This window comes from Rufibacter sediminis (assembly GCF_014269285.1).
Taxonomy (GTDB): domain Bacteria; phylum Bacteroidota; class Bacteroidia; order Cytophagales; family Hymenobacteraceae; genus Nibribacter; species Nibribacter sediminis.
Genome location: NZ_JACOAF010000058.1, coordinates 5,269 through 62,939 on the forward strand (window position 1 = coordinate 5,269; position 57,671 = coordinate 62,939).

Consider the following 57,671-nt stretch of genomic DNA (forward strand, 5'->3'; position numbering starts at 1 on the left):
GGCGCTCCTGAAGTGGTCCAGGCTCATTCACGAATGGGTGGGGTATGTCACCTACAAACTGTTAGGCTACTCCTGAGGTTCGCCTACCCAGATGGTTTTCTGGTTCACGAACTCCCGGATGCCCAGATACGACAGCTCCCGCCCGTAGCCAGACTTCTTGACGCCCCCAAACGGCAGCGCCGGGTCTGAAGCCACAATGGAATTGACGAACACGGCTCCGGCCTCTACCTGTCTGGCCAATTCCTGCCCGCGTTTGATGTCGTTGGTCCAGATGGAGCCGCCCAGACCGAACGGTGAATCATTCGCAATCCGGATGGCGTCTTGGGCATCCTCGGCCACAAACACCAACGCCACCGGCCCGAAGAACTCTTCCAGATACGCCGGGTTGCCGGGCTGGATATCGGTGAGGATGGCGGGATGGAAGAGGGCTTTCTCCGGATCGGGCTGGCCGCCTTTCAGGTACAGTTTGGCACCCGCGGCTACGGAGCGTTCCACCTGCTCGGTGAGTTCCTGGGCCAGGTCTACGCGGGCCAGCGGTCCGTAATCAATGTCTTCGTCTTCCAGCGGATTTCCGGTGCGCTTTTTCTGCATGTTTTCGGAAAAAGCGGCCAAAAACGCCTCGGCGATAGGTTTCTCCAGGATAAAGCGCTTGGCGGCGATGCAGCTCTGGCCGGTATTGATGAGGCGGGCGCTGGCGGCTTTCTTGGCCACGGCCTCCACATCGGCATCAGCTAACACAATGAAGGCATCAGAACCGCCCAACTCCAGCACCGTTTTCTTGATTTCGTTTCCGGCTACGGAGGCCACTTTCGCGCCGGCTCCCTCGCTGCCAGTCAGGGTGACGGCTTTCACGCGGTTGTCTTTGATGAGCTGCTCCACTTCTCTGGACCCGATGAGCAAGGACTGGAAACATCCCTGGGGAAAACCTACTTTATCAAACACTTCCTGAATGGCCAGGGCGCACTGCGGTACGTTGGAGGCGTGTTTCAAAAGACCCACGTTGCCGGCCATGAGCGCGGGGGCTGCAAACCGGAATACCTGCCAGAACGGGAAATTCCAGGGCATGACGGCCAGTACGGTACCCAGCGGCTCATAGGAGATAAAGCTGCGGACGGCGCTGGTCCGGATGTCTTCATCCTGGAGGAATTCCTCGGCGTGCTGGGCGTAGTAGTGGCAGACCATGGCGCATTTGTTGACCTCACCCCGGGCCTGGGCCAGCGGTTTGCCCATCTCCAGGGAGATGATGCGGGCGTAATAATCCGTATTGCCGGCCAGTTCGTCGCCGGCGCGTTGCATGAGCGTGGACCGCTGCGAGAACGAGGTGGTGCGCCAGGCCTGAAAAGCGGCATCGGCGCGTTGAAGGGTTTCCTCTACTTCCTGCGGGGTGGCGGGGTCAAAGGTTTTCTCTACGGTGTTGGTATATGGATTAATCGTTTGGATAGACATGACTTTTTTAATTTAGGTATAGTACTAGTATGGAGGTAAACGGAATAACTTGCACGCATAATGTCCGTAAAAATACGTTCATGACACGTGCTGCTATCCGCTCTCTTCAAAACATATTCTACATAACTGTGTTAAAAGAGTTACGTAAAGGAGGTTACTTTCATCTCCCCTGCTTCAGTACCCACTGCCTTTTGGCCTAAAGATTTTATTTGTTGGACTCAACATTGAATATTACTTCTGAAGAGGAGTTGGTGGCGCAATTGCGTGCGCAGGACCAACGGGCAATCACTCTTCTTTACCGTAACTACTCGGCAGCACTGTACGGCGTCATCCTCCGGATTGTGAAGCAGGAAGAGGTGGCCGAGGACGTACTCCAGGAAAGCTTTGTGAAAATCTGGTCCGCTTTCTCCTCGTACGATGAGCAGAAGGGACGGCTCTTTACCTGGATGTTGAACATATCCAGAAATTTAGCTATTGATAAAATCCGCTCAAAGCAATATCGCGTAGGTTCCAAAACGCAGCCCATGGAAAACACCGTCACGTCCCACATGGTGAGCAGCGATGGTATCAAACCAGACCACATTGGGTTGCAGGAAATGACCGAGCAATTGAACCCAGATCAGAAAGTAATCATAGATTTGATGTACTTTAACGGTTTCACCCAAAGTGAGGTGGCAGAGGAGTTGAACATTCCGCTGGGAACCGTGAAAACCAGGGCCCGGATGGCCATCAAATTCTTGAGCAAATTAATCAAATAGCGTTGAATACACAGGAGTATATAGACTCAGGAGTACTGGAGCTGTACGCAGCCGGTGGCCTCACCCCCGCAGAATGCGAGGAAGTGGAGCGCATGGCCGCCCAGTACCCAGACGTACACACCGCCCTGGAGGAGTGCCTGCGAACCATGGAAGCCTACGCGCTCACCCATGCCAAGGCACCCCGTCCTGAATTGGAAGACCAGATCTTACGGCACTTACAGACCGTCTCGGCTCAGCCCATACATCAAACCGCACCCACCGCCAAAGTAGTGTCTCTGCCGCACGTTGAGACCGTGCATGAAACCGAACGGGCAGGTACCGCCTGGTGGCAGATTGCCGCCGTGATTTTACTGTTGATCAGTGCCGCGGCCAACGTGTACCTGTACAGCAACCTGCAGGAAACCCGCCAGGAACTGGTCTCGGCGCAGCAAACTACCCGGCAATACGCGCTGCAGGTCAACCAACTGGAAAACCGCAGTCTGCAATCTGAGAGCCTGTTGGGCGTGTTGCGTAACCCTAAAACCCTGGCCGTAAAACTGAACGGCGTTACCCAGCACCCCGATGCCCAGGCCACTGTTTTCTGGAACCAGGAAACCAAGGAAGTGTATTTTGATGGGGCCAGTTTGCCCGCGGCACCCACCGGCAAGCAGTACCAGCTATGGGCCTTGGCGCAAGGCAAACCCATTGACGCCGGCGTAGTGAAAACCACCGACAGTACCTTGCTCCGGATGAAATCCATTGAAGAAGCCCAGGCCTTCGCTGTTACCCTGGAGCCAGAAGGTGGCAGCGTGAATCCCACTCTGGAGGAGATGTACGTGATGGGCAACAGCAGCAGCAAATAAGAATCTCGGTTGCCAGGTAATAGTATAAGGCATTAGGTACTTGCCTGTTTTTGGGCTGTTTTTAAGAAAGTGGCCCCAAAACAGGCAAGCTTTTTATAGAGTCTCTGAACTGGGTTGAGGGTTGAATTTTAAGCCGGTTTTTGAAAAAAGCCCTCCAGAACTTACTTTGCGGCTCGCTTGTTCTCTTCACATGGCTCTAGCCATCATCACGAGACCTCATGAAAAAACACCTAGACCAATCCACCTTAGATTTTATCCGAGACCTTCGGCTCAATAACCAGCGCGAGTGGTTTGAACAGAACCGCAATCGGTACGAGGCCGCTCGGCAGGATTTTATTTCGTTCCTGAAAACCCTGCTGCAAGGCGCCGCCCAGTTTGAACCCGCCCTGGAGGGGCAAGAACCCAAGGACCTCATGTTCCGGATCTACCGCGACGTGCGTTTCTCGAACGACAAGCGTCCCTACAAAGACCATATCTGCGCGTACATGGCCGAGGGAGGCCGCAAGACCATTTACCCCGGTTTTTACCTGCACATAAGCCCCAACGATGGCTCCTTTCTGGCCGGTGGCGTTTGGATGCCGCCAGCCGCCGAGCTAAAAGCCATCCGGCAGGAGATTGATTACAACTACGATGAACTGAAAAGCCTACTGGCTGATCCTTCGTTCAAGAAATACTATGCCGGGGTAGCCGGTGAGAAACTGAAAACCACTCCCAAAGGCTACGACAGCGAGAACCCCGCCATCGATCTGCTCCGCCATAAAAGCTGGAACACTACCTACATGCTCACGGATGAAGTAGTCACCAGCGACCGCCTTTACGATGAGTGCCTCGCGGCCATGAAAGCCGTGAAACCCCTCAACGACTTTTTCCTACGGCCCATGAAGGAGCTGAAAGAATTGAAAGCCGAAGAGGCCTAACCGTTTTGCCCCTGTTTTCTGAAAACGGGCATAAAAAGGAATACAGAAAAGCGTCTCTCCGAAAGGGGAGACGCTTTTCTTTGTGCCAACTCGAACTACAGATGATGGGAACTTCGGTTAACCGGAAAGCTAAACTTTTGCAAATGGAAGAATGGTAAAAGGTAAAAGTCAAGTTTTGGTGCTGTTCATTGGGCTGACTGATCTTGAACACGCAAAGAGGTATCTTCTTTTCAATATTCAACTCTGCGCTTGAGGATTCTTTCTGGTAAAATTTTCCTTAGCTTAGGCTTTGTTCTCTTCAGTTTGAAATATTTCCCTCGGCGATGAAGAAAAGAACGACGCGAGTGGTTGCATTCGCCTTTCATTAGGCTGAGTTCGGCAATTGTAGCCAATTTTGACTTTAGTTTGTTTCATATGTTAAATAAAGCTATTTTGTTTTTCCATGAAGTTCTCCTTTAAACAACGTTTGCTTCTGTATAGCCTCGGGTTATGGTCAGTGGGGGCTCAGGCACAGGGTGTTCCTGACACCGATGTTTTCCTGATGACGATTAAACCGCAGAAGGAGGGCTTGCAGGTGGGGACAGCAGTGAATATCACCAACCGCCCCGGGTACGACAACCAGCCCAGCTTCACGCCAGATGGGAAATCAATATTGTTCACCTCGCAGCGCGATGGGCAGCAAACCGATATCTACCAGTATATCATCGCCAGTAAGAAGACGCAACAACTCACCCACACGCCGGAGGCCGAATATTCTCCTTTGGTGACCCCGGACGGGAAGTCGTTTTCGGTGGTGCGCGGGAAAGAGCAGCATCTGTGGCGATTTCCTTTGGTGGCGGGCAGTGGCCAACCAGCTTCCCTGTTGGCGATGCCCCAGTTGATCGGCTATCATGTGTGGCATACCCCCGATACGCTTCTAGTGGCCGCTTTCCCCGATCAGCCGCCCATGGGCCTTTACCTAGCCATGCCTTCTACCAAAGAAACCGTGAAACTTGAAGAAAACGTGGGGCGAAGTCTGCACAAAGTGCCGGGAAAACAAGCGATCTCGTACCTGGTGCCGGTGTCTGATTCCGTAGCCCAGATCAAACAGTGGCGCACCAGAACCGGCGAGCGCGAAACCCTGATCCAGGCTTTACCCGGCAGCCAGGACTACGCGTGGTTACCCGATGGCCGTTTGCTCATGGCCCAAAGCGCCAAACTGTACCTCTACAAACCCGGTACCGACAAGCGCTGGCACCAAGTGGCTGACTTCAGCAAACAAGGCGTTAAAAACATCACCCGGTTAGCCGTGAGCCCGAAAGGGAATCACCTCTCCTTTGTGGCAAATCAATAAGGAAACTCCTGAAACCGAAGAATCCGCTTTGGGGCTGTTTTCAGTAAAACAGCCCCAAAGCGGATTCTTCGGTTTTGTACCAACGGGTTACGGTTGCCGGTAAATCTGGCCGCCTTTCATGACCAGCCGGACTTTCCGGATGGCTGCTATGTCTTGGGTGGGATCTCCGGAGACAGAGATTAAATCCGCGAGAAGGCCAGTCTGCACCATGCCCAGACGGTTGTCCAGATGGAAGCGTTTGGCGTTGCCGGCGGTGGCGGCCCGAAGCACGTCTAAAGCAGGCATGCCGTAGTTGACCAGCATCTCCAGCTCGCGGGCATTGTCGCCGTGCGGAAAAACGCCTACATCTCCGCCCACCACAATGGGCACTTTGGCGGCCATCGCTGATTTAAAATTAGCCCTTTTCTGCGTGATGCGGGCGGGTTCCGGGTCTTGCCCTTTCCGCCAGCCGCTGTACTGGAGAATGGCATCGCCGGCGGCCAGGGTAGGGCAGAGCGCCACATTCTTCCTGGCCATCAGCTTGAAGACCTCGGGTGTGGCTCCGTCTCCGTGTTCAATCGTCTTAATACCGGCTTCCACGGCGCGCCGCATGCCTTCCGGGGTGCTGGCGTGGGCCACCACCGGACGACCGCTGCTGGCGGCAATCTCCACAATCAGTTTCAGTTCCGCTAAGGTAAACGTGGGCATGGCTTCTCCGTTGGGCCCCCATCGGTAATCGGCGTAGACCTTCACCAGGTCCGCGCCTATGCCAATCTGGTCGCGCACCACGCGGCTGATGTTGTCCATGCCATCGGCAGCCTCCGCGCCCTGGGGCACCTCAAAAGCGGGATCGAACCCTTTGGGTCCGTAACTGCCCGTTGCGATCATGGCTTTGCCGGCCACCAGCATGCGCGGTCCGGGAATAATGCCCTGATTGATGGCTTGTTTTAAACCGACATCGGCGTACTCCGCTCCCTCAGAACCCAGGTCGCGCACGGTGGTGAAGCCCGCCAGAAGCGTATTGCGCGCGTGGACGGTAGCCCGCGCCACCCGCAGGGCGTCGGCCTCTTTCAGAACCTGATCGTTCCAGGAGGTCTCGTTATAGGGATGCAGCAGCAGGTGGGAGTGCCCCTCAATTAGCCCGGGCAGGAGGGTTTGTCCCGGCAGTTCTATGGTGCGGGCGTTCTGCGGAAGCGACACCGTTTTGACGGAACCTGCCGCTACGATGCGTTCGCCCTGCACCACCACTACCCAGTCTTTGTGCAAATCGCGGCCGTCAAACACCTGGCTGGGTTTCAGAACGAACACAGAATCTGTTTTAGGATTGGTTTGGGCAAAACCCCTTGAAAACGCGAAGAGGCCCAACAGAAAAACCCAAGTTGCAATGGAGCATCTTACCCGTGAGTAGCTAAACATACCATTCTCCTTTCGAGATGAGCTGTACCTGGCCACCCACCAGCAGTTCGTATTGATTTGGAGCCGTTTTCCGGCCCTGCAACTTGATGGTGGCGTTTCTTTTAATCTCATAGCCCTGCTCCACCAGCAGTTCCAGGTTATCCTCCGGGAAATAGCCATGTTTTAAAAAATAGGCCAGTAAACAGCCGTTGGCGCTGCCGGTAGCCGCGTCTTCAATCACTTCTCCATTCTCCAAGGCTAGCATGCGGGCGTTTACCTGATGGTTGGGTGAATAGGTCTCGGGGCAGAAAAAGTACAGCGCTACGGTGAGGCCATCGGGGCGTTGCGTTTTGTAGAGGCCGTACTGCTGCAGAAAGGCGAGGAGTTGGTCGGGCCGCACCTGCAGGTTCTGGATATCGGTTAGTTTTTGCAGCGGAATGATGAGAAATGGCAAGCCCGTGGACACCTCCTGCACGGGGAACTCGGGGTGAAGCGCCTCGGGAGTGAGCCCCATTAGCGCCGCTACCTGATCTTTGGGCAGCGTTGAACCGAACGTTGGGTTGAGTTGGCGCATCATCAGGAAATCTGGCTGGCTCCCCTGGTACGTGAACGTTACCGGAATCTGTCCCGCTTTCACCTGCAGGCTGAGTTCCGGAACCTGCTCTTTCAATAGAAACTGCTGAATGACATAGGCCGTACCCAGGGTGGGATGCCCGGCAAACGGTACCTCGTACTCTACCGTGAAGATTCTGGTGGGAAAACCAGTTTCCTCCCCGGTGTCCGATAACAGGAAGGAAGACTCCGCGAAGCCGATTTCCTGGGCCATCTGCTGCATCTGTTCCGTGGTCAAATTCTGAGCCTGCAGAAATACCGCCAACTGGTTGCCCTTGTAAGGCGCATCGGCGAACACGTCTACAATGTAATAAGGAATGGTTTGCATGGCCGGAAGTTAGCAAGTATCTGGCAGAAGAAATAGTAGGGAGAGAGGAGGGAGCCCTTCCGTTTTAGAGGTGTTTTCTGAAAACGAGCTTAAAACGAAACCGGTGCCTTCTTCCTTGAACTGGAGGAGAAGACACCGGTTTGGTGGCGATGAAAGGAACCTGGCTTTTAATCGATGGAGATATCGCTGTATCTGGCTTGCACAAACATAAAGATCCCGTAGCCGATTAAACCCAAGGCCACAATGCCTAAAAGTATGTTGCCGAAGGGGGAGGTTTGCAGAAACGAAAAGGCACTGGTGGTGCCACCAGCTTCCTGTGGCTGCTGTAACCAGGCCGCCCTGACAAAAAGAAAACCGATAATACTGAAGACAATTCCGCGGGCGGAAAACCCTGCCTGACCGGCTTTTTTCAAGACATCGAACCGGTCGCGCGGTAGTCCGGTTACGTCTTTCATGAACGAAGCTGTAATGCCTTTGTATATCTGATTTAGCCCTCTACCAATTACAATTAACCCAATAATGATGGCCAGGTATTTCCCGAAAGGTTTGTCTAATAATTCAGATAGCATGTCTTTCTCTTTTGAACTAGAACCGCTGCCGCTGCCCTTGCCGGATAATATTTGGAACGCCAGAAAAGCTAATGATCCGTAGAGAATGCTGCTAATGGCATAACCAATTCTGGATGCTATTCCTTTCGGATTAGATCCCTTGTCTTCTGTGTCTTTGATGGCTTGTATCATTCGCCAGACACAATAGCCTAGTAAGCCAGCGGCTAATATACCTAATAAGAAACCACCTCCTGGCAGACTTTTTACCTGAAGGAGCGCATCGGTGTTAGAAGCTTTTTTTCCTCCCTGGCCAAACGCTGCCATTGCTGTCAATACCCCAACCAACACATATACCATTCCTTTGGCAACATAGCCTGCTTTTGCAAATTGTTCAATCCAATGTTTTCTCTGTTGGTTCATCTTGGTATTTGTTTCTGTTGCTTAGTTAAATGAGTAAAAGCTGTTGATAAGTGATGAATACTCTCAAAGTGTGAATTTAGTTGTACTACTTGCCTTGGTTGTATATTCAGAAATATGTGACGTTAATTGTATATTATAGTTTTAAATTGACTTTCTTATCAGATATGATTAAGTCATAATTAAATTTTCAATTTGTATAATAAAAGTTATTGATGTAGTGAATAAAAAAAATAATTGATTTCTAAATGTTAAAATAAGATTAAGTTTCTCTTCTGTATGATAAAAATTTTAGCAAAACCCATGTTTGCCTGAAGAGGACAACTTGTAAAATGTTTACAACTGGAATGCTGGAGAATAGAATAGATTAAAGTTGACGTTGAGATAAAATAATTTAATAAATTGAAGAACAGGAGTTTAATATATATCACTTTCTGCTTTAATTGAGATGGTATAAGCTGCCTTTCTGAGAGTATCTGGTAAATTTCTCCAAACAGCTATTTTGAAGGATGCTGGCTCATGTAAGAAGTTAAGCAGCACTAGGCGGGGGATGTATATTTTATACGTTAGGTGAGACGAGTTGTTTTGATGAAAGGTGTTTTACGCATGATCTCTAGTTGGTTCGATACTTTTCTGTGCAATTAAGTAGTAAGGCTTGGTAATGTAGTCTATGTATAATCGGTTTTGATCTGAAATTAGTAATATGGTTTCTTTAGCTATATTTATAAGAATATTATTCTTAAAGTAAGAAGTAAAATTATAGATTTGTTGCTTAGTAGTATGTGTGATTTGCTTATTTTGAATGTAAATGAACAGGAGTATATGTGGTTGGTTGATGGAATGATGTGATTGAGGTTTTATTGTTAACTAATGTTATGATGGTTTGTGCTTGGAAATGTTATAAGTGGGAATTGTTTGAGTTTTTAGTTGGTATTAATGGGAATCATTGTTAATAAATCTGGTGGGTGTTTATGTAGTAATACAGTTTGATTGTGATTTTTATATTTAGGATCTATTTTGATAGTTACTACTTGCATTAGAAAATGTTGTGTGCTGTAGTTGGTACTTGCTTAAATATTTGCTTAGAATTTATGTTGATTTTAATTAGTGATTCTTATTTTAATGTAATAAAGTATACTTGATGAATTGTTTAAAGGTGAGATTTGTAAATTTTTGTTACTGGACTGCTTTAGAGGTATTATTCATTAGTGGAGTGATATTTGGGTTTGTTCTTACTAAATATAAGTGAAGGTTTGGGTTTAGATTAGGAGTCTATAAATTAAATACGGTTGAATTGATTTGAATAAACAATAGGTAATATGCTGTTGTTTTAATCTTTAATTTATCAATTGCTTCGCTGATAATTGTTTTAATGTTATTAAATAGCAATAACTGTAAAAATAATGTCTTCAGTTTAATCCTCTGAAACCGCATTGATATTGATGATAGAGGTCTGGTTGCGTCTGCGAGCCTAGGTAAAACTATTCCACAGTTGGTCTAAAAGTTTTGAAAGGACTTGCAGGAAAAAAAAGGAAACTATACATTTGTACCACCAAATAAGGAAACGCCCTTGTTTGTGCCTTGCGCACGTGGTGAAACTGGTAGACACGCCATCTTGAGGGGGTGGTGCCCTACGGGTGTGGGAGTTCGAATCTCCCCGCGCGCACTGTAAAAGTAAAAAGCCTTGTAACTTATTTAGTTGCAAGGCTTTTTTGTGTTCGTTTATAGAGATCTAGTTAATATTTTGATATATTCTACAGATTACTGAATCGCTGGTTTATAGCATTTTGCGTAATGATCTTCCTTTGGAAGATAATGTACCTAGCTTGTCCATCAAATGAAATATACATTATACTTATCTTTTATGCTTCTTTCCCTGCTGGGGTTCTCTTGCGAAGAGGAAGAGGAAAGATTGACACCGCAACTCAGGCTCGCTAAAACCTCCATCTACTCTACTTACCGTACGGAACCTTACATGACCCATGTTTATGGTTACAATGGAAGGGGTCTTTTGACGAATTTTGATAGATATCGGCTTTACTATAGTAAAAATGATTTGCTAACCTCTGTGTCAGATGAAGGCATGCGGGAGACGTTCAGCTATGATGCAAAAGGAAATCTTACAGAAGTCTCCAGAAGTTTTCCGCCCAATCCAAATCGGCCGAGTAGTACTTTTACTTTCGAGCACGACGCACAAGGACGTATTACGCGAGTGAACATTAAAGACGGAGGCGCCACGTTGCTCACGTATGACGCTTCTGGTAATGTAATAAAGCAGGAAGGTTATTATACTTCCTTGTATACTGGTGAGCTCGGATTTAGGTCTTTTCTACTAGAGGTAACCTATGACACCAAAAGAAATCCTTTCCAAGGCTTAGGCGCATCTATCAGCCATTACGGTTGCCCTCTGGAGTTCACTAATGCCAGGGGCTGGAACTTTATTTCCTATCTAAGTCCCAATAACCCAATTGAGTTGAAGTTGACCAGATTTGACAACTCAAATAGTGAGAGGGTGGAGGAAGAGGTCATCCCGCTTGTTTATACCTACAATTTGGACGGTTTGCCTGTGGAGATTCGTTTTGACGAATTTTGGCAGAAGCTGGAGTATGACATGCTGTAGTAAGCTAAGGTTTTGTATTGGCTTGAGCTTTTATGCTAAAAATAAGGGTTCACTCCAACTGCTCTCTATAAACTTGTCAGAAAGCGTCTCAGTGAGGGAAGCTGTATTCTGCTACGCTAGGTTGATGGGGACAGAGGAGTACAAGGGAGATGATTAGATATCACATCTAAATAGAGGGCTCGATATTCGCCAGATTTCGGTCCACATAATCGGCTGTAGCTATAAATTTGTTGGCCTGATGTTCTGAGCATCAAAAGAAAAGTCCATTTATTATCCATTACTGAATAATAAACGGACTTTTCTTTTCAATGATTTTCCTTGAGCTTACTTTCTCAGCACTCGGGCGCTTACTTTGCATTTAGGGGTTTGAAGCTGAATGTAGTAAACTCCAGTTGGAAGCCCTGAAAGGTCTAGGGCTGGCGCATGGCCTGGCTCCAGTTGAAGGTGCTGTTTCATTACTTCTTTACCGTCGCTTTGGAACACTTTAATGGTGGCATAACCAGTTCCTAAGCCTTGCACTTTGAAAGTTACCTTTCCTTCTGTAGGGTTAGGGTATGGTTCTAGGTATGCGTTTTGCCCCCGATCTTCTGTTTGCAACGCTATTACCTTGGAGTATTCATGCTGTCCATCAAAGTCAACCTGTTTCAGTCGGTAATAGATTGTGCCGGCTGATGCTTCGGTATCCAGGTAGGAATAGGTGTTCAGGATATTGGAAGTTCCGTTCCCCTTTACCCGGGCAACAGCGTTGAAGTTTTTGCCATTTTCGCTGCGCTCCACCTGGAAATAGTCATTGTCTTTCTCTGAGGCGGTTTCCCAAGATACCGTTACCGCATGACCGTGTGCTTTAGCTTTGAAGGTTACTAAATTCACCGGGAGTGGAGTGATAATTGCAAAGCTCCGAAAGGCGTAATTGATCTCGGAAGTAGTGGACTCCTCGCCAGATGTTTTCGCGTCGAACATGTCCACCATGCCGTCTGCATTAGTGTCTTTGTAGTGGAGGGTGCTTTTAGGGCTTAGCAGGTTCAGTCGATTGTCGAAGGCCTTGTCCATCCAGGTTGGTCGGCCACTCGGGCCAGGGGTGGCCGGGTAGGCATTGGGATTGCCTGATTTGGCAGCGAAGGAGCTAGCCATTCTTTTGAGGTCATCTTCAGATTTGCCATTGTCGTTCTTGTCCATGGCTTCTTCCGTGTCTCCAAATCCATCTCCATCACTATCCAGATCCAGGAAGTCTGGGTTGCTTAGACCTCCGGAGTTGATGGGTATCAGCGCCAATCCGCCAGTTAGAGCGGCGTCATAGGCATCATCAATCCCGTTACGGTTGGCATCCGCACGTTTAAAGACAACCAAATTGTTTTGGTGTTGCGCTTCCAGATTGTCTGGTAGACCGTCGTTATCAGCGTCTAGGTCCAGGAAATTGGCCAGTCCATCCTGATCGAAATCGTCATTTGCAAGAGGGGAGCTTGCCACTATATCACTGATTCCATCTCCATCCTGATCCCGCTGAAACATGTAAGCAAGTGGGAATTGTCCGGTTTGGTTCATTCCGTTGGGCAGAGTTCCTCCGTTAGCCTCAATGGCATCCACTATACCATCCCCATCGGAATCTAAGTCTAGGGCATTTGGTAGACCATCCCCGTCTTTATCTCCGTTCTGAAGAGGCTGAGTTTGTACTGCATCTACCATCCCGTCTTGGTTGGCATCAGCAGTTTTTACGTATGAGACTAGGTACTGTCCTTTGTCTGACATGTTGCTGGGGAGGTTCCCGTTGTTCGCCTCCACTGTATCCGGTATCCCGTCGTTGTCGGAGTCCAGATCCAATGCGTTGATAACCCCATCACTGTCTGTATCCAGGGCAGCGACAACGCCTTTGGCATTCAAAAAGCTACCTATGCTAGCGGCAAAGATGGGGTCTTTGTAGTTTGACAAACCATCTGAATTGTGGTCTGCAAACGGATTCATGCTGTTAGACTCCATTTCATTTGAAACTCCATCATTGTCACTATCAAAGTCTGTGTTGTTGGCAATCCCGTCTCCGTCAATATCCAGCAGAGTGAAGTTGATTTCGGAGATGCGCTGTTGGTTGAAATTGTTCCCGGTACTTGCAGAAAAGCCGAAGTAAACCAGCGGGTCGTTCCCAAATACGTTCTTCACAAGGTCAGAAGTATAGCTTGTCCGGAGGTTATCGTCAAAGTAGACGCTAAGTAGGTTGGTGGTTTTGTTCCAGATCAATTTGACCAGATGATCGGTGCCATCCTCTACGTTTAGGGGTGCGGCAACCGTTCCTTTCATGGGTACAACGTTGGACACGGGGCTTCTCTCCTCACCGTTCAGGAAGATAGCTAGGTGGTCGTACGTTGGTTCGACAGTAGAGGAAACAGTAGTGTTTTGCCAGGTGTCAAACTCCACCACAAGAGACGGGGAAATCCCACCCGTACGCTCAGCGCCATTCCCCACGCCCAGTCCCTCACCAGTTTGACCATAAGCAAAGAGGGGGTTTGTTCCATGTCTCTGGAATGCGAAAGCGATACCATCAGCTCCATCAGCATCCAACGTGCCGAAATTGGCTTTGAAAGTGATCTCAAAAGAACGGGATAGGTCTATGGGAGTCGTTTTCCATACCTCGCCCCGCTTGTTTGTCTCAGCGGTTGTCAGGCGGTAGTTATTGTCTCCTAACCGGAACGCCTCATTGTTGATCTGATAGGCGTCATCATTGATGTCAATGACAACGGAGGCAGTCAGAGAGGTATTTCCGTTAAACTGAATAGTAGTGGCGTAAGTGCCCATTGACACTGGATTGTTATTTACCATGATGCTCCCGTTAGAGTTAAGGGTCAGGAAGTTTGGTAGCACAGGGGCGTTAGGAGCAATTCTAGCACTGGTGATGGCGCTGGTATACGAAGCTTTTGCTACTTCTGTACCGTTTCTTAACGCATGGATAGAGTAGTGTTGGGATATGTAACTGTAAGCGGCACTAGAAGAGTTAACCACAATAGATACTTGCACGGTGGACTTACCTCCGGTAACATCCGTGGTGTTAACAGTGCGGGTATACACCCCGGCGGTAATAGCGGAAGTACCAGTACGGGTAATGACCCCGGTAGCCGCATTCAGGGTCATCCAAGTGGGTAGGGGGGCTCCTGAGATACTGGCCGAACTAATGGCTCCGTCTATATCAGTTACAGTGGCCAAAGTAGCTCCGTTGGCAATAGAGGTAGAACTGAAGGTGTTTGGAGCAGAATACACGGCTTCATTGTCATTCAACACCTTGATGACTACGGTAGAAGAGGTGGTTCCACCATGTATGTCGGTGGTGTTGATGTACCGGGTATATTCGCCTGCGCTTAACGCATCAATGTTGCTGACTGAAATGGTGCCGTTGGTGCTGTTGAGCGACATCCCCGGGGGCATTTCCGTTATTGAAGAGGCGGTTACGATAGCGCCGTTTCCATCACTCACGGTGGCTAAAACCGAATTGTTCGCAAGGCCGTCTTTGTTGAAGCTGGGCTTGTTTACCGAGTAAATTGCCTCTGTCTCTACCACGACAAGCGGAATGTAAAAGGTGCCTGGAGCGTAAATAGTATTGTTGTTCCGGGGAGCATACGTGAAAGTCACCAGCCCTGTGTAGGAAGGAACCGGGTCAAACCTTAGTTGGGTTGCTTGGGTCGTGGTGAGGTGGTAAAAACCGTTGGCAAGTACGATTGGGGTAGTAGAGGTGCCAATGTATAGGCTTCCTTGAGTGGTTGGATTAGGAATGCTTGTCAATCGATACCCGTTTACGGTTCCAGAACCTGTGTAAGTTAGGTCGGCGATATCGGTTGGTCCACTGGTGTTGGATAGCGGAGTGATAATCATGCTGAAAGCAGTGGGAGTGACCTGAGCTTGATTGTTGTTGTTCCCGATGGGGATTGTGAAGGTTGCGGGGGCAGACTCATTGCCATCTGCATCAATTACGCTGTAAGTGAAGGTTCTCACTCCAATGGTATTCCCTGAAATGAAATATAAACGGGCATTGGTGACTATTTGGTTAACTGTAATAGCAGAACTACTTGTGTTTGTTAAGTAAAGACTACCACCGGTGCTTCCATTACCAAGTTTCGGCAAAGAGAGGATTTTAAAATTCAAGGTACTTCTCTCTGCATCACTTCCTTGTAGATCAATTATGCGGCGGGTTGAGGTGGAGGCAGTAAATCGGCTGGAGATGAAATCGCTGGCTACCGGTGCGAAGTTTGTCTGACTTAAAGCCTCTGACAATGGTAATAGCACCATAATTAAGAGAAGAACCAAGCGGGTGATAGTTCTCCTGACAGGGGAACCCTGTTTGCCGAGGGCTGATAATCTATGCAGCGCATTAGAGACAAAGGATAAACCCGGAAATGATCCTAATTGAAGGAGATAGTACAAGTTTTTCATGGTGTCGTGAAGAAGGTTGCAGTATTAATTGTATCTATTTGTTAGTCACGTGTATTCTTTCACAAAGTACCAGAGTAATATTGTCAATTCTAATAGGTGTTTGTATAGGATAATTTTTATGAAACCATAAGATTAAGATGTGTGTGTAGGCTAAAAGATTCTTTAAATTATTTAAAATACAATGTCAGGTCTCTCAAATGGGGCAAACGTCAATAATTTTAAATAAATTTAAAATGTGCTTTACAAGCTGAGTTAGAGGGCTAATTTTCTGATAAAGGAACATCTTGATGAAAATGCTTTAATTAATAATAAATTATATTAAAATAATTAATAACAAAATTTTAAAATAAAGGTATATCAATAGTTTTCTTTACGTGTGCGTATGTGTTAAGTGCAATAAAGTTTAACTATTTGTAAGTAATAGCATGTAATTACATTATCTCTATTTGGTTAGTAGGTAAATAGTTAGGTAACTAATAGACGAGTAGACAAGAATTTTTATATGCAAAGTAGAGGTAAACTGAATCAACAGACATGATCTTGCAAGAAGCTTCGAGTGACAGATCTACATGACTCAGATAATTATAATCTCATCTATCAACAGACTCAGGGTAGGTCACTTTTCCTCAGGAAGAATGTTTTCCAGACTTTTATCTGAAAGAGCTCCATACAGCTTCAGTTTCTCATATGAAGTGGTTTCATCCTTACTTCTAAGTTGAACCAACAGGCTTTACCTCTTTTAAGCTTAATTTTGATAAAACAAGCCGAAAACAGCGATTACTCTATACAGGAACAGCAGCACACCTGTAGCCTAATGCAGGCAAGATGAAGGGGAATTTTGTGATAAGAATGTCGGTAAAGGTGTGCTCACTGGTTTTGTGCCATAGAGGCTGGTGAAGAAGCTTGCGAGGAACTTAAAACTGAATGAGTTGACGTAATTATTTTCTAAGTAGATCAGTGGTAAACTGAAAGTAGATAAAACTGTAGAAACGCTGTCAAGTCTTATTACACGGGCTCTGTAGGGATGCTGGTAGTCTGCATCTTATTGCTTATAGAAATAAGTGAGGCTTCTGTTTTGGGCCTGTTTTGGGCAAAGAGGCCCAAAACAGAGAATTGCCCGTGATCTTAGAACTGCTTGAATGGGTTCTCCGGCTTCACTAGGAGAACTTTCTCGCGTTCTACAATCACCGATCCTGGAGTAGCTCCTTTGGCTTTACGGACGTACTTTTTGGGGGTGTACAGCACCGGACACAGGCTGTCAGCTTTGCGTTTGGAGTAGAAGGCAGCGAGTTGGGCGGCTGTCTCCAATACGGGCGTAGGGATGGATTTACCTGATTGAAACTTGATCACCACGTGGGAGCCGGGAACATCTTTGGCATGCAGCCACAGGTCGTCTTTATGCGTGTGCTTCAGGGTGAGTTTGTCGTTTGCTTTCGCGTTTTTGCCCACCAGAATCTTAAACCCCATCGTCTCAAACGTATGATAGGGGAGATCCACCTGCGTGACGGCCTGGGTTGGGGCATGTTGTTTCAGGAAAGCCCGCAATTGGGGAGCCGTGGACAAAGCTTCCAGTTCCTGAACTTGTTTGGTCAAACGCTCCACTTCCTCCTCTTTGCGGTTCGCCCGCTCTTCTAACAACCGCAGCTCAATCTTCTGGTTCTTGGCTTTCCGGTAAAGGCGTTCCGCTGTCTTTTGCGGAGTCTCGGTGGCGTGGAGCTTGATGAGGCGATTGTTGTCTGCATAGAAGTCATACAGCTCCATCTCCTTGGCACCAGCCGGAATATTGCTCAGGTTGGCCATGATGATGTCAGCGGTCTGGGCATAAGGAGTGCCGTGGTGCCATTGTTCCAACTGCTCCTGTATCTGCCACCATATTTTCTGGGCACCCTCTAATTGGCGGCTTAACAGCTTGTGCGTGGAAGAATAGTTCTTTTGAAAGTATTCCTGAGAACGGTATTGCGGCACAAACGCGTTCAGCGCCAAGATAGGGTCAGGGAAAGTCTCCAGGATTTCACCAATGGGGAGCAGTGACAGCCGCAGAATCTTGTTATAGGTAACCAGGTAATAGCAGGAGGGATTCTTTAAAAGTTGAAGCATCTCCTGTACCATGTTCCACTGGTCTTCTGCCAGCAGATCAGGGTAGCCTTTCTCCTGTAAATACAGCCACGGAACATCTCCCAGCGTGGGGAGCATCTTCCGGAGGAGTTGCGGAGTTTGCAAAAAAGCCTCTTTCTCCAGGTGCCAGGATTGGTCCATCTGCCGGTAGTCCAGCTCCAGATCCTTAGAAAGCTTCTTATGGAAAAGCTCCACCGGTTGGTCCTCAACAAACAGCACCACATTAGACCGGTTCCCGAACAGTTTGAACAGCAGCACCCGTTGGTTGGTGAACCTGACAAAGAAGCTCCGTTCCTGTTGGTGAACCCGAACTTCCAAAACTTCTTCCCCCAACAAGGCGGGGAAAAGATCAACCGAGTTTTGACGGGCCCGGTTAAAAGTCTGCGGAAACTGGAGGCTGGAAAAAGTAGAGGTCTGAATGGCTTTCAGGTAGAACTCCTGTTCCCCCTTGTAAAAAGTCAGCATCAGCTCATCCTTTTCCTGACTGAAGGCTGCCTGCAATGTGAAGCCACGCAGCTCAGTGTCCAGTTTTAGGGCTAGTTTTCGTAAAAAGAAGTAATTCTGGTGCACGGTTACAAAGTAAAGGAAAGCCCGTCATACGCCAGTTTTGCAAAAGGAGGCAGTTCCTTCTCCACCAGCCGGTGCAAACCCAACAGATGACTGATATGGGTAAGGTACGCTTGCTCCGGGGCCAGCTCCTCTAAAACGGCAAGCGCTTCTGACAGCGAGAAATGGGAGATGTGCGGTTCTTTCCGGAGGGCGTTCAGGACCACAATCTTGGAGCCTTTTATCTTTTCCTTTTCCGCTTCTGAGATAGAATTCGCGTCGGTGATATACGTGAAATCGCCTATCCTGAACCCGAATACCGGCAAGCGGTGGTGCAGCACCTGGATGGGGGTGATGGTGATGCCGTGTACCTGGAATGGTTCGTTCTGAATGGGGTGGAGCTCTACCCGCGGCACCCCCGGATAAGTTTTATTCGTGAAGATGTAGCTAAACTCCTGCTGAAGTTGGTTGAGCACCCGCTGGTCGGCGTACAGCGGCATGTCAATGTGCTGCATGAAGTTGAACGCCCTGATATCATCCAGGCCGGCGGTGTGGTCTTTGTGCTCATGGGTGAAGAGCACGGCGTCTAGCCGTTTCACCCGCTCCCGCAGCATCTGTTGCCGGAAATCCGGACCAGCGTCAATGAGCAGCGACTTCCCGTCCACCTCCACCAGAATGGAGACCCTCAGCCGCTTGTCTCTATAATCCAAGGAACGGCAAACCTCACATTCACACCCAATGACGGGTACGCCCTGGGAGGTGCCTGATCCTAAGAAGGTTATTTTCACGCAGGAGTTATGGTTTGTTGTTTGATGGCCAGGTACAACTCCTGACTTTCAGGGCGTAAACTCTCCGGGCGTACGTCCACGGCCCGGAGAATCTCCACGAGGCAATTGATTTTCCCTTCCAAAGGGAAGTATTTGTTTACTACCGCTACTTTGGTGTCCTTCAAAAGGCAGAAGCCCGACTTGAAGGTCCCTTTCTCATACCGCAGCATGTACTCAGACTCTGCAAAGATATCCTCTAACCGGTTTAAAAAGGGCCGGGTATATTTCAGCTGCATACGTTACTAAAAATGGTAATGGGTTACTGCACGTATTCCTTTACGGTCTGCACCAGCATGTCAAAATCCAAAGGTTTAGGCAGGTAAGCGTTAATTCCGGCCTCTTTGAATTGTTCCAGGGTGTAGTTGTTGGCGTTCCCGGTTACGGCAATAATTGGAATTTTGGAGATCTGCGGATCTTCGTTGGCGCGAATCTCGCGAGTGCACTCCATTCCGTTTTTTACCGGAATGTTCAAATCCATAAGGATAGCGTCTATTTTCTGGTCTTGCACCTTCTTAAGAACTTCCCCGCCGTTTTTCGCCGACACTACTGTATAGTTCTGTAGTTCTAAGATTTTCTTAGTAAGATTCAGAATTACAGAGCTATCCTCTGCAATCAAAATGGTTTTAGACTCGGCCATGGTTAGTTCGATAAAATTTTATTACGATAGTTAGCCCTAAAATTAGTAAAACTTGATTCTAAATCAGAAAAGGTGGCGCTAACGAATGTGAATTTCCCTTTTTTTATGTCATGTTCCAACTCCTGCGCCAAAGTTGAAACAGAATCCAGCCCCAAAGTGGAGGCAGTACCTTTGATTTGATGCAGTGTACTTAAAATACCCTCATAATGTTGTGCGGCCACTTCTTTTTTGGCTTCTTCCAATAACTCTGAGGTCTCATCCTCAAAATCAATGTACAACTGGAGGGCAAAGTCATCGCCGCCGATGCTCCTGAGCTGCTCCACCACATTCATGTCCAGCGCCAGTTCACCAGCAGGTTGGATATCAATAGATTCTGGTGCATTGGTTGGAGTGGACGAAGGTGTGTCAGAAGGAACACCGTTGCCCAGCCACTTCAGAATTCGGTTGTAGAGGTCAGATATCTTGACTGGTTTAGAGACATAGTCGTCCAGGCCCTGGTTAAGAAACTTCTCGGCATCGTCTTTCATGGAGTAGGCCGTCATGGCCACGATAGGCGGACAATTCACCCCCAGCAGTTTCTTCAGTTCATGGGTAGCAGTCACCCCATCCATCTCCGGCATCTGAATGTCCATGAAAATGAGATCATAGGCCTTTTCAGTTGCCCGGGCAATGGCTTCAAACCCGTTGGAAGCCACATCGGCATGGCATCCCATCCGCTCCAGAAGCTTGATGGCCACTTTCTGGTTAATTTGGTTATCATCCACCAGAAGCAAAACTGGCTCGGGGTCAAAGGTGCCAATCTCCTCCAGCTCTTTGGAAGACTGTAGCTGCTCATGGATTTGGGTGATGTTATCGGCTTCATGGCACAGGATGGTGAACCAGAAGGTACTTCCTTTGCCCGTTTCAGATTCCACCCCAATTTCGCCGCCCAGCAGCTCACTAAGCTGTTTGGAGATGGCCAGACCTAAGCCCGTACCCCCGAAAGTCTTGGAAGAGGAGTTGTCTAACTGAGTGAAATTGGTGAAGAGCAGCTGGATGTCTTCCTCACTGATGCCAATCCCGGAGTCTTTCACCTGGAACATGAGTTTGTGTTCGTCGCCTACTCCGCCAATTCTGCTCACCTCCACGCGCACACTGCCTTCATTGGTGAACTTGATGGCATTAGAGGTTAGATTGGAGAGAATCTGCAGAAGGCGCGTTTCATCTGTCACAATGTACCGCGGCGTGTCTTCAGAGATGTCATAGGTGAAGGTGAGGTCTTTCTGCACGGCTCGGTTTGCAAACAGTGCATGGATTTTCTCCAGCGAGTTAGACAAATCAATGCCCGCTACATTCAGCTGCAGTTTCCCTGCCTGAATTTTGGAAAGATCCAGAATATCGTTCAGGATATCCAGCAACGCATCAGACGAGGTCCGCAGGGTGTTGATATAGTCTTTCTGCTCTTCGTTGACAGCGGTGTGGTGCAGTACGTCAATCATGCCAATGATTCCGTTCATGGGAGTACGCAGCTCATGGCTCATGTTGGCCAGGAACTGGTTTTTCACCTGAAGGGAGTTCTCCGCTACTTCCTTGGCCCTGATCAGTTCCCGCTGGGTGTCCTTCAGTTCGGTGATGTCACGGCACACGCCCTCAATGGCCACCGGCTCCTGGTTCTCATCCATGATGAGGCGCGAGTTGATCAAGACCTCTATCTCCTGATCCTGACTGGTGAGCAGCGCGGTCTCAAAGTTACGGACGCTTTTCTGTTCAAAGAGCATCCGGAGCAGTTCATCCCGATCTTCCGGCCGGGCGTAGAGTTCGCTGGCGTTCATGGCCATGGCCTCTTCCTGGGTATACCCCAACACTTCCTGCATAGAAGGGCTAATCAGCTGAAACTCGCCCTGCATGTCGGTTTTATAGTAAAGATCCTGAAAAGACTCAAAGATCTGCCTGAATTTCTCCTCGTTTACGGCCAGCGAAAGCTGCGAAATCTTTTTCTCGGTAATGTCCAGGGCAATGGCTGATACATCGTCAAACGTGCCGTCTTCCAGGTAGATTGGGTTCAGCAGAACTTCGCGCCAGCCGCTGGTACCATCCGGATGCCGTAACTCAATCTCAAACTGCTGCGCCTGGCCGTTGAACGCTGCCTCATAGGACTCTTTCATCAGATCAAAGTATTCTTTGTCGATGAAGGACTCCACCATTTTGTTGAGCTTCAAGCCCCACGCCGGCCAGCGCCCAGTCCAGGAGTGGATTTCATTGTTGAAGTTCTTGTTGAAGGACGTGAGATGGTACTGCCGGTTAACAGACCACATCAGGTGATTCCCGCTCTCAAAGATGGCTTTCAGGCGGGCATTCTGGATGTTGATCTGCTCCTCGTTTCGTTTCCGCTCAATGGCCAGGGCCACCTGGTTGGAAATAAAGTGCAGGATCTCAATATCAGACTGCACGTAGGCTTCTGGGTTTTTATAGTCCCGCACGGCAATCACCCCAATGATGCGCTCTCCAATAGAAAGGGGAGAGGACAGCATCACCTCTGGCACCACGCCGTTCACTTCTATCTGGCCTTTCTCCACCAGTTCCATGAAGTCTGCTTTGGAGGCATACAGCGGTTTGCCGGTTTTGATGATGTATTCCGTCATGCCCAGCGAGAAGGGCCGCGGAGCCGCCGGTACATTGGAGAGCTGGTCTACATAGTACACAAAATTGATCAGGTCTTTCTCCTCATCAAAAAGGGCGATGTAGAAGTTGTGCGTCTCAATGATCTTGCTGAGTTCCCGGTGGATGGCGCTGTACAAAGAGGGCAAATCCTTGGAGCTGATGGCCAGGTTGGCGATGCTGTAATATACTTTCTGCAGGCGTTCCGCCTTGATCCTGTCGGTAATGTCGTGGAGGATGGCGCGGGTGGCAATGGGTTTGCCGTCTTGCCAGCTGCAGTTGATACTGCCAATCAAGTGAATCGGCTTGCCGCTCTTGGTGAGGAAAACCGTTTCAATCTTGTTCACATCCTCGCCTTTGTACAGGTTGCGGAGCTGATAGATCAGTTTGGCTTTGTAATACGGGTGGACAATGTCATTGAGGGTGAGGTTCTCAATGTCAAAGTCGTTGTACCCCAGTTTTTCTTTCCAGGCCCGGTTTACGAAGATGAATTTATTGTCGGTGGAGATGTTCTGAATCAAGTCATGGGCGTTGTCAAACAGATCCTGGAGGCGGATTTTGTTGTCCTTCAGAGCCTCCATGGCAATCCGTTTATCGGTCATGTCTTTCCCCACGCCAGTGATGCCCACCACGTTGCCTTCCACATCCATCTCAAACATGATGTTCCAGCGCAGGATTTTAACGGATTGCGATTTGGTGATGAGCTCCCACTCATAGTAGCTGCGCAGAGACTGGTTTTGCAGGGCCTTCTTTATCTCCTGAATTCGGTTGGCACGGTCTTTTTCTGGCACAAAGAGCTCATAGTAGTTCTGTCCGATGACCTCTTCGCGCTTATACCCTGTGTATTGCAGAAAATAGTCGTTCACGTACACTACCTGCAGGTCCAGATCGGTGCTCACGTACGCCAGGTTCACCTGGCTCAGGAACGAGCGGAACTGGTGCATGGACTCGCGTAACACCTCCTGGCGGCGGATAAGGGCCTGGGCTTCTTTACGGGAAGTGATGTCCCGCACAATGCACTGCACAAAACTCACGCCTTCCAGTAAAATGGCGCTGAAACTGATCTCACTGTCCAGAATGGTGCCGTCAGATTTCTCAATGCGCCATTCCAGGCTGCGGGGCTGCCCGTCCTGCAGGGTGCTTTCAATGAGCTGAAGCGATTTCTCCACCGAGGAAGAGTTATCGGCCTGAAGTCCGGGGGAGAAATCGGCGAGGCGTTTGCCTATGATATTTTGCTTGTCACAGTCCAGCAGCACCGTTGCCTGGAAATTGCAATCAGCGATCTGGGTGTTGTTGAGCAGGAAAATAGAGTCATTGGAGGACTCAAAAAGGGTTTTGTACTTCCCCTCTGAGTAATGGAGTTCTTGCCGAAGTTCAAACCTAGAAAGATACGAGCTGACCTCTAAGCCCACGTGGTTGATGAACTCGGTGAGGCTGCTGGTCATGTGCATGGCGTCATCAATCAGCAGGATGATGGTGGCCAGGTATTGCTTGTCTGTGCTGATGGGCATGGCCAGCACCTCGCGTTTATTGAAAAGGTGCTGGAAATTACGGGAGATGCTCAGCAGCGAACGGTTTTTGTTTTTGTTTTCCAGTTGCGCCAGGAACTCAGGGTTGAGCGCCAGAAGGCTTTTATCTTTCAGCAGGTGCGACTGGTTTCCTTTGCTGCAGACCAGTTGCACCATGCGGGTGGCGGGCTGGTACACAAACACCCCGCCGCCGCTGATGCTGGGCACGGTAATCAGCTCGCCCAGTACCACGGAGAGAATGTCTTCGGGGGTTTTGAGGTTTTGCAGGAGCGGCAGGAGCTTGGCCATAAATTCCTGTTGTTCCTGCCGTTGGCGGCCGCCTTCTGAGGTGCTGCGGGTGTCTTCCATGGGCCGAGCCGTGCCCAGTATCACTTCCTGCCCGAAATACTTGCCGCATCTGAACGAAAGCCAGAGCGGGAAATGGGTGCCGTCACTGTTTTTGAACCACCAGTCAAAGCGCTGGGTTTTGCCTTCACAGGCCTGCAGAATTCTGGTTCTGAACGCGATCCTTTCTGAGGGGTTTAAGTCAAACGCCTCAAAAACGCTCTTGCCAATCAGGTCCTGCTTCTCAATCTGGATGAGGCTTACGGTTTCTTTGTTCAAGTCAATGAACAGGCCCTTCTTGTCCAGGATGAACAGGGGCTCGGTGCTTTCCTCAAAGATGGTGCGGTAACTTGACTCCGTGGCAAACATGTCGCCGGCCGGCATGATCTGGGCCGCGGCGGCCCTAACCGCAATGTACAGCAGTTCAAACCCGTCTTGGTGCACCAGGCTTGACTTAAAGTAAAGCACACTGGAGTCCAGTACCTTAAACTTGGGCTGAAAGAAGCCGCTCAGGTTTTTCCGGGTGCGCAGCAACCGAATGTTCCGGTCAAATTCTTGGCGCTGCTTCTCGTCCAGCAGTTCCTTGATGTTCATTCCCTCTGCAAAAGCGCCATCGGCGAAGAAGACTTCTTTCGCCTGCTGGTTGGCGCTCAGCAACGTGCCGTCCGGGGTGCACACAAACATGTATTTCCGGCTCCCGCTCACATGCTCGGCAAAGTCAATTAAATGGGTGGCGGCGGCTTCTTGGGCAGTTCTGCTTACCGTTAGGTTACTTGTTGTCATCTCCGTGTGTCTGCTAAATCAATCGCCGGTTCGCTGTGGCGGCACTTGGCTGGAATAAACGTACTTTAGCAAAAATAACCTAAAAATTGGTTTTTTTACGCAGAAGAAACCAGCAACCCCGTTTATGTCTGCTTATGGGTAAATCCATTGTTTTCACGGTCACCACAGACCTGAACCATGATCAGCGCATGCAGCGGATTGCCGGTACCTTAGCCCAGGCTGGCTATGCCGTTACTTTGGTGGGGCGGCAGTTACCCACTTCGGGTATTTTGCCGGAAAAGCCTTTCCGGCAAGTGCGATTTAGGTGCCTTTTCAGAAAAGGACCCCTTTTTTACCTGGAGTACAACCTGCGGCTGGCTTTCTGGTTTCTTTCCCATCGGTTTGATATTTACGGCGTGGTGGACGCCGATACCGCATTAGCAGGTCTGTTAACGGTAACATGGCGCAGAAAGCCGTTGGTATTTGATGCCCATGAACTTTTCCCCGAGATGCCCGAGGTGGTGCACCGGCCGGGGGTGAAGGGTTTTTGGGCTGTTTTGGAGAAAATGGCCTTTAAACGCGCTACGCTCGCCTATACCGTCAGTGCCTCGCTAGTTACTTATTTCCAGACGAAATACCACCGTGAAGTACACCTGATCCGGAACATGCCGGTGCGCCAGCACGCGTTAGCCTTGCCCGAAGAGCCGCCGTACTTTATCTACCAGGGAGCCCTGAACGTGGGCCGGGGACTGGAAGTGACCTTGAAAGCGCTGCAACACGTGCCCGCCCGGCTGGTGATCTGTGGGGATGGGCCGCTGCGCAAGAACCTTGAAACGCTGACCCAGGAGCTGGGAATAGAGGATAAGGTGATTTTCAAAGGCAATTTGGCTCCCGCAGCCCTGACCCAGATGACTGCCGCCGCCTGGGCCGGCATCATGCAGCTGGAAAATCAGGGCCTGAGCTATTACTACTCTCTGGCGAATAAATTCTTTGACTACGTACAGACCGGAATTCCGCAGGTTTGCGTGCCTTTTCCCGAGTACCAGCAGTTGAACGCTCAGCACGAGGTGGCGCTGTTGGCTCCTGCAGAGGTGGAGGAAGTCCGGGCGGCGCTGTTAACTTTGCTGCAAGATCAGGAAACGTACCTCCGGTTACAGCAAAACTGCCTGCGCGCGCGGGAAGAGTGGAGCTGGCAAACCGAGGGACAGAGACTGATGCATCTTTACGCCCAACTCTGATGAAGCAGCCCCGATTTCTGATTGTAGTAGTAGGACCCACGGCCGTGGGCAAGACCGATTTCTGCGTGCAGCTGGCCCGGCATTTCCAGACCGAGATTCTCTCCATGGATTCAAGGCAGTTTTTCCGGGAGATGAGCATCGGCACAGCCAAGCCTTCGGCTGAGGAGCAAGGTGGGGTGGTGCATCATTTCATTGATTCGCATTCCATTCTGGAGGAGTACAATGCCGGCCAGTTTGAAGCAGACGCCTTGCAGTTGCTCCAAGGGCTGTTCAAAGAACACCAGGTAGTGCTGGCCACCGGCGGCTCGGGGCTGTACGTGCGGGCGCTCACCGATGGCCTGGATGAGATGCCGGAGATCCTGCCCGGGGTGCGGGAGAACCTCATGGAAAGGCTGGCTACGGAGGGCTTACCGGCCCTGGTACAGCAGCTTCAGGAGCTGGACCCCGTCTATGCCGATCAGGTGGATGTCCAGAATCCGCAGCGGGTGGTACGGGCGCTGGAGGTTTGCCTGAGCAGCGGGCAGCCGTATTCCACTTTCAGAACCAAAAGCCAGGAACGGGAGCGGAGTTTCCACCTCATCAAAATCGGCCTGAACCGCGACCGCCAGGAACTGTATGACCGCATTGACCAGCGCATGGACCTGATGCTGGAGCAGGGCTTATTGGAGGAAGTCCAACGGCTGTTGCCGTACCGCCAGCACCAGGCCCTGCAAACCGTGGGTTACACCGAGCTGTTCGGCTTTCTGGACGGCGCTTATCCATACGAGGAAGCAGTAAGGCTGCTCAAGCGGAACAGCCGGCGCTACGCCAAGCGGCAACTCACCTGGTTCAACCGCGATCAGGACATCCAGTGGTTTCACCCGAGCCAGTTTTCTCAGGTGCTGGACTACATCCAAACGCAAATCCAGCGGGCAGAACAAGCATAAGCAACATCGCCATAAATGGGATATGGCCTAAGATAATGCCGATGCAGTCGTTTAAAGGGCCTTTTTCTCAAAAGAGCCCCAAAACGACCGCATCGGTTCAAGCCAAGCTCAAGGAGCTTACTTCGGGTAAAAAGGAGGCAAGGGGTTGAGCTTGGTGTTCTGCCGTTGGTGCCAGTACGGGTAAATGGGAGGCGCTTCACTGGCGGCATCCAGTCGCTTGATCTGCTCCATCGTCAGGTTCCAGCCCACGGCACCCAGGTTTTGCTTGAGCTGTTCCTCGTTTCGGGCACCAATGATAATACTGGAGACGGTAGGCCGCTGTAAAAGCCAGTTCAGGGAGATTTGCGCCACGGTTTTGCCCGTCTCGGCGGCTATCTCATCCAAGACATCCAGAATGTTGTAGAAAAGTTCTTCCGGTACCACGGCTTCGGGCACGGGGCTGCCGCCCTGCGCCACACGGCTGTCCTGGGGCAACGGCTGGCCTCGGCGGTATTTTCCGCCTAAACGCCCGGCCGCCAGCGGAGACCAGATGATGCTGCCCACGTTCTGGTCCAAGCCCAGAGGCATCAGTTCCCATTCATACTCGCGGTTAGTGAGCGAATAGTACACCTGATGCGCCACGTAGCGGTTCCAGCCATATTTCTCTGATACGGCCAGGGATTTCATCAGGTGCCAGCCCGAAAAGTTGGAGGCGGCAATGTAGCGCACCTTGCCGCTTTGCACCAGGTCATCCAGGGTGCGCAGGGTTTCCTCCACGGGCGTGTTCCCGTCGAAGCCGTGCATGTGGTACAGGTCAATGTAGTCGGTGTTGAGGCGTTTCAGGCTGCCCTCCACCTGCCGCAGCAAATGAAACCGCGACGAACCCTGGTTGTTTGGGCCTTCACCGAAGGGGAAAGTGCCTTTGGTGGAGATCAGGACTTCCTGCCTTCTTCCTTCTAGCGCCTTGCCCAGAATTTCCTCCGCCATCCCTTGTGAGTAGATATCGGCGGTGTCAAAGAAGTTGACCCCGGCCTCAAGGCAGAGATCGATCATGCGGGTGGCTTCCTCCACCTGGGTGCTTCCCCAGGCCTTGAAGAACTCACCGCCCCCGCCAAAAGTAGCCGTCCCGAAGCTGAGCACCGGCACCTGCAAACCAGATGCTCCCAATTGTCTGTATTCCATGTTCCTGCTGTTGGATTGAATGTCTACAAACGATGCTTTACGTGATTGGGTTAGCGAAGAGAGACCTGTAAACGGTAATCAGCGCCTCATGAAGCCCGGAGGAAAAGCCGTAGCGGAAAATTTTCAGTAGGGCAGGAGCTGGCAGCAAAAAGCCTTTTGGGCCTGTTTTCTGAAAAACAGGCCCAAAAGGCTTTCAATTAGGTGCTCAGAAAAGCGCGGGTTACACGCTCAGGACTTCCACCAGTTTGAGGAAACTCTCGCTGATCGGCTTTTTCTTGGTGATGGTGTCATGGAAAGGCGTGTACACAATCTCGCCGTTCATCACGCCCACCATTTCGTTGGCGCGGCCAGCAATGAGGCCTTCCACGGCGGCCATGCCCATCTGGCTGCTCAGCAAACGGTCGGCGGCCGTTGGGGTGCCCCCGCGTTGCACGTGCCCGATGATGGTCACCTTGGCGTCCATCTGCGGCAGGGCTTGTTTCACCTTGGCGGCAATCTCAGTGGCTCCGCCTTCTTCGTCGCCCTCAGCCACAATAATAATGAACGAGGTTTTGGAACGGCGCCAGCCTTGCTGCAGGGTCTCAATCACTTCAGACATGGACGTAATGGTCTCCGGGATCATCACCATTTCGGCTCCGCCGCCAATGGCGCAGGGCAAGGCAATGTAACCCGAGTCACGGCCCATCACTTCCACGAAGAACACGCGCTCATGGCTGTCTGCGGTGTCTCTGATCTTGTCAATGGCGTCCAGGGCGGTATTCACCGCGGTGTCATAGCCAATGGTGTAGTCGGTGCCGTACAGATCGTTGTCAATGGTGCCGGGGGCCCCGATGATGGGAATGCCGTACTCTTCATAGAAGACCTTGGCGCCGGTAAAGGTCCCGTTCCCGCCGATGGCTACAATGCCCTCAATCCCGAATTTGGATATCTGCTCGAAGGCGCGTTTCCGGCCCTCCGGCGTCTGGAACTCCAGGCAGCGCGCCGATTTCAGGATGGTACCGCCTTTTTGGATAATATTGCTCACGGAGTGGGAGAACAACCGGTAGATTTCCCCCTGGATCATGCCGTTGTAGCCACGACCAATTCCGTATACTTCTAATTTATGGTAAACCGCCGTCCGCACAACCGCGCGTATACAGGCATTCATTCCCGGGGCATCTCCCCCAGACGTAAAAACAGCTATTTTCTTCATCTTAACATCTAAAACGAGCCGCAAAGTAAGGCATTACCTAAGAAAACTCAAGCTTTTTTGCTGGCTTCCGCGCTAAATACCCGCATAAAGGGCTCGCCAGGGTTGCCGCGTTTATGCGCTACTTTTACAAAGATGTACGATTAAAAGACCCGGATAGAAAAATATAAATACTTTTCGCTGATTGGTACATCGATTTTTCTCAAAAACGCGTAATTTATATACTGAAAAAAGCATGGTGCAAAATTTGGGCAAGCGCCGTGCCACCGCAGGAAAAAACATCCACCATCAATCATCTACCTCTATGTTTTCAATTTTTGAGAGTGAAGAAACAAAACGGCTTAAAAGCCACATTGTTAACCTGGGCGCTTTGGCTAAAATTGATGGGCATATTGATTCAGCGGAGATGGAGCATATCATCTCCATTGGTGAGCGCAAGGGAATGCGTGCGCAGGATGTAAGGGCCCTGCTGGCCAACTGCGGCAGCGTAAAGCTCACCATGCCTAACAATGACATTGACCGCTTTGATCAGATCTACGACCTGGTGGAGATGATGCTCGCCGATGGCATTGTGGACGACAGCGAGATGGAGTTCTGCATTGACATCGCCACCAAGATGGGCTTCCGGAAGGCCGTGGTTGGGGTGCTGGTGAAGAAAATCACCACCGGGGTGAAAGACGGCCTCACCCGCGAGGAAATCAAGAACGAAGCCATCCATTTCCTGGAGCTCCAATAAGTTTTTACCCCTTAGTCGCCCGTCTCGTATCTCCTGAACTTCCCTTTCTCCCACACATACGTGGCCGTATAATTCTCAGCTCCCACGGATATGCCATCCTGCGGCAGCACAATGTCCTTCTGGCGGGTGGCGTAATCATAATACCGGTCCGATTTTTTAGCCAGTGTCAGGTACTGGATACTTCTCTTTTTCCCCTCCAATTGATACAGCTGATCTCGGGTGAGCAGGTGCTCCTGAAAATCGTCTGCGCTGTTTTTCAGGAAAACGTAGACAAACACCGAGTCCCGCTCCTGGAGCTGGATCGCGTAGTCTTGCTTTTGGTCGCCGTTAAAATCTGCCTCTATGAAATAAGGTCCCTGTTCTTCCTGGGGAATACGCGCCAGATCGCCGGAGGTCAGGGCTGGCAACTGCCATAGGCCATGCGTCCGGTCCAGGTGGACCTCCAGTTCGGCGGGGAGCTGCTGTTTCACATCCAGCGGCAGGGTAGTGGTGGCGGTTCCGTCAATGCGAGTATTACTCACCGAGTCTACTACTTGGTCAAGGGCGGCCGTGTCTGCGGCTGGAGTGGTGGTAGCGAGCGTTTCTTGGGCCTTTTCCGGAGAACAGCCCCAAAGCAGGGGAGCAACTAAATAGAGAATACGTTTCATGCGTAAACAAAAGGGTGTTCTCTTTGTACGCAGGCAACTTGGTTCTGGCTGCCCCAGGCGGTTTGGTTTTGGGCTTGTTTTCTGAAATCAGGGTCTAAACCGTTTTCATCGGCCAGAAGATGGGCACCATGATCAGGATGAGGATTACCAGCAACAGGGTAAGGCCTGAGCCTATTTTAAGGAAGTCTTTGAACGAATATTTACCAGGGCCATACACCAGAATACAGGAAGGTTCAAACGGTGTGACCAGCGAAACCGAGGCTGACAGCATGATGGCGATGGCGAACGTGCGCGGATTGGCATCCAGCTGTAAGGCCGTTTGCAGCGCCACCGGCAATACCACCAACGCCGCCGCCGCATTGGACATGGGCTGAGTCAGGAAGACGGTGAGCAGCACGAAACCGGCCAGAATCACGATGGTTCCGAAGGGTTCCAGTAAATTAACGATCCCGTTGGCCAGAAACTTGTCAGCGCCGGTGTTCTCCATGGCCATCCCGAAGGCCGTCATCCCGCCAATCAAAATCAGAAGGCGCCAGTCAATCACTTGGTAGGCGCGGTCCGTGGAGATGCACTTGAAGAGCACGCTCAGCACGGCGGCCCCCAGAAAACAGATGGAGAGCGGTAACAGATTCAAGCTGCCCAAAAGAATGGCTACAATGAAGAAAGACAGGGTCAGAATGCCTTTGCGCTCCTTGAAGAGAATGGGTTTAAATTCGTCCAATACTGCCAGGTGCTGGTTCGTTTTGAGGTATTCCAGGCGTTCCGCCGATCCCTGCACCAGCAGCAAATCTCCTAACTGCAGCTGCACATCCCCAATCTTGGTTCTGATGGTTTCGCCCTGGCGGGAGACGGCCAGCACCACCAGCCCAAACCGCCGGAGGAACTCAATCTGCTTGATGGTATTCTTCAACAGATCAGACTTACCGGTGATCAGGATCTCTGCTAAACGAATGTCGCCGCCCACCAGGTCATCCTCCACAATCACATCGGCCAGAATCTGAATGCCCTTGGTTTCCTTCACCTTGATGAGGTCCTCAATCTCGCCCTCCACCAGCAGCACATCGTTGGTTCTGATGCGGGTGCGGTAGTCCGGCAAAAAGTTTTCCTTGCTCCGGATGATGTTCAGAATCCGGAAACCCATCTTGGAAAGGTCTGAGGTGAACGCCACCTGCCCAATCAGAGGGGAATCTTCCTGGACAATGATCTCAGTGAGGTAAGTTTTGATGTTGTAGCGGGTGGTGAGGCCCTGCGGCGCGTTATTGGGCAGCATGCGCTTGCCAATGGTCATCATGTACGCGATGCCCACCACAAAAATGATCATCCCCACGCCGCTGAATTCAAAGAAGCCGAACGGCTCATATCCCGCCTTGGTCATGTACCCGCTCACGGCCACGTTGGTGGAAGTGCCGATGAGCGTACACGTACCGCCCAGAATGGAGGCATACGCCAAAGGCATGAGGTATTTGGAGCTGCTGGTGCGCATTTTCTTGGCCACCCCCACAATGGGCGTCACAAAGAGGGCCGTCACCGTGGTGTTATTCATGAACGCCGACACCAGCCCCGGGAAGAACATGATGAAAAACAGCAGGATGTTGGGCCTGTGCCCAGCGTGCCGCATGAGCCAGTTGACCAGGAAATCGAGAATACCCGTGTCTTCCAGCGCCGCGCTCAGCACAAAGATAGAGGCTAGAATGATGATGAAGTCACTGCTGAACCCGGCAAAGGCCTCGGCCGGAGTGATGATCTGAAAACTGGTCAGGATGATCAGCAGGATAAGGGTGACCACGTCAACCGACAGTTTCTCTGAGGCGAACAGGGCAACGGCAGCCAGGAGTAAGAACAGAACTAAGGCTATCTCCATGTGGTGGGCACCAGGTTAAACGTGAAAGCGGGATTTATAGAAATGGGGGTCAAAACAGCGGAATAAGCTTTTACTGATTCGTGTCTTGTACTGCAACGGGGTATAAAAGGTTCAAGAATCTACTGGTACTGTTTTGGGGTTCTTTTAGTGAAAAGAGGTTAAAAGCGCACTTCTTCTTGGATGGCGGCCAGAATGATGTCACAGGCCTCGTCAATCTCAGGGAAAGTGATGGTGAGGGGCGGGGCAATGCGCATGGATTTGTCACAGAACAGGAACCAGTCAGTGAGGGCACCTTTCAGAATGGCGTTGTCAATGATGGGTTTCAGAATGTCAAACGATTCAAACTCTACGGCCATCATCAAGCCCAGATTCCTGATTTCCCGGATGGCCGGGTGCACCAGCCGTTCCTTGAACCGGGCCGCCTTGGCACCCACCTGGGCCAACAGCCCTTCCTCCTGAATCACCTGGAGCGTGGCGAGCGATGCCGCGCACGAAACCGGGTGCCCGCCAAAGGTGGTGATATGGCCCAGCATAGGGTCATTTTTGAGGGAATGCATGATCTCCTGCCGCGAGATGAACGCTCCGATGGGCATTCCGCCGCCCATGCCTTTGGCGCAGGTGAGAATATCGGGCACCACGCCAAACTGCTCAAAGGCCCAGAAAGTGCCGGTGCGGCCAAAACCACTCTGAATCTCGTCCAGAATAAGCAAGGCACCCACTTCTTTACAACGCTTCCGAAGAGCCTGCATATAATCAACGGATGGGACCCGAACCCCGGCTTCGCCCTGTACCGTCTCCAGAATGACGGCAGCGGTCCGACGGGTAATCTGCGCCAGATCTGCCTCCTGATCATGGCGGATGTGCCGCACATCCGGCAGAAGGGGCCGGAAAGCGCGCTTAAAGCTCTCGGAGCCATTCAAGGAAAGCGAGCCCTGGGTAGAGCCGTGGTAGGCGTTCTCAAAGGCAATCAGCTCCGTGCGCCCCGTGAAGCGTTTGGCCACTTTGCAGGCCCCTTCCACCGCTTCGCTGCCCGAAGACACAAAATAGACGTTGTCCAGCCCGGCCGGTAGAGTTTGCGCCAGCGCGTGGGCCAACTGGGCGGGGGGCGCTTGCACAATCTCGCCATACACCATCAGGTGTAGGTATTTGTCTATTTGCCCCTGAATTGCGGCTATGACTCTGGGGTGCCGATGGCCTACGTTGCTCACCCCAATCCCCGCGATCATGTCCAGGTAGCGCTCCCCGTTGGGGCCGTACATGTACACGCCCTCGGCTCGCTCTACTTCTAACAGCAATGGGAAATCGGTGGTCTGGGCCTGGTGTTGCAGGAAAAGCTGACGGGGAGAAAGCATAGCGGTCTGGTTTGTTGCGGGGCAAAGATACGAAGAACTAAATAGAGGACTCCCTTTCATTACCCCTTGGTCACCTAACGTAAATTTGGTTTCCTGTTTTAAGGCCGATTTCTGGAAAACAGCCCTAAAACGCTTCTGGCATGTTTGAAGACCTGAAATATTTTTAATGTTTAAAGAACCATTCACCTGCGTTCCATCGGCACTGGGCCGCATGCGTAGCCCAGTGCCGATGGAACGCAAGCAGTGGCGATTCAACGAGCAATGACCCACGCTTACTATGGAACAGAGTACAGCAGCGGGGTGGTACCATTTATTGAAGAAAAGACTGTCTGAGCGTCAGCGAGTTTCTTTTCTTCATGATTATTTTGGTTAGGTTGAACATCCAGGATCAACCTGACAAACGCGGGCAGACCGCGGCTCCAGCCCCGAGGCTTGGCAGGACAAAAATGAAGAGCAAAGGCGGATAGGTAATCTGAAAGGCAGTCATGGTCGTTGGTGAGAACACCAACAACGGCGGGAAATGGATCAGCAGGTGTAAACATCCCCCTTCGCCCCCTTCAAAGGGGGAATCTCGGCAGTCATAGCAATGCCTATTTTGAGTCTCACGGCTCACTGAAGTTTCAAACTTCAGCTCATTGTAGATCCAAGTTGGAAACTTGAACCAGTGATAGTTTTAGAACTTAACGGCCCTATTCCTTCAGAGGGAAAATCTCTGCTTTAGAGAAGTTTAGTGGTAGTTAAACGAAGTGAAATGATGTGAACAGCACACTGGCAGGTGAAAAACTACAAAGCAAGTCTCGTCTTCAAACTCCTGTTTTCTATCTCTTTTCCTGAAAACACCCTAAAAACAAAAAGGGAGACTTTCGCCTCCCTCTCCACGCTAAAACTAAATCTTTATTTACTCGCCGTCTGAAGACGTTCCAGTAGCAGCTTGGTGAACTCGCGCTCGGCGCGGTAGAAAAGGGCCAGTTGCTTCGGGCTGATGATGCGCAGGTACTTGTCCATGTACTCCTTTTCCAGGTCCAGTTCGCGCTGACGCAGGTCTAAACGGGCTTCCAGGCCGGCCTGAATCTGGTCATCGGAAAGGGCATTCAGGTTCTGTTCTTTGTAGGGGCGGCTTTTCTGGCGCAGGTCGTTCCGCTTGCGGTCGTGCTCCTGGTAAACGGGCCAGAAACGCTGCGCCTGCTCGCCGGACAGATTGACTTTATCAGTGATGAACGCAATTTTGGCCGTCTCTATCTTTTCGATGCGGGCCTTGCGTTCCTCCGGGGTTTCTTTCTTCTGGCCCTGTGCCACCGAGACGGTGCCGGTGAGCAGAAAAAACAGAAGCATTACGCTTGAAAACTTCATTCTTTTAAAATTAACGGTACTCATACTCCTCTTCCAACAACTCTTTGGTTTGCTCCTCATTTACATCGGTGGCGCGTACGTCCAGGAACTCCAGCGTCTGGTGCGGCTTCACGGCCGGCACTTCGGCCAGGTCAGCGGTCACCAGGTCTTCATTATTCAACAGGTAGTGATAGATTTCTTTCTGAGACACCTGGGCCATGACCGTATCCACAGAGGTATCTGGGGAGAAATAATGGGTGATCAGAAAAGACAAGGCAAACACCACACCCAACGAGGCACCGGCCACGGCGGTCTTGAACTGCCAGAACCAGGAAGCCGGCGAAACGGTACGCCCTTGGGCATACGCCGTCCGTTCCATGATGCGGGTAGGCAAGGCATCAAAGTAATGCTCAGGCACCTGAAAGCCAGGGTCTTTGGGTAAATCTGCCATATCAAACTGCTTTTTCCTATCCATCTGGTGGTTAGATGTGTTTTGGGGAGAGAGGTTTAATCTTTTTTCAAATATTCTTCGATTTTTTTTACCGCTATGTGGTAAGAGGCCTTCAGAGCGCCCACGGAGGTGCCCAGAATCTCGGAGATTTCCTCGTATTTCAGCTCATCGAAGTATTTCATGTTGAAAACCAGACGTTGCTTGTCGGGCAGACGCAGAAGTGCCTTCTGAAGTTTCAGTTGAATCTCGTCGCCGGAGAGGGTGTCGGTGGAATCCAGCTTCTCGGAGAGCTCGGCGGCCACGTCATGGATGGGCAGGAAGAAACGCTTCTTTTTAGCGCTCAGGAAGTTAAGGCACTCGTTCGTGGCAATGCGGTAGATCCAGGTGTAGAGCTGGGCGTCTTTCCTGAAATTCTCTAAATGTGTCCAGACTTTCACGAATACCTCCTGCGTCAGGTCATCGGCATCGTCATGGTCGATCACCATTTTACGCACGTGCCAGTAGACCTTCTGCTGGTACTTGCGCACCAGTTGGTTAAAGGCCAGGTTCCGGGAGTCCGGGTGCTGAAATTTCTCTAAAATCTCTAAGTCTTCCAAGGGAAGGAGGCGGTTCGTGGGAGGTGACTAGTCGGTCTTTTTTGCGAGTAGAGGTATAATCAAATTCTGCCTTGGAACATGGTGGTAAAAAAGGGAGCTTCTGTTTTAAGGCCGATTCTGGGAAAACGACCTTAAAACAGAAGCCAAATATAATAGGTATAAACCGTATATTCCCCTGGAGGAGAAGACTATTTGCGCGCCATCACGCGCTGCACGGCGGCCACAATGCTCTGCTCGTTGAGGCCGTATTTCTCCATCAGTTCCTCTGGGGTGCCGCTTTCGCCAAACGAGTCGTTCACGCCTACCAGCTCCAGCGGCAGAGGCAGGTTCTGCGCCAGCAAACGGGCCACAGATTCGCCCAGGCCCCCGTTGAACTGGTGTTCCTCCGCGGTGACCACGCAGCGGGTTTTGGCTACGGAGGCAAGAATGGCCTCGGTATCCAGCGGTTTAATGGTGTGAATGTTGATGATCTCGGCGTCAATGCCTTGCTCGGCCAGCAGTTTGCCCGCCAGAATCGCTTTCCAGACCAGGTGGCCGGTGGCGATGATGGTCACGTCCTTGCCCTCGTTGAGCATCACGGCTTTGCCGATCTCAAATTTCTGATCAGCAGGGGTGAAGTTGGGCACCACCGGGCGGCCGAAGCGCAGGTACACCGGACCTTCGTACTCGGCGATGGCGATGGTGGCGGCTTTGGTCTGGTTGAAGTCACAGGGGTTGATCACCGTCATGTGCGGCAGCATTTTCATCATCCCGATGTCCTCCAGAATCTGGTGGGTGGCGCCGTCCTCGCCCAGCGTCAACCCCGCGTGCGAGGCGCAGATCTTCACGTTCTTACCCGAATACGCCACACTCTGCCGGATCTGGTCATACACCCGACCGGTGGAGAAGTTGGCGAACGTGCCCGTAAATGGGATTTTGCCGCCAATGGTCATGCCCGCCGCCAGACCAATCATGTTGGCCTCGGCAATGCCCACCTGAAAGAACCGCTCCGGAAACTCCTTGATGAAGTCGCCCATTTTAAGGGAACCCACCAGGTCGGCGCAGAGCGCCACTACGTTCGGATTGGTTCTGCCTAGTTCCAGCAAACCAGCCCCGAAACCGGAGCGGGTATCTTTAGATTCTGAGTAAGGGAAGTCCTTCATCTTAGTTGAAAAGTTTTATCGTAGTGGTTAAATTCGATTTAATGGTGAAATTCTTCACGTCGGTGAATTTGCTGCCTTTCGCCGATTTGATGCGATAAACGACGCGGTAGTTACCCGGCTGCAATGGTACGCTGATCTTGCTGCTACCCTCGGGCAGGTTCCAGATCCATTCCTGGCTGCCGTCTGGGTGCATGAGGTACAAACTGCCGTAGCCTTGCATGTCCTGGGTGATGTTGAGCGCGCCCGGCGGCGCGAAAGAAATCTCCGTGGCCTGCCCTTGCCGGATGGTGACGGTTTTCCGGATGCGGGGCAAGGTGAGCAACTCTACTTCATAGGTGCCGGTCAGGTATTTCTGCTGACTGGGGAACCGCTGAGTCTGGAGCAGGTTCACGTCTCCCTTCTGGCGCACCAGCGCGGTCACAGAGCCGTAAGAAGTGGGCGCATCTTGCCGCAAATACAGATAGCCTTGCGGCACTTTCACCTTGAATACATTGTGCCGGCCGGGTTTGATGTCCAGGTTTTGCAACTCTACGGCCGGAAGCGTGTTCACCAGCAGGTTGTAGGAACGCAGGGCGTCAATCTCCAGCTCATCGGGCTTGCCGGCCGCATCCAGGTAATGCACAAAGTTGTACTCGGGTTGGCCGGTCACGTTGTTGAGGAAGGTGAGGTTCACGTTGGTCTCCACGGGCCTACCAGCGTCATCCGTCAGTTCCACCGATACCGTAGTTTTCTTCAGGGCGATGTTGATGACGTTGTCCAGTACTTTCTGGAAAGTCTTGATGTCGGAGGCGTTGTAGTACTGGCCCATGCACCCAAACTGCTGCGCATAGCCGGGGTCTTCGCCCAACCCAATGATGAACGGCTTTAGGAACACCCGCTTTTTCTGCAAAGCCAGGGAGGTGGCGCAGGGGTCGCCGCCGCAGCTTTCAAGCCCATCGGTGATGATGACAATCACGTTCCGGGCATTGGGGTCTGGCGGGAAATCATTCGCCGATTGCTCCAGGGAGAAGGTGATGGGCGTGTTGCCTTTGGGCGTGATCAGCTGGAGTTTCTTCTTGATGTTTCCGGCATTGTGGGCCGCAAACGGCACCTCCAGCTTGGTGTCTTTGCAGTTCTTCAGGTTGGCCGCTGATTGGTGCCCGTAGACGCGCAGGGCAATCTCCAGGTTCGCGTAGGTGTCCAGCGAGTCGGCCATGCGGGCCAGCATGGTTTTGGCCACGGCCCAGCGTTGGCTGGTTTCCCATTTCGCCAGCATGGAGCCTGAGGCATCTAGCAGGAAAAGCAGTCGGGTTTTCTTGGGCGGCGGTTGCTTGTTTTGCGCCGCCGCAGGCAGCGCCAGCAAACCTCCCAACAGGAGGCAGACCAGCCACAGACAGACGGAACGCATCAGTTTCATGCCGCAGAAGAAATAGGGCAGGCACACCGGTGCCCGCCTTTGGTGGAATTAATAATCGTTGAGGGTTTCTTTGAGTTGCACCAGCGCCTGCTCCAGTTGAGCATCATTGGGAGCTACACCGTGCCACTTATGGGAGCCCATCATGAAGTCTACCCCAAAGCCCATCTGGGTGTTCATCAGGATGCAGATGGGTTGTCCCTGGCCGGTCAATGCCTTGGCTTCGTCCAGCACCGGAAGCAGCTGCGCGAAATCGTTGCCGTTCTCACAGTGCAGCACTTTCCAGCCGAAGGCCTCAAATTTGGCGCGCAGGTTGCCTAAGCTCATCACCGCGTCTACGGGGCCGTCAATCTGCTGGCCGTTGTAGTCTACCGTCCAGATGAAGTTGTCTACTTTGTGGTGGGCCGCATACATGGCCGCTTCCCACACCTGCCCTTCCTCCAACTCGCCATCGCCGGTGAGCACGTACACCAGTTTGTCATCGCCGTTCAGTTTCTTCACCTGTGCCGCGCCAATGGCTACCGATGGGCCCTGCCCCAGTGAACCAGACGCAATCCGGATGCCGGGGAGGTGCTCCTCAGTGGCGGGGTGGCCCTGCAGACGGGAATTCAACTTCCGGAACGTGGCCAGTTCCTTAGGGTCAAAGTATCCGGCGCGGGCCAGGGTGCTGTACCAAACCGGAGAGATATGCCCGTTCGAAAGGAAGAACAGGTCCTCGCCGATGCCGTTCATGTCAAACTCGGGCTTGTGGGTCATCTGCCGGAAATAAAGCGATACCAGAAATTCAGTACAGCCCAGAGAGCCGCCCGGGTGCCCGGAGTTGACCGCATGTACCATGCGCACAATGTCGCGGCGTACCTGGTGCGCCACGTTCAGCAGTTGTTCCGCCTCGTAGTTGAATGGGTTCATATAGAATGTAGGTAGGTGCTAAGTAAAAAGGTGTTGATTAAAGTGATCGCTTCCCGTTTTAGGGGGCTTTTCAGGAAAACGGGCCTAAAATGAAAAAGGCTGCCCGCCCAAACGGGGTAAGCAGCCTTTTACCTTATTTCAGCAATTGCGCCGTGTGGTTCTTGGTGTCTACTTTGGTGATGATGTCTTCAATGATGCCTTCTTCATCTATCACGAAGGTGTAGCGCATGGTGCCCATGTACTTGCGGCCATACATGCTTTTCTCCTGCCAAACGCCGTACTTCTCCACAATTTCGCGCTCGGTATCAGCTAGTAACGGGAAGGGAAGGTCAAACTTCTGGATGAACTTCTGATGTGATTTCTCATCATCTACGCTTACGCCCAGCACTACAAAGCCTTTGGCCAGCAGCGCGTCATAATTGTCTCTGAGGTTACAGGCCTGGGCCGTGCAGCCCGGCGTATCGTCTTTGGGGTAGAAGTAGAGCACTACTTTCTTGCCTCTGAAATCACTCATCTTCACCGGCAGGCCGTTCTGGTCCTTTACCTCGAAGTCCGGGGCCGCATCACCTTTCTGTAGCATATTGTGTAGTTGTTGGTTGTTAGTAATTAGTTGTTAGTTTTTTTATCGGTTGATAGTTTTCAAATTTGGCTGGTTCTGTTCTGAAAATTCTAGTTCGTTTTCGGCTGATTTTATGAAAAGAGCCTCAAAACAGACCGGAAGGTTTAAGCGAATAAACGCTAAAACCTTTATCTACCATACCCAAAACTGACAACTACCTACTGACACCTAAAAACTAAATCTTAGTGGTATAGACGGCTTCGTTGCCCATGGCATCCTTCACCCGCAGCACCACGTCTCCGGCCAAAGGTACAGTTTTATCCAGTTTCTCTGAGGTGAGCGTGGCGTTTTTGTGTTCCCACTTCAGGAGCAGCCATTGGCCGTTCACCTCGCAACTCCAGGACGCAATACCCGACAGATTATCCCAGATTCTGAAGCTGATCTGGTTGGGTGACTTGCTGTTCAGCTTGATGGTAGGCGCCACGGTATCGGTTAACACCTTGAACTTGCCCAGGTCTTTGGCACTGAACGTAATGGCATCGCCGTTCCAGACGCCACCCAGGAAACCGGCGCCTTTGCCCCAGCCCAGCGCGTACACCGCCGCCTTGCTTTTATCAGCGGGCAGCTTGGTGGGCCGGATGGTCACCTTTGCCGGCTGGAAAAGCGTCACCAGCGGGTTGTTGATGGTAAAGACATCCTGAGCATCACGGGAGGTTTGCAGGATGAGCGTGTCATACAGGGAGTTCTCCCGAAAGGTAATGTCCAGAAATCGGTTGGAGTACAGATACTCCGTGCCGGGCGGAACCAGGTGGTTGAACGGGAACCGCACCCGCGTACCGGATACTTCCGCCGAGTCTGGCAAACCGCCAATCATGTTGTACAGGTACACCGAGCCGGCCTTGGTAGTGTACGACGGAATCACCGCGTACTTGTAGTTACCGATGTACAGATCCAGGTTCCGGGCCTCTTTGGCGGTGTCGGCTACGGTGATTTTCAGGATGCTCTCCATCACTTCATGGCCAATCTTGGGCTTCACCACGGTAGGGGTGCCGGTCACTTTGTAGGCGCTGCTTTCCCCTCTGATATGGAACCGCAACTGCGAGACATTCTTATAAGAGTCGGTGAGATCAGCCACCACCTCGTAGATTTTCCCTTCCTCAATCCGGAAACGGCCGCGGCTTTGGTCTACCTCATAGATGGGCAGCGTATTGCCATCGGCCACGTACAGGCGCTGGAAAGCCCGGTTCTTCAGCTTGATGATTGGGAAGTTGATGTGTGCCGAAACCTGCCGCTGCTTGTCAAACGGAACGCCGTCAATGTTGTGGCGGTAAACCGGTTCTCCGTTGATTCTGAGTTCCATGGCCTGCACGCCGTTGGTGTTGGCAGCCCCATTGTACTGGTCTATTGCCTGAATTTCCAGCCCCAGCAAACCAGCCGCCGACAACGTGTCTGCAATGGTATAGATATTTCCTTGTTTTACCGGCGTAAACTCGCGGCGCACGAACTCCCCGCCCACGCGCGCGTCCATGCTCTGCGGCGTGAGCGCAAAGTTGTACACCGTAGGCGGAATGTGGTCCACGATCTCAGTGAAACCGTACCGCAGCGGGTTCAGCAGGTTGTCCTTGGCATCGCGTACCTCAAAGTGCAGGTGCGGCCCGCCCGAGCCACCGGTGTTGCCAGAAAACGCGATGACATCGCCTTTTTTTACCGGGAACTGGGCCTCGTTGAAGCGCTCCTCCACCTCAAAGGACTTTTTCTGGTACTGTACGCCCAACATGTAATCAGCTAGGGCCGGTACCAGGTGGTTCAGGTGAGCGTAAGTGGTCACCAGTCCGTTGGGGTGGGTGACGTACACCAGATTGCCGTAACCGTAGCTGGAAATCTTCACGCGGGAGATATAGCCATCGCCGGCGGCGTAGACCGGCAGCCCGATCTTGCCTTCGGTCTTGATGTCAATGCCGCCGTGGAAGTGGTTGGGCCGTATTTCACCCATACTGCCCGAGAGAAAGTTCTGGGTGCCGGGCTTGATGGGAAACGTAAACGGATTGGCGTTGAAAGGAGCTTGCGGCGCCGGAACCGGAGCCGGGGACTGCGACAGGGCAACCCCGCTACTACCTACCAGAAAAGCAACTACAAGAGATCGGAAACTATTTAACTTCAAAATTCAATAAGTTTTTGTCTTCTATAAACGCCTCAAGGCGGTCACCTATTTTAACGGGGCCCACGCCCGCCGGCGTGCCGGTGAAGATGAGGTCGCCTTTCTTGAGGGTGATGAACCGGGACATATACGCCAGAATCGCGCCAAAGTCGTGGAGCATCATGCCTGAATTGCCCTGCTGTTTCAGTTCACCGTTTAGTTTCAGACCGAAATTGATGTTGTCAAACGCCGGAAACTCCTCTACCGGCAGAAAGTCTGAGATAGGGGCCGAGCCGTTGAAACCTTTGGCCAGGGTCCAGGGCAGGCCTTTGGTCTTGGCTTTGGTCTGCAGGTCACGGGCGGTGAAATCAATACCGATGCCGATGCCGTCAAAGTATTTGGACGCGAACTTGGGCTGGATGTTCTTGCCTTCTTTGCTGATGCGCAGCACCAGTTCTACCTCGTAATGGATGTCGGTGCTGTAGTCAGGGAAGTAGAAAGGTTCGTTGTTGCGCAGAACGGCAGTATCGGGCTTGAAGAAGATGACCGGCTCATCGGGCACCTCGTTTTTCAGTTCGGCGATATGTTCCGCGTAATTACGACCTATGGCAAGTATTTTCATGGCTGTTTTTTTGTTTTCAAAGATAGGACTTTCTCGTGCTTGCCTCAAGTTTGGCAAAAAGAGATAGGTAAAAATAAAATTGGCATGGAATTGTATAGCGGTTTACCTATAGATTTGCGCCGGATTCTGGAGAGGCCAACACTTTGTCTTCTTTTCTCCGTATAGGTCATCGTTCCCAGACGGAGGGCTATGCCGGGCAGGATCTTTTTTGTATTACCTTAACCTATCTATGAAAATGAGTAAGTTCAGAAATGCACTCTTTACGTTGGCGGTTCTGCTGATGGTAGGGTGTACCACCGTTCCCATCACGGGGCGCCGCCAGGTATCGCTGGTGGGCGATCAGGAAGTGATTCAGATGTCGTTCCAGGCCTATAGTGACCTGATGAAGCAAAGCAAGCTCTCTAGCAACGCCACGCAGACCGCCATGGTGAAGCGGGTGGGGCAGCGCATTCAGCAAGCTGTAGAAAGTTTCATGCGCCAGCAAGGGGCCTCGGCTCAGTTGGAAGGATACCAGTGGGAGTTCAACCTCATTCAGGATGACAAACAGCAGAACGCGTTTGCCATGGCCGGCGGTAAAACTGCGGTATACACGGGCTTGTTGCCCATCACTCAAAATGAAACCGGTTTAGCGGTAGTAATGGGCCACGAGATTGCCCACGCCATTGCCAAGCACTCCAATGAGCGCATCAGCCAGCAGCTGTTGGCCGAGTACGGTGGCGCTACCCTGGGTTCATTGGGAGGAGGAGCCTCTACCCAGGTGATTAACTCTGTGTATGGTATTGGCGCGCAAGGACTTCTCCTGAAGTACGGCCGTACCCAGGAAACCGAAGCCGACCGTCTGGGCCTGATTTTCATGGCGATGGCCGGTTATAATCCAGAATCGGCGATTCCTTTCTGGGAGAGAATGGCTGCCAACAGCGGCGGACAAGCCCCCCCGGAAATCCTGAGCACGCACCCCTCAGACGCTACCCGTATCGCAAACATCCAGAAGAACCTGCCAGAAGCGAAGAAATACTACAAAGCCCGCTAAGCTATGAAAGCCAGAACCAAATGGTTTGTCTTCGGGGCCGTGTTAATGGCGCTGTTGCTGAAGTCTGACAAAGCGAGGTAGTAGCTTTGGTATCACGTATCGTGTATCAAGTAGCACGAGGAATAATTCTTTGAACAGAACGGCCTCCTTCTCTATGAAGGAGGCCGTTCTGTTTTGGGGCTGTTTTGACGAAAAGGGGATGAAAACGGATTGTCTTTTCAGAGGTATGGGGCAATCCCTTGTTGTTGCCCCTGCGTTTGCCACCGCAGTTTTGGTTGTTGGTGAGAACACCAACAACGGCATAGACGGCATAGGTTGACCAGTTTAACAGTCTTGATCTCAATACCTGCAAATGTACTGTAGAGACAAGGCATGCCTTGTCTCCCTCTATGGCGCGGAAGTTCCTTCCGTGACTTACCAAGATTCCTTTAGGCACGGAAGTAACTTCCGCACCATGGAAGGCTAAAACAGAGAGGCCTCTTTCAAACGAAAGAGGCCTCTCTGTTTTAGGACTGTTTCTAAGAAATCAGCCCTGAAACTCTTGTCTAAGTCGTGCTACTTGATACGCGCTACTTGCTACTAAACTACAGTTTCAAAGCTGTTTGCTGCAAAGCGCCCCTGAGCTTAATGCGGGTCAATACTTTCTTGGTGTAGAGCGGGAAATCGCCTTTCATCATCCAGTCATAGTAGCTGGGTTCTTTCTTCAGGACATCTTCCACGGCTACGTTTTTGTGCTTCCCGAAATTAAAGACTTCCACACCGTTGCTGTTATACACGATGCGGCCCGCTAAATCGGCGGTTTTCTGGAAGGTAAACTTGTGCAGCGCCTGCATGTCATTCTGCACCGGGAAAATGGCCTGATCCTCGGCGCCAGGCAAAGGCACCTGTTCGTACATCTCCACCTGTGATTTCAGGATTTCGTAGGTGGCAATGGTATCCGCCTCCGCGGAGTGGGCGTTCTCCAGCGGTTTGTTGCAGTAGAACTTGTAAGCCGCCGAAAGCGTGCGCTGCTCCATCATGTGGAAGATGCGGCACGCATCCACAATGGAACGGTTCTCAATGTCAAAGTCAATGTCTACGCGCAGAAACTCCTCGGCCAGCAACGGAATATCAAACTTGATGAGGTTGAATCCGCCTAGGTCACAGCCTTTCAGAAACTCATCCAATGACCTCGCCAGTTTGGCAAACGTAGGGCAATCGGCCACGTCATCGTCGTAGATCTTGTGGATCATGCTGGACTCGATGGGAATGGGAATGGTGGGGTTGACGCGGGTAGTCTTGAGGATTTCCTCGCCGTTGGGCATCACCTTCAACATACTGATCTCCACGATGCGGTCGCGGCAAATGTCCACTCCCGTGGTTTCCAGGTCAAAGAAGACGATGGGTTTGCGCAGATGTAATTTCATTGACGAGGTTTTAGGAAGCGGTGATGGTATCGGCTAGCTGCTGCAGGTCCAGGTTCCCGAAGGTGCCAGACGTCATCATGAGCAGGTTTTTGTCTTTCCAGTTGTTGTTGAGTAAAAACTCTTTCAACGCCTGATTATCAGTATACACTTCAATGGAATCATCGCCGAAGGCCGCTTTCAGATCCTGGGGATCTAACGGGGGCATGCGCTTGTGCTCCAGGGTATGTGGATTGAAGTACACAATCTTGACATCGGGGGCCAGGAACGTGCCGTTGTATTGCGGCAGAAAATCTTTGTTCAGGCTACTGAAGGTGTGCAGCTCCAGACAGGCAATCAATTTACGATCAGGGAATTGCTTCTTCAGGGCCTCTGACGTGGCTTTCAGTTTAGACGGGGCGTGCGCGAAATCTTTGTAGACCAGCGTGTGCTCGTTCTCGCCGATTTTCTCCAGACGGCGGGCCGCGCCTTTGAAGGTCGCCAGCGCCTCATAGAACGCCTGGCCTTTTATGCCAATCTGCTTGCAGACTTCCTTGGCCGCACTGATATTTCTTAAGTTGTGCTCCCCGAATAGCTGAATTTCTACATCGTCCTTCTTCGTTTTGAGCATGGTTTTCCCATTCTTCTTGATTTTGTGCTCGTGGATGGTGTAGCCAATGTAGTTTACGTCAGAGTTGTTGGGCACGCACACTTCCTGCACTTGCTCATCGTCCTGGTTGTAAATGAGGGTACCAGCCTTTGGCGTCATGTCCACGAAGATGCGGAACTGCTCGCGGTAATTTTCTTCGGTGGGGAACACGTTGATGTGGTCCCAGCTGATGCCGCTGATGACGCCAATGTGGTGGTGGTACTTATGGATTTTGGGTACGCGCTGGATAGGCGAGGAGAGATACTCATCGCCTTCAATCACAATGATAGGCGCATCCTCGGTGAGTTTCACCATCAGGTCAAAGCCTTCCAACTGGGCACCCACCGCGTAGTCAAACTTACGGTTGTGGTATTGGAGCACGTGCAGGATGATGGACGTAATGGACGTCTTGCCGTGGCTGCCCGCAATGACAATGCGCTGCTTGTTCTTGGACTGCTCGTAGATGAACTCCGGGAAGGAGAAAATTGGGATGTTGTGTTCCTGCGCGTAGAGCAGCTCAGGGTTATCCGGGCGGGCGTGCATGCCCACAATCACGGCATCGGGGGTGGAATGAAGCTTTTCGGGGAACCAGCCTTCGGCTTCGGGGAGCAACCCTTCGGCGGCCAGGCGGCCTTTGGCTGGTTCAAAAATCTCATCGTCTGAGCCTGTTACTTTCAGGCCTTTCCGGTGCAATGCCAGGGCGAGGTTATGCATAATGCTACCTCCAATGGCAATCATGTGAATGTGTTGATACGCCTCTGTACTCATGTAGTCTCAATCAAAGAGAGCAAATGTAGTGATTTTAGGATACGACCTTCTACGCAAGTGTCAACGGATTTGTGGATATCTCCCAGGAAAATTGTGGATTACTCTCAAAAGCTTCCCTAAAAAATGGCCGGAATGGCCCTTGATCAGGAAAGAATTTCATCTGATTTTAGCCTGTTTTCTGGAAAAAGGGCTCAGAACGGAATGCCGTTGCAAGGTGATTTTTAACCAGCAGATTCTTCCTCCAAAAATCTGTTACCTCCTAAGCAGCAAGTAGTATCTTGCGTAAGCGCACAGTCAGGAAAAAATTCTTCGAAATTATTTAAGTCCGGGAGGGGGCTGGATTCAAGGTGAGAATCAGGGGAATAGACGGGACGCTGAAATGGAACAGCCCGAGTGTGGATATGTAGGCTTTTTTTGTGGATTACCTGAGGCGCGAACTTGCTTACATTTGCTTTTATGGAGGAGATGAAATTAAAAGCGACGCGAGGTAAGGCTGCCTGGAACCCCAAGCAGACCGTATCTCCAGGAATGGGAAAGCTTCCGCCGCAGGCGTTGGAGCTGGAAGAAGCGGTATTGGGTGCGCTCATGTTGGAGAAAGACGCCCTTACGGCAGTTATTGACTTATTAAAACCCCAAAGTTTTTACAAAGACGCGCACCAGCGCATTTTCAAAGCGATTCTGGCCCTGTTTGACAAATCTGAGCCGATCGATATTTTAACGGTTACCCAGGAACTGCGCGAGCAGGGCGAACTGGAGTTTGTGGGCGGTCCCTTTTACGTGACCCAACTCACCACCCGCATCAACTCGGCGGCTAACATTGAGTTTCACGCCCGTATCATCACCGAGGCCGCCATCAAGCGCGACCTCATCAGTATTTCCTCTGAGGTACTGGGCCGCGCCTACGAAGACACCACCGACGTTTTCGACCTGTTGGACTCCACCGAGGCCAAGCTGTTTGAGGTGTCTGAAAGCAACATCCGAAAGAACTTTGATGACATGCAGTCTTTGATGCACAAAGCCATCAAGGAACTGGAAGCCAAGAAAAGCCAGAAAGAAGGCTTAACCGGGGTGCCCAGTGGTTTCAATGCCCTGGACCGCGTGACCTCCGGCTGGCAACCTTCTGACTTAGTGATTCTGGCCGCGCGTCCCGCCATGGGAAAGACGGCGTTCGTGGTTTCGGCCATGCGGAACGCCGCTGTGGACTTCAACAAAGGCGTGGCGATCTTCTCGCTGGAGATGTCCTCCATTCAGTTGGTCAACCGTCTTATTTCAGCGGAGGCTGAGCTGGAAGGGGAGAAGATCAAGAAAGGAAACCTGGCCGATTACGAGTGGGCACAGCTGAACCACAAGATCTCCCGCCTGAGCCAGGCGCCTATTTTCATTGACGATACCCCCGGTCTGTCCATCCGGGAGCTCCGCACCAAGTGCCGTCGTCTCAAAGCGCAGCATGATATTCAGATGATTATCATTGACTACCTGCAGCTCATGAGCGGGAACACCGACGGCAAAGGCGGCGGTAACCGGGAGCAGGAAATCGCGTCCATCTCGCGGGCTTTGAAGCAGTTGGCCAAGGAACTGAACGTGCCGGTAATCGCGCTCTCGCAGTTGAGCCGGGCCGTGGAAACCCGAGGTGGCGACAAGAAACCAATGCTCTCTGACTTACGTGAATCTGGTTCCATTGAGCAGGATGCCGACATGGTGGTCTTCCTGTACCGTCCGGAATACTACGGGATCACCGAGGATGAGATGGGGAACCCGACGTTGGGCGTGGGGGAAGTGATCATCGCCAAACACCGGAACGGTGAGGTAGGCAGCGTTTTCCTTAAGTTCATCGGTAAGTTCACCAAATTCGGTAACCTGGAAGACGGCTTCGGGGGAGGTGGCAGCATAGACAGCGGCGGCGGATTCCCAACCTCAGACTTTGACGGACCACCGTCGGGCGGAGGTCCCAGCACCATCCGGTTAGGCAGCAAAATGAACGACGGCGGCGGATTCCCGGCTTCGTCCTTTGATGATGCGCCTCCGTTCTAATTCAGTTGACATAACTATTAACAAAGGCCACTTCCTGAACAGAAGTGGCCTTTGTTTTTAAGCCTGTTTTAGAAAAACGAGCTAAAAACCGGGAGGCGTTTACCGTTCTGGCAAGATCTTCCTTACCTTAAGGCCACTTCTCCTACATAAATAGGCAATGGCAAAAAATTACCGCAATTGGGCGCTAAGTGTTGTCGTGACGCTGGTCACCTTTACCGGCTGTTACTTTCTGGGCCGGCATTTTGGCTTTTCATCATTTGTCTTCAGCTGGGTATTGAATTTTGCGCTGATGAGTTGGATCACCATGGTCATCGCGCTGCTGAATCCTGCATTTGAATCTGATTATTTCACCCCGAAGCCGTTTGAGCGAGATGGGAAGGTATACACCTACGCCGGAGTTCACCTCTACCGGAAACTGCTGGTGTGGGTAGGCTGGGAGAAACTGAACAAGGCCACTAACCCCGTGAAGAAAGATGTCACAGCCCTGCATACCTGTGAACGAAGTTCAAGGAAATCAGAAGCCGGCCATGTGATGATTGCCTTGGTGGTGTTTGCCGTGGCGGCTGTGTTTACTCCTTCCTTAGGAGAAGCTAAATGGCTGATTTTGTTGAATGTCCTCTTCAATATTTTCCCCGTGATGGTGCAGCGATACAACCGTCCTAGGTACCTGAGGGTACTTTCTGTGATGCAAAGGAAGAGGGCAGCCCAACCTTTCATCCATTAGAAAGATAGAGTTACAACATACTAATTGCTTAAGGTTTTAAGCGTAGTTTTAGGAAAACAGCCTTAAAACGACCGATGGTGCCAAGTGTATTCCTCCCTTTTCATAGCTAACATAAAAACAGTTGGGTTTCTACGAGAGCCGTTTGCCCAGTCCTTTCCCTAAAATGAACAAGATCACAAAAGTTGCCCAAGTCCTGAGAAAGAGAGGTTTGCTGGGGACGCTGAAATTGGTGAAAAACCGGCTGCGGGGCCGAAGGATAAAGAACTACCGGGTTTATCAGGAGCTACTCCAGCAGAAAGCCGGGATAGAGATTGGCGGGCCCAGCGGTTTCTTTTCCCGCGAAGTACCGGTGTATGACGTGGTGAAATCTTTGGACGGGGTAAATTTCAGTTCGTCTACCGTGTGGGAGGGGGAACTGACGGAAGGGCCTACCTACACCTACGGCCAGGGCAGAACGGGGCACCAGTTTATCTGTGACGCGGTGAACCTGGAACGAATCCAGACGGGTACGTATGACTTCGTGTTGTCCTGCAACAACCTGGAGCATATCGCTAACCCTCTGAAAGCATTGACCGAATGGTTGCGCATCCTGAAGCCAGAGGGAATGCTGCTGTTGGTGCTCCCTTTCAAGGAAAGCAACTTCGACCACCAGCGGAGCTATACCACCATGGCGCATCTGCTGGACGATTTCCGGAACAACACCTCCGAGGAAGATTTGGCCCACCTGCCGGAGATACTGGAACTGCACGATCTTTCTATGGACGCGCCAGCCGGTGATTTCGAGAACTTCCGGAAACGCTCGCTGGCCAACTTCCAGAACCGATGCCTGCACCACCACGTGTTCAGCTTAGATCTGCTGGAGGAGATTTTCCACTTCCTGCAAGTAGAAGTGATTGCCAAAGACAGCACCGACACTGACTTAATCATCCTAGGCCGTAAAACCAGCTAAGAACTTGAGGAAGCACATTTCAGGCAGCGTTCTTATGACCTACCGGCGCGGTTTGGCGGTACTTTCAGAAAAACAGCCCTGAAACGCTTTCCTCCCAGAACTGATGCCAATAACCGTTCTTCCTTTCCAGAGAGCTGAAATATCGGCCATCCAAGTAAGATTCCCGTAAGGGAGGCGCGTTTCCGGGAGCGTGGGGTTCTGATCTCCGTTTTAAGGCTCTTTTTAAGAAATCAGCGGGAAAACAACTTCTGGGGTAGAGCGTTTCTGAAGAATGAACGTATAGAACCGGGCCGTAAACCAAGTTATTTCCGTTTGTGCGTCAGTTGTGGTAAGTTCGTGGAAGTGTTGGCTTAGTTTTATCCAATGAATACGTTTCAATTAAAAAGAGGCATCCTCCGGATGGAAGGGGACCGGATTTTCATCAGTGGGAACCAGGCCAGGTATGTGAAAGTGCTGTATCTTATCGCCTCCATCGGGTGGAGTGTCTTTTTCTCGGTTCAGGCCCAGAAGCATTATAAAACCTATCTGATTACCCTACAGCTCTACCAACTGCTTTTCACGCTCCTGTCCTCGGCCATGGTGCTGTTCTGGCTGTACGTGGGGTATGCGCGGGGCATCAAGGATGCCGGCCGAGATGAAATTGACGTGAAGGAAATCGTGAAAGCCCAGAAAAAGCTGCGCGCTTCTGATGAGGTGCCCATGATTACCCTTTTCCTGGAGAACAACCGCCGCCGAACCCTGGAGTTTAACCACCTGGATGATCTTCACTTCGCCGACTCTCTGGCCGGGCGGGGCGTGCTCATTGTAGAATAGCAAAATAAGGAACCACCCGGCACCGTTTCAAAGAAGAAAGCCGTTTATAGGCCGTTTACGGGAAAAGCGCTTCAAAACAGCCCCAGCATCGAGAGCGGCAATTAACTTTCTGCGGATGATTCTAATTGCCCCGATGGATCATAACAGGTAGGCTTCAGCGGGGAAAACGCTTCCGGAGGAGCTTATCTGTTGGAAATATCTGGGCCGGAGAAAATGACACTATGAGGAACCACTACACCATACCATCCTTTGCTTTGAAGATATTCACCCTGAAGGCGCACGTACGGGCGCTGCTGCTCGGGACCGTAGTCTGTTTTCTTTTCGTGGGAAATGCGTGGGCTCAGGACAACTTTGACACCGAGAAGCAGTTGTACTTCTTCCGGATCTGGGGCCACGTGAAATACTACCATCCGGCCTCCGCCATGGGCCAACTCTCCGCCGATTCCCTTTTCCTGGCGCACCTGCCCCAGCTTGATTCCGCTAAAAACCAGAAGCAGGCCAATGCGGTGTTCAAGCAATTATTGAAGGACGTGGGCGTACCGGCCGGTGAAAAGTTATCGCCGCAGAAAGATCAGCCCAAAGGCGCTTTCCTGCTCAAGAACCTGGACGACACCTGGCGGACCAAGTCCAAGTTTCTGACTTCGGAGAACCGGAAAACGCTGAATCAGATCTTTGAGCACCGCTATACCAGTGACAAGCATTACTACACGTACGTGCGCAATAACCCTTACGGCGGTACCATGCCTCATGAGCCCGAGTACGCCGTAGAACCCAAAGAGAACCTGCCGTACCCGCTCCGGATGCTAGCCCTGGCCAAGTTCAAAGCCTTTGTAGACTACCTGTACCCGTACAAGCACCTCATGGATGAAAACTGGGACGATGTCATCAGTTTGTACATTCCGCAGTTTGCCCAGTGCGCCACCCGTCAGGAATATGAACGGCTGCTGCTGGGAGTGAACGCCCGTTTAGACGATACCCAGGCCTATTCCTTTTTCCGGCAGCTCCACTACCGTGAGAAGCTGTTCAAGAACCATTTCTACCCGCCTTTTGACTACGAGGTGGCCGAGAAGAAGATTGTGGTCACCGCCCTGATTGACGAAGCCCTCTGCAAGCGCTCCAACATCCGCCGCGGCGATATCATAGAAGGACTGGATAGTGTGCAGGTGAGCGAGTGGGTAGCTGCCCTGGATGCGCTGCTCTCGGTCTCCAACCAGTCGTCTCTGTGGTCACGCGTGGGCGAGTGGGGCGATAACCTGCTGTTCCGGTCCGAGGACCCGCTCATGCAGGTGCAACTCACCCGCGGCGAGGAGCAGCTCACCACCACGCTCCGGCTCATGGACCCCGCCCAAACTGCTAAAGCCAAACTCATTGACGCCTACTTCAAGAAGAAACATGCGGTGCCGGCCAAGAAAAGCAAAGGCCTGGCGTACGCCGCCCGGGGCATCGTCCACTTTAAAATTGATGACACGTTCCGGCTGATCAAAGACGAAACCTCAGAGGAAGATTACCGCCTCATGGACTCGCTCTTCAGCCGGGCCATGAAGGCGAAGGGCATTATCTTTGACATGCGCGGCGAGCCCGATAACAGCGATTTCGTTTTCCATTATGCCTTCAAGAAGTTCGGGAAGCCCGACCACTACTTTGCGCGCTATTACCAGTTGAATCCCTACCAGGTGGGTTCTTACCGGCTGCTCACCCAACCCGAGGTGTACTACCCCACAGAGCTGAAACCAGAAGAGGCCAGCTATCCGGGCAAAGTGGTGATTCTGGTGAACGGGACCACCCAAAGCATTGGCGAGTGGCATACCATGAGCTTGCAGCGGCTTTTCCCCGGCAGCATCACCCTGGGCGAATCCTCGGCTGGGGCCGATGGAGACGTGAAACGGATCGTTTTACCGGGCAATTACGTGGTGGCGCTCTCGGGCAATGGAATTTACTACCCCAACAATGCCGTGACCCAACGCCTGGGCGTCCGCCTGGACGAAGAAGTTAGGCCAACCTTAAAAGGCGTTCTCGCCAAGAAAGACGAGCTGCTGCAGAAAGCCATCGAGCGAATCGGGGTAGAAGAGGAGAAAGGCGAGACGAAGAAAACGGAGACCAAGAAATCGGCTGAAAAGAAAACCGCTGACAAGAAAGCGCAGGCCAAGAAATAGAATAGGGCTGCCGTAGAAGCTGCTGTGTTTGCTTTACAGTAAATACAATCCACTAAGTGAGTAACCGTCACTTAAGAAACCCACCCCAATCTCAGGACTTTGCTTTACAGTGAATCCGGTTTTGGGGTGGGTTTTTTGTGCCGTTTTCAGAAAAGAGCTTTATTTCGGTTATCCCTTCTATCAAACATTTACGCGAGAGCATCGGGTTTTATGAACTTAATCACTATATTGAGTTATAAAATATATTTGTAAAATATAAAGCTGCACTTTGTTCACTAAATCTATCCTTGCTTCTTCATGATCAATAAACTCAAGCACACCGTACGCGACAGGATTGTAAATGCCGTGCGCCCCATGGTAGAAGGAATGGTCAAGCAACGGCTCCTACCCATGGACAGCAGGGTGTTGGATAATTCGTTTATCACCGGCAAACTACTCCCGTATAACACCACCTCCACGGAGTATATCGTGAAAGTTGAAAAGGATGGAAGGGCCTCGGCGTCTACGCCACCTATTCCGCCCCTGGAGTATTGGGAAGGGTACGCCGATTCAGACGAGGATTATCTGGCCGGGGGCCGAAAGGACATGGCGGCCATGCTCTCCATCTTAAACCAGGCCAATGAAACTCCTTTGACCCTGACCAAGGTGCTGGATTTAGGCTGCGCGGCCGGCAGAATGTTACGGCACTACCCCTGCCTCACAGATACCACAGAACTGTGGGGTTCTGACATCAATGCCAAGTACATCAACTGGTGCCAGCAGAACTTTGAGGACCCGTTTTACTTCCTTACCAATACCACCGCGCCGCATTTGCCTTTTGAAGACAATTCCTTTGATCTGGTGTACTGCGGCTCGGTGTTCACCCATATCACCGATACCGCCGATGCGTGGCTGATGGAAATCAGGCGCATTCTCAGGAAAGGAGGCTATGCCTACCTCACCATCCATGATGAACATACGCTTGACCTCATGTTCACCAAGTACAAAGATGATCCGTTGTTCTTTTACTTTGTAGAGGCCGTGCGTAAGTTCTACGAGGAGCAGTCTGCCGAAGCGCTGAAGGATTACGTTTACTTTACCATCTTCTCAGATCCGGCCTCCCAGATTTTCTACAACCGGGAGTACCTCGTCAAGAAATGGTCGCGGTTCGCGACGGTGGTGTCGGTGACGCCCGAGGCGCATGACCATCAGACCGCTATTCTATTGCGGAAGCCATAGGTACATCTCAGCGTCAGAAATCAGTATGTTTTTAGAAAAGGAGCGGTAAAACGGCAAGCTGTGATAATGCTCAGGCCGGCTTTTCTGTATAAGCTGATCTCTGAAAGTCATTCAGGCGCGTTCCTCTGCAGAACCTGATTTTCAATTCACGTAAGTAGTAAACCAAACATTCTAGGTAGACATGGGATTATTTTCAGCCATAATGGGGAACGCAGGAGCGGTGAACCAGGAAACATTACGCAGAGACTTCGGCAAACTGCTGGCCGAGGGGGAGGAGATAGAGTTGGGTTTCAAACTGATCAGAGATACGTTTATTTTTACCTCCAAAAGGTTGATTCTAATAGAAGTGCAGGGGCTGACGGGCAGCAAGGTAGAATACCTTTCCATCTCCTATAAAAGCATTTCCCGTTTCAGCGTGGAAACCGCCGGCACCTTTGAGCTGGACGCTGAACTGAAGATCTGGGTTTCCAGTGAGCAGGAACCAAGCATCAGAAAGAAGTTCAACAAGGCGGTGAATGTGTATGAAGTACAGAAAGTGCTGGCCCTGCATATTCTCAAGTAACACCTTGCACGCGCGTTTCCCGGGCCGTGCGGGGAACGTCTGTTTCGGGGCCGATTTCCTAAAAGTAACCTCTAAACGACGGTGAAATACTTCTCCGTACCTTTAAGCCGTTGCATAGAAAGCAACGAGACAAGGCAAAAGACAGTACAAACACCAGTAGTAAACGTTTAGCGGAAATGGAAAACCAAGAGAAGAAATATAACGCCCTCACCCCCGAGGAAGAATACGTGATCCTGCACAAAGGCACCGAGCGCCCCTTCACCGGCAAACTGTACACCGTCAAAGAACCCGGCACCTACATCTGCCGCCGCTGCAACGCGCCCCTTTACCGCTCCGAGGATAAGTTTGAATCGCACTGCGGCTGGCCCAGCTTTGACGATGAGATTCCCGGCGCGGTGACCCGCGTGCCTGACGCGGACGGACGCAGGACGGAGATTGTCTGCTCCAACTGCGGCGGTCACCTGGGGCACGTGTTCCTGGGAGAGCGGTTCACGGCCAAGAACACCCGCCACTGCGTGAATTCCATTTCCATGGAGTTTGTGCCGGCGCAGGACAAATAACCAGCACGCACACGGTTGGAGGGGATCATCTTCATCGGGATGCAGGCATCGGGGAAATCTACGTTTTACAAGCAGCATTTCTTCAACTCCCACGTGCGCATCAGCCTGGACCTGCTCAAGACCCGCCACCGCGAGCGCCAGTTTCTGCACCTTTGCCTGAAAACAAGCGCAAAACTGGTCGTGGACAATACCAATCCCAGAAAAGAAGATCGGGAGCGCTATATCGCGCAGCTGAAGGAGCGGCGTTACCGCGTGGTGGGGTATTTCTTCCAGACCTCCCTGCCAGAGGCACTCGCCCGCAACCAGGCCCGCGAAGGGAAAGACAAAGTTAAAGACATCGCCTTGTATGATGTCCGGAAGAAGTTGCAGCCGCCCTCGTTTGACGAAGGCTTTGACCAGCTCTTTTCGGTCCGCATCCAGGGCGATGCTTTTTTAGTGGAAGAATGGACAAAACCAGCTGAAAATGTTTGAGAACCGAAAGATCGATTGGCAGCAGAACGAGCAGAACCAACCCAAAGGCGTGTATGCCTGCAGCCGTTGCGGCAGCCCCTTGTTTTCCTCAGACCAGAAGTTCGATTCCAAAACCGGTTTCCCCAGTTTCTGGGCGCACTTAGCCGAGAACGTGCAGCAGCACTTGCTGGAGACCTATGACCGCGAGCGGATTCAGCTGCTGTGCTACCACTGCGGCCTGCACCTGGGGCACCTGTTCAAAGATCTGAGAACGCCCAGCCAGGTCCGGTACTGCATCAACGCAGATTCCATTCGGCTTCAGCCTTCCTCCTCATAAGTAAACACGTAATGAGATGAAGGGAGGAGTGAAGCGCACGTTACATTTTGCGGCCATATTCAGGAAAACAGCCCCTAAACAAGTAGTTGCTGCGTTATGCTTTGAACGGGAAATCGCCCAACTCCTGCGCCAGGAAATGCGCCAACAGGGTTTGCTGGATAGGGTAAGAGAGTCCCAAGCTTCCCATTTCCTCCATGAACCTTTCCTTCTCCCCGTGGCCGCCCACGTACCCATTCACCCGCGCCACCGCCGTAGAATTGTTGAACGCCTCTTCCTGCGGATAGATTTTCTGCAGCTCGTTCAGCACCGCTGGCACCCTTCTGAGTTTCCATTTCTGGTGCCGTTCCTCGGCTAAGTAAAACTGCTCGTACGCCAGCACTTCCGTCATAATTTTCTGCTGCAAACGTTCTTCCGCTGTTTTAATGGCCTTTCTCGCCAGTTGCTCCTGTTCCGGTGAATGATAGAAGATAGCTGAAGTGTACTGCCGTTTTCTGGGTTCCTTGGTAGGGGTGTGGTGGGCGAAGAACTGTTCCAGCAGCTGGGCATACGTCACCTGATCCGGGTCGAAGTCCAGTTGCACGGTTTCCAGATGATCGGCGATGGTGCGGTACGTGGGGTTCTCCGTTGATCCTCCGGCAAAACCTACTCTGGTCCTGATGACGCCGGGCATGGCCCCAAAAAGCGCCTCCGGTCCCCAGAAGCAGCCCATCGCCAACGTAGCGGTTTGGGTGGCCGGGTAAGTAATCTGGTCTAAGGCGGGAAGTCTATTTTCTTCTAAAGGATGCATGGCCTCTTGTACGGAAAAGCCTGCCGCG

The 57,671-nt window shown here is 51.4% G+C and carries 46 protein-coding genes and 1 tRNA gene; 20 read left to right on the forward strand and 27 right to left on the reverse strand.

Annotation, left to right across the window (positions count from 1 at the left end):
• Window positions 1-66: 66 nt before the first annotated feature.
• The gene (locus H7U12_RS20815) at window positions 67-1,446 is read right to left on the reverse strand and encodes an NAD-dependent succinate-semialdehyde dehydrogenase (protein WP_186641786.1); all 1,380 of its coding nucleotides are present in this window, start codon (window positions 1,444-1,446) and stop codon (window positions 67-69) included.
• 224 nt (window positions 1,447-1,670) lie between these two features.
• On the opposite strand from H7U12_RS20815, the gene H7U12_RS20820 reads away from it, so the two are divergent.
• The 4 genes from H7U12_RS20820 to H7U12_RS20835 all read left to right on the forward strand — a co-directional run bounded on the left by H7U12_RS20820 (window position 1,671) and on the right by H7U12_RS20835 (window position 5,296).
• Window positions 1,671-2,204 (forward strand): RNA polymerase sigma factor, encoded by a 534-nt coding sequence (locus tag H7U12_RS20820; protein ID WP_241749593.1) that lies wholly within the window; start codon window positions 1,671-1,673, stop codon window positions 2,202-2,204.
• Window positions 2,205-2,206: 2 nt separating this feature from the next.
• Window positions 2,207-3,046 (forward strand): anti-sigma factor, encoded by an 840-nt coding sequence (locus H7U12_RS20825; protein ID WP_186641788.1) that lies wholly within the window; start codon window positions 2,207-2,209, stop codon window positions 3,044-3,046.
• A gap of 218 nt (window positions 3,047-3,264) precedes the next feature.
• The gene (locus H7U12_RS20830; RefSeq protein ID WP_186641790.1) at window positions 3,265-3,963 is read left to right on the forward strand and encodes a DUF2461 domain-containing protein; all 699 of its coding nucleotides are present in this window, start codon (window positions 3,265-3,267) and stop codon (window positions 3,961-3,963) included.
• 442 nt (window positions 3,964-4,405) lie between these two features.
• Window positions 4,406-5,296: a PD40 domain-containing protein gene (locus tag H7U12_RS20835; protein WP_186641797.1), complete on the forward strand. Its 891-nt coding sequence runs from the start codon at window positions 4,406-4,408 to the stop codon at window positions 5,294-5,296.
• Between the two features lie 87 nt (window positions 5,297-5,383).
• On the opposite strand, the gene H7U12_RS20840 is transcribed toward H7U12_RS20835, so the two are convergent.
• From H7U12_RS20840 to H7U12_RS20850, 3 genes are all read right to left on the reverse strand, one after another.
• A complete protein-coding gene (locus H7U12_RS20840) occupies window positions 5,384-6,583 on the reverse strand; it encodes a metal-dependent hydrolase family protein (RefSeq protein WP_317170807.1) in 1,200 nt (399 codons plus the stop codon).
• Between the two features lie 100 nt (window positions 6,584-6,683).
• Window positions 6,684-7,610 carry a PhzF family phenazine biosynthesis protein gene (locus tag H7U12_RS20845; protein ID WP_186641801.1) on the reverse strand — a complete coding sequence of 309 codons (927 nt, stop codon included), beginning with the start codon at window positions 7,608-7,610 and terminating at the stop codon, window positions 6,684-6,686.
• A gap of 167 nt (window positions 7,611-7,777) precedes the next feature.
• On the reverse strand, window positions 7,778-8,578 hold the full coding sequence (locus H7U12_RS20850; RefSeq protein WP_186641809.1) for a DUF1206 domain-containing protein: 801 nt from the start codon (window positions 8,576-8,578) through the stop codon (window positions 7,778-7,780).
• A gap of 1,580 nt (window positions 8,579-10,158) precedes the next feature.
• Between H7U12_RS20850 and H7U12_RS20855 the strand changes: the two genes are divergently transcribed.
• Together H7U12_RS20855 and H7U12_RS20860 are read left to right on the forward strand one after the other, a co-directional pair.
• A tRNA-Leu gene (locus H7U12_RS20855) sits at window positions 10,159-10,241 on the forward strand.
• Window positions 10,242-10,412: 171 nt separating this feature from the next.
• Window positions 10,413-11,195, forward strand: coding sequence for an RHS repeat domain-containing protein (locus H7U12_RS20860; protein ID WP_186641811.1), 783 nt, complete (start codon window positions 10,413-10,415; stop codon window positions 11,193-11,195).
• 324 nt (window positions 11,196-11,519) lie between these two features.
• Here H7U12_RS20860 and H7U12_RS20865 read toward each other — a convergent pair whose 3' ends face one another.
• From H7U12_RS20865 to H7U12_RS20890, 6 genes are all read right to left on the reverse strand, one after another.
• A complete protein-coding gene (locus H7U12_RS20865; protein ID WP_186641819.1) occupies window positions 11,520-15,605 on the reverse strand; it encodes a lectin-like domain-containing protein in 4,086 nt (1,361 codons plus the stop codon).
• 1,125 nt (window positions 15,606-16,730) lie between these two features.
• Entirely contained in the window at window positions 16,731-18,290 is a 1,560-nt protein-coding gene (locus H7U12_RS20870; RefSeq protein ID WP_186641829.1) for an NFACT RNA binding domain-containing protein, read from the reverse strand.
• A gap of 2 nt (window positions 18,291-18,292) precedes the next feature.
• Window positions 18,293-19,054: an MBL fold metallo-hydrolase gene (locus tag H7U12_RS20875; RefSeq protein ID WP_186641832.1), complete on the reverse strand. Its 762-nt coding sequence runs from the start codon at window positions 19,052-19,054 to the stop codon at window positions 18,293-18,295.
• Window positions 19,051-19,329, reverse strand: coding sequence for a hypothetical protein (locus H7U12_RS20880; RefSeq protein ID WP_186641834.1), 279 nt, complete (start codon window positions 19,327-19,329; stop codon window positions 19,051-19,053). Before H7U12_RS20880 ends, H7U12_RS20875 begins: the two co-directional genes overlap by 4 nt.
• 23 nt (window positions 19,330-19,352) lie before the next feature.
• The gene (locus H7U12_RS20885; RefSeq protein WP_186641836.1) at window positions 19,353-19,730 is read right to left on the reverse strand and encodes a response regulator; all 378 of its coding nucleotides are present in this window, start codon (window positions 19,728-19,730) and stop codon (window positions 19,353-19,355) included.
• Window positions 19,731-19,732: 2 nt separating this feature from the next.
• On the reverse strand, window positions 19,733-25,003 hold the full coding sequence (locus H7U12_RS20890; RefSeq protein ID WP_186641838.1) for a PAS domain S-box protein: 5,271 nt from the start codon (window positions 25,001-25,003) through the stop codon (window positions 19,733-19,735).
• 134 nt (window positions 25,004-25,137) lie between these two features.
• Here H7U12_RS20890 and H7U12_RS20895 point away from each other — a divergent pair, with 134 nt between their 5' ends.
• Complete coding sequence (locus H7U12_RS20895) at window positions 25,138-26,220, forward strand: glycosyltransferase (protein WP_186641840.1); 1,083 nt, start codon at window positions 25,138-25,140, stop codon at window positions 26,218-26,220.
• Window positions 26,220-27,146 carry a tRNA (adenosine(37)-N6)-dimethylallyltransferase MiaA gene (miaA, locus tag H7U12_RS20900; RefSeq protein WP_186641842.1) on the forward strand — a complete coding sequence of 309 codons (927 nt, stop codon included), beginning with the start codon at window positions 26,220-26,222 and terminating at the stop codon, window positions 27,144-27,146. The genes H7U12_RS20895 and miaA overlap by 1 nt, the downstream gene beginning before the upstream one ends.
• A gap of 117 nt (window positions 27,147-27,263) precedes the next feature.
• Here the strand turns inward: miaA and H7U12_RS20905 are convergent, their stop codons facing one another.
• Together H7U12_RS20905 and pfkA are read right to left on the reverse strand one after the other, a co-directional pair.
• Complete coding sequence (locus H7U12_RS20905) at window positions 27,264-28,307, reverse strand: aldo/keto reductase (protein ID WP_186641844.1); 1,044 nt, start codon at window positions 28,305-28,307, stop codon at window positions 27,264-27,266.
• Window positions 28,308-28,527: 220 nt separating this feature from the next.
• Window positions 28,528-29,499, reverse strand: coding sequence for a 6-phosphofructokinase (pfkA, locus tag H7U12_RS20910; RefSeq protein WP_186641851.1), 972 nt, complete (start codon window positions 29,497-29,499; stop codon window positions 28,528-28,530).
• Between the two features lie 367 nt (window positions 29,500-29,866).
• Here pfkA and H7U12_RS20915 point away from each other — a divergent pair, with 367 nt between their 5' ends.
• Window positions 29,867-30,232 carry a tellurite resistance TerB family protein gene (locus H7U12_RS20915; RefSeq protein ID WP_241749595.1) on the forward strand — a complete coding sequence of 122 codons (366 nt, stop codon included), beginning with the start codon at window positions 29,867-29,869 and terminating at the stop codon, window positions 30,230-30,232.
• 11 nt (window positions 30,233-30,243) lie between these two features.
• Here the strand turns inward: H7U12_RS20915 and H7U12_RS20920 are convergent, their stop codons facing one another.
• The 12 genes from H7U12_RS20920 to H7U12_RS20975 form a co-directional block, all read right to left on the reverse strand.
• Window positions 30,244-30,879 carry a hypothetical protein gene (locus H7U12_RS20920; protein ID WP_186641854.1) on the reverse strand — a complete coding sequence of 212 codons (636 nt, stop codon included), beginning with the start codon at window positions 30,877-30,879 and terminating at the stop codon, window positions 30,244-30,246.
• Window positions 30,880-30,973: 94 nt separating this feature from the next.
• Window positions 30,974-32,740, reverse strand: coding sequence for an SLC13 family permease (locus tag H7U12_RS20925; protein ID WP_186641856.1), 1,767 nt, complete (start codon window positions 32,738-32,740; stop codon window positions 30,974-30,976).
• A gap of 158 nt (window positions 32,741-32,898) precedes the next feature.
• Window positions 32,899-34,092, reverse strand: a complete 1,194-nt coding sequence (locus tag H7U12_RS20930; protein WP_186641864.1) for an aspartate aminotransferase family protein — start codon at window positions 34,090-34,092, stop codon at window positions 32,899-32,901.
• Window positions 34,093-34,986: 894 nt separating this feature from the next.
• Window positions 34,987-35,442 carry a hypothetical protein gene (locus H7U12_RS20935; protein ID WP_186641866.1) on the reverse strand — a complete coding sequence of 152 codons (456 nt, stop codon included), beginning with the start codon at window positions 35,440-35,442 and terminating at the stop codon, window positions 34,987-34,989.
• Between the two features lie 10 nt (window positions 35,443-35,452).
• Window positions 35,453-35,872 (reverse strand): hypothetical protein, encoded by a 420-nt coding sequence (locus H7U12_RS20940; RefSeq protein WP_186641868.1) that lies wholly within the window; start codon window positions 35,870-35,872, stop codon window positions 35,453-35,455.
• Between the two features lie 56 nt (window positions 35,873-35,928).
• The gene (locus H7U12_RS20945) at window positions 35,929-36,468 is read right to left on the reverse strand and encodes an RNA polymerase sigma factor (RefSeq protein ID WP_186641871.1); all 540 of its coding nucleotides are present in this window, start codon (window positions 36,466-36,468) and stop codon (window positions 35,929-35,931) included.
• A gap of 188 nt (window positions 36,469-36,656) precedes the next feature.
• Window positions 36,657-37,610, reverse strand: a complete 954-nt coding sequence (locus tag H7U12_RS20950) for a transketolase family protein (protein WP_186641873.1) — start codon at window positions 37,608-37,610, stop codon at window positions 36,657-36,659.
• Window position 37,611: 1 nt separating this feature from the next.
• Window positions 37,612-38,997: a vWA domain-containing protein gene (locus tag H7U12_RS20955; RefSeq protein WP_186641875.1), complete on the reverse strand. Its 1,386-nt coding sequence runs from the start codon at window positions 38,995-38,997 to the stop codon at window positions 37,612-37,614.
• A 57-nt stretch (window positions 38,998-39,054) separates the two neighbouring features.
• A complete protein-coding gene (locus H7U12_RS20960; RefSeq protein WP_186641877.1) occupies window positions 39,055-39,912 on the reverse strand; it encodes a transketolase in 858 nt (285 codons plus the stop codon).
• Window positions 39,913-40,045: 133 nt separating this feature from the next.
• Complete coding sequence (gene bcp / locus H7U12_RS20965) at window positions 40,046-40,492, reverse strand: thioredoxin-dependent thiol peroxidase (protein ID WP_186641879.1); 447 nt, start codon at window positions 40,490-40,492, stop codon at window positions 40,046-40,048.
• 214 nt (window positions 40,493-40,706) lie between these two features.
• Complete coding sequence (locus H7U12_RS20970; protein WP_241749597.1) at window positions 40,707-42,632, reverse strand: M23 family metallopeptidase; 1,926 nt, start codon at window positions 42,630-42,632, stop codon at window positions 40,707-40,709.
• On the reverse strand, window positions 42,619-43,230 hold the full coding sequence (locus tag H7U12_RS20975; protein WP_186641880.1) for a fumarylacetoacetate hydrolase family protein: 612 nt from the start codon (window positions 43,228-43,230) through the stop codon (window positions 42,619-42,621). Before H7U12_RS20975 ends, H7U12_RS20970 begins: the two co-directional genes overlap by 14 nt.
• 235 nt (window positions 43,231-43,465) lie before the next feature.
• On the opposite strand from H7U12_RS20975, the gene H7U12_RS20980 reads away from it, so the two are divergent.
• The gene (locus H7U12_RS20980; RefSeq protein ID WP_186641881.1) at window positions 43,466-44,260 is read left to right on the forward strand and encodes a M48 family metallopeptidase; all 795 of its coding nucleotides are present in this window, start codon (window positions 43,466-43,468) and stop codon (window positions 44,258-44,260) included.
• A gap of 584 nt (window positions 44,261-44,844) precedes the next feature.
• Here the strand turns inward: H7U12_RS20980 and H7U12_RS20985 are convergent.
• Both H7U12_RS20985 and H7U12_RS20990 read right to left on the reverse strand, forming a co-directional pair.
• Window positions 44,845-45,666: a 3'-5' exonuclease gene (locus H7U12_RS20985; RefSeq protein ID WP_186641882.1), complete on the reverse strand. Its 822-nt coding sequence runs from the start codon at window positions 45,664-45,666 to the stop codon at window positions 44,845-44,847.
• 10 nt (window positions 45,667-45,676) lie between these two features.
• On the reverse strand, window positions 45,677-47,059 hold the full coding sequence (locus H7U12_RS20990; RefSeq protein WP_186641883.1) for a UDP-N-acetylmuramate--L-alanine ligase: 1,383 nt from the start codon (window positions 47,057-47,059) through the stop codon (window positions 45,677-45,679).
• Between the two features lie 465 nt (window positions 47,060-47,524).
• Here H7U12_RS20990 and dnaB point away from each other — a divergent pair, with 465 nt between their 5' ends.
• From dnaB to H7U12_RS21040, 10 genes are all read left to right on the forward strand, one after another.
• Window positions 47,525-49,090, forward strand: coding sequence for a replicative DNA helicase (gene dnaB / locus H7U12_RS20995; protein WP_377164806.1), 1,566 nt, complete (start codon window positions 47,525-47,527; stop codon window positions 49,088-49,090).
• Window positions 49,091-49,247: 157 nt separating this feature from the next.
• A complete protein-coding gene (locus H7U12_RS21000) occupies window positions 49,248-49,814 on the forward strand; it encodes a glycosyl-4,4'-diaponeurosporenoate acyltransferase CrtO family protein (protein WP_186641885.1) in 567 nt (188 codons plus the stop codon).
• Window positions 49,815-49,977: 163 nt separating this feature from the next.
• A complete protein-coding gene (locus H7U12_RS21005) occupies window positions 49,978-50,763 on the forward strand; it encodes a methyltransferase domain-containing protein (RefSeq protein ID WP_186641886.1) in 786 nt (261 codons plus the stop codon).
• A 363-nt stretch (window positions 50,764-51,126) separates the two neighbouring features.
• Complete coding sequence (locus tag H7U12_RS21010; protein WP_186641887.1) at window positions 51,127-51,576, forward strand: hypothetical protein; 450 nt, start codon at window positions 51,127-51,129, stop codon at window positions 51,574-51,576.
• Between the two features lie 221 nt (window positions 51,577-51,797).
• Window positions 51,798-53,729: a S41 family peptidase gene (locus tag H7U12_RS21015; protein ID WP_186641888.1), complete on the forward strand. Its 1,932-nt coding sequence runs from the start codon at window positions 51,798-51,800 to the stop codon at window positions 53,727-53,729.
• Between the two features lie 297 nt (window positions 53,730-54,026).
• A complete protein-coding gene (locus H7U12_RS21020; protein ID WP_186641889.1) occupies window positions 54,027-54,947 on the forward strand; it encodes a class I SAM-dependent methyltransferase in 921 nt (306 codons plus the stop codon).
• 181 nt (window positions 54,948-55,128) lie between these two features.
• Window positions 55,129-55,509: a PH domain-containing protein gene (locus H7U12_RS21025; protein ID WP_186641890.1), complete on the forward strand. Its 381-nt coding sequence runs from the start codon at window positions 55,129-55,131 to the stop codon at window positions 55,507-55,509.
• A 176-nt stretch (window positions 55,510-55,685) separates the two neighbouring features.
• The gene (locus H7U12_RS21030) at window positions 55,686-56,069 is read left to right on the forward strand and encodes a methionine-R-sulfoxide reductase (protein ID WP_186641891.1); all 384 of its coding nucleotides are present in this window, start codon (window positions 55,686-55,688) and stop codon (window positions 56,067-56,069) included.
• A 15-nt stretch (window positions 56,070-56,084) separates the two neighbouring features.
• Window positions 56,085-56,540, forward strand: a complete 456-nt coding sequence (locus H7U12_RS21035) for an AAA family ATPase (protein WP_186641893.1) — start codon at window positions 56,085-56,087, stop codon at window positions 56,538-56,540.
• Complete coding sequence (locus H7U12_RS21040; RefSeq protein ID WP_186641895.1) at window positions 56,533-56,856, forward strand: peptide-methionine (R)-S-oxide reductase; 324 nt, start codon at window positions 56,533-56,535, stop codon at window positions 56,854-56,856. The genes H7U12_RS21035 and H7U12_RS21040 overlap by 8 nt, the downstream gene beginning before the upstream one ends.
• Before the next feature lie 94 nt (window positions 56,857-56,950).
• Here the strand turns inward: H7U12_RS21040 and msrA are convergent, their stop codons facing one another.
• Window positions 56,951-57,643 carry a peptide-methionine (S)-S-oxide reductase MsrA gene (msrA, locus tag H7U12_RS21045; protein ID WP_186641898.1) on the reverse strand — a complete coding sequence of 231 codons (693 nt, stop codon included), beginning with the start codon at window positions 57,641-57,643 and terminating at the stop codon, window positions 56,951-56,953.
• Window positions 57,644-57,671 lie beyond the last annotated feature (28 nt).

Coding starts and splice junctions, on each gene's coding strand:
- H7U12_RS20815 (WP_186641786.1), bottom strand. CDS start 1,446: ATGTCTATCCAAACGATTAATCCATATACCAACACCGTAGAGAAAACC.
- H7U12_RS20830 (WP_186641790.1), top strand. CDS start 3,265: ATGAAAAAACACCTAGACCAATCCACCTTAGATTTTATCCGAGACCTT.
- H7U12_RS20835 (WP_186641797.1), top strand. CDS start 4,406: ATGAAGTTCTCCTTTAAACAACGTTTGCTTCTGTATAGCCTCGGGTTA.
- H7U12_RS20845 (WP_186641801.1), bottom strand. CDS start 7,610: ATGCAAACCATTCCTTATTACATTGTAGACGTGTTCGCCGATGCGCCT.
- H7U12_RS20850 (WP_186641809.1), bottom strand. CDS start 8,578: ATGAACCAACAGAGAAAACATTGGATTGAACAATTTGCAAAAGCAGGC.
- H7U12_RS20860 (WP_186641811.1), top strand. CDS start 10,413: ATGAAATATACATTATACTTATCTTTTATGCTTCTTTCCCTGCTGGGG.
- H7U12_RS20865 (WP_186641819.1), bottom strand. CDS start 15,605: ATGAAAAACTTGTACTATCTCCTTCAATTAGGATCATTTCCGGGTTTA.
- H7U12_RS20880 (WP_186641834.1), bottom strand. CDS start 19,329: ATGCAGCTGAAATATACCCGGCCCTTTTTAAACCGGTTAGAGGATATC.
- H7U12_RS20885 (WP_186641836.1), bottom strand. CDS start 19,730: ATGGCCGAGTCTAAAACCATTTTGATTGCAGAGGATAGCTCTGTAATT.
- H7U12_RS20890 (WP_186641838.1), bottom strand. CDS start 25,003: ATGACAACAAGTAACCTAACGGTAAGCAGAACTGCCCAAGAAGCCGCC.
- H7U12_RS20895 (WP_186641840.1), top strand. CDS start 25,138: ATGGGTAAATCCATTGTTTTCACGGTCACCACAGACCTGAACCATGAT.
- miaA (WP_186641842.1), top strand. CDS start 26,220: ATGAAGCAGCCCCGATTTCTGATTGTAGTAGTAGGACCCACGGCCGTG.
- H7U12_RS20905 (WP_186641844.1), bottom strand. CDS start 28,307: ATGGAATACAGACAATTGGGAGCATCTGGTTTGCAGGTGCCGGTGCTC.
- pfkA (WP_186641851.1), bottom strand. CDS start 29,499: ATGAAGAAAATAGCTGTTTTTACGTCTGGGGGAGATGCCCCGGGAATG.
- H7U12_RS20920 (WP_186641854.1), bottom strand. CDS start 30,879: ATGAAACGTATTCTCTATTTAGTTGCTCCCCTGCTTTGGGGCTGTTCT.
- H7U12_RS20925 (WP_186641856.1), bottom strand. CDS start 32,740: ATGGAGATAGCCTTAGTTCTGTTCTTACTCCTGGCTGCCGTTGCCCTG.
- H7U12_RS20930 (WP_186641864.1), bottom strand. CDS start 34,092: ATGCTTTCTCCCCGTCAGCTTTTCCTGCAACACCAGGCCCAGACCACC.
- H7U12_RS20935 (WP_186641866.1), bottom strand. CDS start 35,442: ATGAAGTTTTCAAGCGTAATGCTTCTGTTTTTTCTGCTCACCGGCACC.
- H7U12_RS20940 (WP_186641868.1), bottom strand. CDS start 35,872: ATGGCAGATTTACCCAAAGACCCTGGCTTTCAGGTGCCTGAGCATTAC.
- H7U12_RS20950 (WP_186641873.1), bottom strand. CDS start 37,610: ATGAAGGACTTCCCTTACTCAGAATCTAAAGATACCCGCTCCGGTTTC.
- H7U12_RS20955 (WP_186641875.1), bottom strand. CDS start 38,997: ATGCGTTCCGTCTGTCTGTGGCTGGTCTGCCTCCTGTTGGGAGGTTTG.
- H7U12_RS20960 (WP_186641877.1), bottom strand. CDS start 39,912: ATGAACCCATTCAACTACGAGGCGGAACAACTGCTGAACGTGGCGCAC.
- bcp (WP_186641879.1), bottom strand. CDS start 40,492: ATGCTACAGAAAGGTGATGCGGCCCCGGACTTCGAGGTAAAGGACCAG.
- H7U12_RS20975 (WP_186641880.1), bottom strand. CDS start 43,230: ATGAAAATACTTGCCATAGGTCGTAATTACGCGGAACATATCGCCGAA.
- H7U12_RS20980 (WP_186641881.1), top strand. CDS start 43,466: ATGAGTAAGTTCAGAAATGCACTCTTTACGTTGGCGGTTCTGCTGATG.
- H7U12_RS20985 (WP_186641882.1), bottom strand. CDS start 45,666: ATGAAATTACATCTGCGCAAACCCATCGTCTTCTTTGACCTGGAAACC.
- H7U12_RS20990 (WP_186641883.1), bottom strand. CDS start 47,059: ATGAGTACAGAGGCGTATCAACACATTCACATGATTGCCATTGGAGGT.
- dnaB (WP_377164806.1), top strand. CDS start 47,525: ATGAAATTAAAAGCGACGCGAGGTAAGGCTGCCTGGAACCCCAAGCAG.
- H7U12_RS21000 (WP_186641885.1), top strand. CDS start 49,248: ATGGCAAAAAATTACCGCAATTGGGCGCTAAGTGTTGTCGTGACGCTG.
- H7U12_RS21005 (WP_186641886.1), top strand. CDS start 49,978: ATGAACAAGATCACAAAAGTTGCCCAAGTCCTGAGAAAGAGAGGTTTG.
- H7U12_RS21010 (WP_186641887.1), top strand. CDS start 51,127: ATGAATACGTTTCAATTAAAAAGAGGCATCCTCCGGATGGAAGGGGAC.
- H7U12_RS21015 (WP_186641888.1), top strand. CDS start 51,798: ATGAGGAACCACTACACCATACCATCCTTTGCTTTGAAGATATTCACC.
- H7U12_RS21020 (WP_186641889.1), top strand. CDS start 54,027: ATGATCAATAAACTCAAGCACACCGTACGCGACAGGATTGTAAATGCC.
- H7U12_RS21025 (WP_186641890.1), top strand. CDS start 55,129: ATGGGATTATTTTCAGCCATAATGGGGAACGCAGGAGCGGTGAACCAG.
- H7U12_RS21030 (WP_186641891.1), top strand. CDS start 55,686: ATGGAAAACCAAGAGAAGAAATATAACGCCCTCACCCCCGAGGAAGAA.
- H7U12_RS21040 (WP_186641895.1), top strand. CDS start 56,533: ATGTTTGAGAACCGAAAGATCGATTGGCAGCAGAACGAGCAGAACCAA.
- msrA (WP_186641898.1), bottom strand. CDS start 57,643: ATGCATCCTTTAGAAGAAAATAGACTTCCCGCCTTAGACCAGATTACT.